The organism is Kitasatospora sp. NPDC056181, assembly GCF_042266225.1.
GTDB lineage: Bacteria > Actinomycetota > Actinomycetes > Streptomycetales > Streptomycetaceae > Kitasatospora.
On the sequence record NZ_JBHJUK010000066.1, the window covers coordinates 1 to 46543 of the forward strand.

Annotated in this window: 31 protein-coding genes; 21 read left to right on the top strand and 10 right to left on the bottom strand. The window is 74.2% G+C overall.

Translation table 11 applies throughout. The annotated features are described in order from the left end of the window. Positions 1 to 160: 160 nt before the first annotated feature. Positions 161 to 3052, top strand: a complete 2892-nt coding sequence (locus ACFC1F_RS23870; RefSeq protein WP_376161102.1) for an AAA family ATPase — start codon at positions 161 to 163, stop codon at positions 3050 to 3052. A 140-nt stretch (positions 3053 to 3192) separates the two neighbouring features. Continuing rightward, a complete protein-coding gene (locus ACFC1F_RS23875) occupies positions 3193 to 4440 on the top strand; it encodes a PucR family transcriptional regulator (RefSeq protein ID WP_376161104.1) in 1248 nt (415 codons plus the stop codon). 181 nt (positions 4441 to 4621) lie between these two features. On the opposite strand, the gene ACFC1F_RS23880 is transcribed toward ACFC1F_RS23875, so the two are convergent. Then, on the bottom strand, positions 4622 to 6844 hold the full coding sequence (locus ACFC1F_RS23880; RefSeq protein ID WP_376161106.1) for an MMPL family transporter: 2223 nt from the start codon (positions 6842 to 6844) through the stop codon (positions 4622 to 4624). Between the two features lie 358 nt (positions 6845 to 7202). On the opposite strand from ACFC1F_RS23880, the gene ACFC1F_RS23885 reads away from it, so the two are divergent. Continuing rightward, on the top strand, positions 7203 to 8492 hold the full coding sequence (locus tag ACFC1F_RS23885; RefSeq protein WP_376161108.1) for a sensor histidine kinase: 1290 nt from the start codon (positions 7203 to 7205) through the stop codon (positions 8490 to 8492). 23 nt (positions 8493 to 8515) lie between these two features. After that, positions 8516 to 9190, top strand: coding sequence for a response regulator (locus tag ACFC1F_RS23890; RefSeq protein ID WP_376161151.1), 675 nt, complete (start codon positions 8516 to 8518; stop codon positions 9188 to 9190). A 159-nt stretch (positions 9191 to 9349) separates the two neighbouring features. Here ACFC1F_RS23890 and ACFC1F_RS23895 read toward each other — a convergent pair whose 3' ends face one another. Beyond that, positions 9350 to 9805, bottom strand: a complete 456-nt coding sequence (locus tag ACFC1F_RS23895; protein WP_376161110.1) for an SsgA family sporulation/cell division regulator — start codon at positions 9803 to 9805, stop codon at positions 9350 to 9352. 631 nt (positions 9806 to 10436) lie between these two features. On the opposite strand from ACFC1F_RS23895, the gene ACFC1F_RS23900 reads away from it, so the two are divergent. Together ACFC1F_RS23900 and ACFC1F_RS23905 are read left to right on the top strand one after the other, a co-directional pair. Further along, complete coding sequence (locus tag ACFC1F_RS23900; RefSeq protein WP_376161112.1) at positions 10437 to 11315, top strand: helix-turn-helix domain-containing protein; 879 nt, start codon at positions 10437 to 10439, stop codon at positions 11313 to 11315. 191 nt (positions 11316 to 11506) lie between these two features. After that, on the top strand, positions 11507 to 12238 hold the full coding sequence (locus ACFC1F_RS23905; protein ID WP_376161114.1) for an alpha/beta fold hydrolase: 732 nt from the start codon (positions 11507 to 11509) through the stop codon (positions 12236 to 12238). Positions 12239 to 12362: 124 nt separating this feature from the next. Here the strand turns inward: ACFC1F_RS23905 and ACFC1F_RS23910 are convergent, their stop codons facing one another. Further along, the gene (locus ACFC1F_RS23910) at positions 12363 to 13298 is read right to left on the bottom strand and encodes a LysR family transcriptional regulator (protein WP_376161116.1); all 936 of its coding nucleotides are present in this window, start codon (positions 13296 to 13298) and stop codon (positions 12363 to 12365) included. A 1077-nt stretch (positions 13299 to 14375) separates the two neighbouring features. Between ACFC1F_RS23910 and ACFC1F_RS23915 the strand changes: the two genes are divergently transcribed. The 8 genes from ACFC1F_RS23915 to ACFC1F_RS23950 all read left to right on the top strand — a co-directional run bounded on the left by ACFC1F_RS23915 (position 14376) and on the right by ACFC1F_RS23950 (position 23987). Next, the gene (locus tag ACFC1F_RS23915) at positions 14376 to 14951 is read left to right on the top strand and encodes a helix-turn-helix domain-containing protein (protein WP_376161118.1); all 576 of its coding nucleotides are present in this window, start codon (positions 14376 to 14378) and stop codon (positions 14949 to 14951) included. Positions 14952 to 15301: 350 nt separating this feature from the next. Further along, a complete protein-coding gene (locus ACFC1F_RS23920) occupies positions 15302 to 16039 on the top strand; it encodes a DUF4142 domain-containing protein (RefSeq protein WP_376161120.1) in 738 nt (245 codons plus the stop codon). A gap of 71 nt (positions 16040 to 16110) precedes the next feature. Next, entirely contained in the window at positions 16111 to 17502 is a 1392-nt protein-coding gene (locus ACFC1F_RS23925) for a DUF1996 domain-containing protein (RefSeq protein WP_376161122.1), read from the top strand. Positions 17503 to 17723: 221 nt separating this feature from the next. Continuing rightward, positions 17724 to 18626, top strand: coding sequence for a hypothetical protein (locus ACFC1F_RS23930; protein ID WP_376161124.1), 903 nt, complete (start codon positions 17724 to 17726; stop codon positions 18624 to 18626). After that, entirely contained in the window at positions 18623 to 20065 is a 1443-nt protein-coding gene (locus ACFC1F_RS23935; protein WP_209415337.1) for an NADH-quinone oxidoreductase subunit NuoF family protein, read from the top strand. Before ACFC1F_RS23930 ends, ACFC1F_RS23935 begins: the two co-directional genes overlap by 4 nt. Before the next feature lie 250 nt (positions 20066 to 20315). After that, positions 20316 to 21359 (top strand): SCO0930 family lipoprotein, encoded by a 1044-nt coding sequence (locus ACFC1F_RS23940; RefSeq protein ID WP_376161126.1) that lies wholly within the window; start codon positions 20316 to 20318, stop codon positions 21357 to 21359. After that, positions 21356 to 21865, top strand: a complete 510-nt coding sequence (locus ACFC1F_RS23945; protein WP_376161128.1) for a hypothetical protein — start codon at positions 21356 to 21358, stop codon at positions 21863 to 21865. Before ACFC1F_RS23940 ends, ACFC1F_RS23945 begins: the two co-directional genes overlap by 4 nt. A gap of 1285 nt (positions 21866 to 23150) precedes the next feature. Next, positions 23151 to 23987, top strand: coding sequence for an RNA polymerase sigma factor (locus tag ACFC1F_RS23950; RefSeq protein ID WP_376161153.1), 837 nt, complete (start codon positions 23151 to 23153; stop codon positions 23985 to 23987). Positions 23988 to 24435: 448 nt separating this feature from the next. Here ACFC1F_RS23950 and ACFC1F_RS23955 read toward each other — a convergent pair whose 3' ends face one another. Further along, complete coding sequence (locus tag ACFC1F_RS23955; RefSeq protein ID WP_376161130.1) at positions 24436 to 25083, bottom strand: dTMP kinase; 648 nt, start codon at positions 25081 to 25083, stop codon at positions 24436 to 24438. 381 nt (positions 25084 to 25464) lie between these two features. Between ACFC1F_RS23955 and ACFC1F_RS23960 the strand changes: the two genes are divergently transcribed. The 7 genes from ACFC1F_RS23960 to ACFC1F_RS23990 all read left to right on the top strand — a co-directional run bounded on the left by ACFC1F_RS23960 (position 25465) and on the right by ACFC1F_RS23990 (position 36747). Beyond that, complete coding sequence (locus tag ACFC1F_RS23960) at positions 25465 to 27816, top strand: N-6 DNA methylase (RefSeq protein WP_376161132.1); 2352 nt, start codon at positions 25465 to 25467, stop codon at positions 27814 to 27816. Beyond that, positions 27813 to 29804 (top strand): N-6 DNA methylase, encoded by a 1992-nt coding sequence (locus tag ACFC1F_RS23965; RefSeq protein ID WP_376161134.1) that lies wholly within the window; start codon positions 27813 to 27815, stop codon positions 29802 to 29804. Before ACFC1F_RS23960 ends, ACFC1F_RS23965 begins: the two co-directional genes overlap by 4 nt. After that, positions 29801 to 31096, top strand: a complete 1296-nt coding sequence (locus ACFC1F_RS23970) for a restriction endonuclease subunit S (protein ID WP_376161136.1) — start codon at positions 29801 to 29803, stop codon at positions 31094 to 31096. Before ACFC1F_RS23965 ends, ACFC1F_RS23970 begins: the two co-directional genes overlap by 4 nt. A 56-nt stretch (positions 31097 to 31152) precedes the next feature. Further along, positions 31153 to 34308: a type I restriction endonuclease subunit R gene (locus ACFC1F_RS23975; protein ID WP_376161155.1), complete on the top strand. Its 3156-nt coding sequence runs from the start codon at positions 31153 to 31155 to the stop codon at positions 34306 to 34308. A 294-nt stretch (positions 34309 to 34602) separates the two neighbouring features. Continuing rightward, the gene (locus tag ACFC1F_RS23980; protein ID WP_209415343.1) at positions 34603 to 35145 is read left to right on the top strand and encodes a TetR/AcrR family transcriptional regulator; all 543 of its coding nucleotides are present in this window, start codon (positions 34603 to 34605) and stop codon (positions 35143 to 35145) included. A 160-nt stretch (positions 35146 to 35305) separates the two neighbouring features. Beyond that, positions 35306 to 35884 carry a carboxymuconolactone decarboxylase family protein gene (locus tag ACFC1F_RS23985; RefSeq protein ID WP_209415344.1) on the top strand — a complete coding sequence of 193 codons (579 nt, stop codon included), beginning with the start codon at positions 35306 to 35308 and terminating at the stop codon, positions 35882 to 35884. Next, positions 35881 to 36747 (top strand): RNA polymerase sigma-70 factor, encoded by an 867-nt coding sequence (locus tag ACFC1F_RS23990; RefSeq protein ID WP_376161139.1) that lies wholly within the window; start codon positions 35881 to 35883, stop codon positions 36745 to 36747. Before ACFC1F_RS23985 ends, ACFC1F_RS23990 begins: the two co-directional genes overlap by 4 nt. A 93-nt stretch (positions 36748 to 36840) precedes the next feature. Here ACFC1F_RS23990 and ACFC1F_RS23995 read toward each other — a convergent pair whose 3' ends face one another. The 6 genes from ACFC1F_RS23995 to ACFC1F_RS24020 form a co-directional block, all read right to left on the bottom strand. After that, a complete protein-coding gene (locus ACFC1F_RS23995) occupies positions 36841 to 38025 on the bottom strand; it encodes an alpha-hydroxy acid oxidase (protein ID WP_376161141.1) in 1185 nt (394 codons plus the stop codon). Beyond that, positions 38022 to 39110: a 4-hydroxyphenylpyruvate dioxygenase gene (hppD, locus tag ACFC1F_RS24000; protein WP_376161143.1), complete on the bottom strand. Its 1089-nt coding sequence runs from the start codon at positions 39108 to 39110 to the stop codon at positions 38022 to 38024. The genes ACFC1F_RS23995 and hppD overlap by 4 nt, the downstream gene beginning before the upstream one ends. Before the next feature lie 139 nt (positions 39111 to 39249). Further along, positions 39250 to 39462, bottom strand: a complete 213-nt coding sequence (locus tag ACFC1F_RS24005) for an MbtH family protein (protein WP_209415347.1) — start codon at positions 39460 to 39462, stop codon at positions 39250 to 39252. A gap of 174 nt (positions 39463 to 39636) precedes the next feature. Then, complete coding sequence (locus ACFC1F_RS24010; RefSeq protein WP_376161145.1) at positions 39637 to 40965, bottom strand: PLP-dependent aminotransferase family protein; 1329 nt, start codon at positions 40963 to 40965, stop codon at positions 39637 to 39639. Between the two features lie 110 nt (positions 40966 to 41075). Continuing rightward, a complete protein-coding gene (locus tag ACFC1F_RS24015) occupies positions 41076 to 42404 on the bottom strand; it encodes a cysteate synthase (RefSeq protein ID WP_376161147.1) in 1329 nt (442 codons plus the stop codon). A gap of 137 nt (positions 42405 to 42541) precedes the next feature. Then, positions 42542 to 46543 (bottom strand): amino acid adenylation domain-containing protein (locus tag ACFC1F_RS24020; RefSeq protein WP_376161149.1); only part of this gene is annotated, 4002 nt, incomplete at its 5' end.

A 46543-nucleotide genomic window follows, 5' to 3' on the forward strand; every position in this document is an offset into this window, starting at 1 on the left:
GCCCGGGGGAGCGCGGACGCCCCGCACACGGCGGCCCGCGGACCGGCGCCCCGGCCGGGGCGGCCCCCGGCCGGGCCGGAGGCGCCGTGCTCCATACTGATCCGCCGTACCGCACGCGGACCGACCCTCGTCCCGTGCGGCCCCGGCCGGCGGAATGAGTGTGAACCGATTGAGTACATGGCCCGTGCCCGAGGACCCGGACGGTGTGCGGCCGCCGGTCCGCGGCAGGGAGACCGAACTGGCGTTCGTCGAGGCGCGGCTCGACGCGCTCGCCCGGGGCGAGGGCGGGATCGTCCGCGTCGAAGGCCCGGCCGGCATCGGCAGGTCCAGGATCCTCGCGGAGGCGTCGGCCTCCGCGAGGCGGCGCGGGACGAGGGTCTTCCAGGGGGCGGCGGACCCCGACGAACAGTTCGTGCCGCTGGGCCCGCTGCTGGAGGGGCTGCTCGGCGGGGAGGAGCCGCTGCCGGGCGCCGCCCGGCTCCGGGACCTCGCCACGGTACCCGGCCAGCGGTTCTGGCTGCTCCAGGAACTGGGGGACCGCCTGCAGGAGGCGGCTCGCCACGGGCCCCTGCTCATCGTCCTCGACGACCTCCAGTGGTGCGACGACCTGACGCTCCTCACCCTCCACACCCTCGCGGCCAGGCTCTCGTCGCACGCGATCCTGTGGCTGGTGGCCGTGAACGGCGGCAGCGTGCCGCCGGGCGTGCGCACCACCCTGGACAGGATCCGGCACGCCGGCGCGCACGAGCTGGCCCTGGGGGCGCTCGGGGACGAGGCGGTCGCGCACATCACCCGGGACGTGCTGGGCGCCGTTCCGGACCCGGACGTCCTGCGCGTCGCCCGCCGCGCCGAGGGGGTGCCGCTGTTGCTGGTCGAGCTGCTCGGTGCGCTGCGGGAGGAGGAGGCGGTGACGATCGAGAACGGCACGGCCGGCCTGTCGGCCCGGCCCCTCCCCCCGCACCGGCTGCCCTCCGTCGGGCGCCGCCTCGGCCGGCTCTCCGACGCGGCCCGCGAGTTGGTCCAGACGGCGGCCGCCGTGGACGGCCCGGTCACCGTCGCCCGGCTCGCCGAACTGCTCGGGCGACCGTCGGCGGCACTCATCACCGCCGTGCGGGAGTCCCTCGACTCCGGTCTGCTCGCCGAAACGGGCGACCGCCTCGAATTCCGCCACGACCTGATCCGCGAGGCGGTGGAGGCCGGCCTCCCCGACTCCCTGCGCCAGGCCCTGCGTCGTCAGGCCGCCGGGCCTGCGCCGGAGAACGCGACGCCCCCGTCCGGACCCCCCGCGGCGCCGGCCGGCGAGGCGGGGGAGGCGGGGGAGGCGGGGGAGGACGACCGGGCGGAGGCGGCCCGGCTGCGCACCGCCGCGGCGGACCTCGCGGCCACCGCCCCGGGACCGGCGGCGGAACTCGCCCTCAGGGCCCTGGAACTCACCGCGGCGGACGCCCCCGGACGGCCGCGGGTCGTCGCCGAGACGATCCCGCTGCTCTGGCAGACGGGCCAGGCGGCCCGGGCACGCGGGCTGGGCGCCTCCGCCCTGACGGCCGGCGGCCTCGGGCCCGAGGGCGAGGCGCGGATACGCCTCGCCCTGGCGCGGCTGTCCGTCCAGTCCGACTTCTCCGAGGCGGTCCGGCAGGCCCGTGCCGGGGCGGCGCTGCCCGGGATCCCCGCGGCGCTGCGGGGCCGGCTGCTCGCGCTGCTCTGTCTCGGCCTGTCGATGGCGGGCGAGCAGCAGGCCGCGGAGCAGGCCGTCGCGCAGGCGCTGGAGAACGCCGACGTGACGGCGGACCACACCGCCAGGGCCACCCTGCTGACGGCCGACTCGGTCGTGCGCTTCCACCGGACGGACTGGAACGGGGCGTTCCGGCAGGCGGACCGGGCCGCCGCCCTGGCCGCCGGCCTGGGCGACGTCCATGCGCTGTGGCTTCCGGAGGCCCTGTGGCGCGGCTTCCTGTCGAGCTGGGCCGGCCGCTCCGCGGAAGCGCTCGCCGCCGCGGAGGACGGCGTCCGGGCCGCCCGGAACCAGGGCCGGGCGGCCGCCGCACGCCTGTGGCTGATGTACCGCACCCGGGCGCTCCTGGACGCCGGACGGTTGACGGAGGCCCGGGCCGAGGGCGAAGCCGCCTACGCGACGACCGACGAGCCCGGCACGGGCGACCTCGCCGACGTCACGCTCCGGTACGCGATGATGCGCGTCGCCCTTCACACCGACGACCGGCAGGCCGCGCGGGGGTACGCGGAACAGGCGCGGCGCATGCGGCGCGAGGGCGCACCACTCGTCCGTGACGTCGGCTCCTGGATGCTGGCGCTGATGGCGGACTCCGAGGGCCGGCCCGACCGTGCCATGGCCGTACTCGACGAGCCGGCGGCGGCGCGGGCCGGAGGGCGGAACGGCCTCGCCGGCCCGCTCGACCCCGCCGACGCCCCGGTGCTCGTGCGCATGGCGTTGCGCGCCGGCGCCCACGAGCGGGCCGCCCGGGCGGTCGGGGCGGCCGAGCGGCGGGCCCAGCTCAACCCCGGCTTCACGTTCCTCGCCGCCACCGCCGCGCACGCCCGCGGACTCCTCGACAACGACCTCGGTCACCTCCGGCGCGCGGTCGGGCTGTTCGACGACTGCCCCCGGCCGATGGCCCGGGCGTCGGCGCTGGAGGACGTCGGACGCAAGCTCGCGGTCACCCGCAAGCCCGAAGCGGTGCCGCACCTGGACACGGCCCTCGCCCTCTACCTGCAGGCGGGCGCCGAGCGGGACGTCGCCCGCGTCCGCCGGCGCCTGCGGGCCGCGGGCGTCCGCCGCCGGCCCGGGCCGGCCGGACACGACGGGCGGTGGCCCGGGCCGGCCGGACACGACGGGCGGTGGCCCGAGCTGACGGCGTCGGAGCTGCGGGTGGCACGGCTCGTAGCGCAGGGGCTGACCAACCTCCAGGTGGCCCAGCGCCTCTCCCTCTCGCCGCACACGGTGAGCTCGCACCTGCGCCGGGCCTTCACCAAGCTCGACCTCACCTCGCGCGTGGAGCTGGCCCGGCTGGCCGAGGCCCGTGACAGCGGAGAGTGACCGCTTCGCATCCCACGCGGGTACCGCGTCAATGGACGATTCGTGCGATGTGCCGGGGCCGGCGCCTCCTCAAAATGATCAAGAGCTGCGGAAAGGAGAAGCGATCCGCGGCGAGCAGTTGGTCAGGAGAGGAACAGCGCATGACCGCAAGGCCCCAGCGAGCCCGCCCCGGCAGCCCCGAGCTGCAGGCGCTCGTCGACGAACTCGCCGAGCTGCTGGGACGGTCCGTCGCGGTCGACGACCCGCTGGTCCGCATGGTCTGCACGAGCCGTCACTTCGGCGACGAGGACCCGGTGCGCATCGGCACCCTGCTGCAGGGCCGGGCCGACAACGCGTCCATCCGCTACGTCCTCGCCCAGGGCGTGGCCCGGTGGACCAGGCCCGGATTCATCGACGGCCGTGACGATCTCGGCCTGCTGCCCCGCTACGTCGTACCGCTGCGCGAGCGGGGGCACCTGCTCGGGCTGCTCATGGTGGTCGTACCGGAGAAGGAGCTCGGGCAGCCGGAGACCGAGGCCATCGACCGCGCCGCCGGCCTCATGGCCGCCCAGATGTACGCGGAGCACACCGCCGCCGACACCTGGCGGACCGACGAGCGGGACCTCGTGCGGGACCTCGTCGACGCCAACGTCGCGACCCGGACCGCCGCCCGCCGGCGGGGCGTGGAACGCGGGCTGCTGGGGGAGGGGGAGCACGTCCTGGTCACCCTCGTCCAGCTGGGCCGCGGGACGGAGCCCGTGCGGCAGTCCGAGGCGGCCCTGTGGGGGGCGCTGGAAGGGTTCCGCCGGACGCGTTCGGGCCGGGGCCTCGTCGCGATCGACCAGGAACGGGCGACACTGATCCAGCTCCGCGACCGGCCCCCCGGCGCGGACGAGGTCGTCGCCCAGACCGCCCGCGTCCTCGATGAACTGCGCACCTTCCTGGACCCGTCGGCGGCCCCCGTGATCGGCGTCGGCGGGCGGCACCCGAGCGTGCACGGCGCCTGGACCTCGTACGAGCAGGCGCTCGTGGCGGCCCGTGCGGCGCGCCGGCTGCCCTCCCTCAACGGCGTCGGCGACTGGGACCTGCTCGGGGAGCTCGCCGTGCTCCTCCAACTCCCCGAGCACGCCCTGAACGCGTCCCTGATCCCCGAGCCGCTCCGCACCCTGTCCGGGACCCACGGCGGCGACCGGCTGCGGGACACCCTGCGCTGCTTCCTGGAGAACGCCGGATCGATTCCCCGGACCGCGGAGGCGCTGCGACTCCACCGCACGTCGCTCTACTACCGCCTGCGCCAGATCCAGGAGATCACCGGGTTCGACCTCGACGACGGCGCCCACCGGCTCACGCTGCACCTCGGGCTCAGGATCGAGGAACTCCTCGGCGCGGGAGACGACGTGGCCGCCTGACCGCGGCTCGGCCGCGCGGCGGGCGCCCCCGCCGCGACGGGGCGGGCGGGATCCCCCGCCCGGTTCCTCCCGCACGCGGTGGCGGACGCACCCGAACGGGCGCCCCGGCGAGCACCTGGACCGGCCACCGCGCACGGGCGGAGGCCGGTCCGGGTGCTGCTCCCCGGGGTGCCGGGCAGGGTCAGTCCCGGCGGCCGCCCGCGTCGACCGGGTGGCGGGCCGGGCCGGAGGCCGGCTCCGGGAGCGGGGCGCTCACGCGGGGGTGGCGCGCCGGGCGGACGGGCCACCAGATGCCGCGGCCGAGCAGGGCCGCCAGGGCCGGCACCAGGGCCAGGGACAGGACGAACGCGGAGAGCAGGATGCCGAGCGTCATCGCGAAGGCGACCTGTTCGCTGCCCGGGGTGGTGGCGAGCGTGGCGAAGGACCCGGCCAGGACCAGGCCGGCCGTGGCGATGGCGGGCGTGGTGTGCCGGACGGCGCGGCCCACGGCGGCGCGGGCCGGACCGGGACGCCGCATCTCCTCGCGGATCCGGTCGGTGATGAGGATGTTGTAGTCGGTGCCCAGGGCCACGACGAACAGGAACAGCACCAGCGGCAGGGTGAAGCTGACGCCCGGCTCGCCCAGCCCGTGCTGGAACAGCAGGGTGGCGGCGCCGAGGGTGGCGGCGAAGCCGAGCCCGACGGAGAGCATCAGGACCACCGGTGCGAGCAGGCTGCGCAGGAGCAGCAGCAGGATCAGGCCGATCAGGGCGGCCGCGACCGGGAAGACGACGGTCAGGTCGTGGTCGACGGCGGTGGAGACGTCGGCGAAGACCGCGGCCGTGCCGCCGACGTGGGCGGTGGTCCCGGCGGGCGTGTGGGCGGCGACGGTGGCGCGGACCGGGCCGGAGGCCAGCTCGCGGGCGCGCTGGCTCTGCGGGTCGGCGGTCAGGTAGAGGTCGATCCGGGCGGCGCGCCGGTCCCCGTTGAGGGTGGTCCCGCCGACCTTGCCGACGCCGTCGACCGTGCCGAGGGCGCGGGAGAGGCCGTCGAGCCGGCCGGCGTCGAGGGTGCTGCCGTCCGTGGTGACGACGTAGACGCTGGTCGGGTCCGAGACGCCGGCCGGCAGGGTGCGGGAGATCTCGGCGGCGGTGGCGGCGGCCGGCGTTCCGTCACCGGAGCCGCCCTGGCCGTAGTCCATCCGGATCCCGGCCGTCCCGGCGGCCAGCACGCCGAGCACGGCGACGGAGGCGAGCAGCAGCGGCAGCGGCCGCCGGGCGACGAGCTCGCCGAAGCGGGCGGCGAAGCCCTCGCGCGGCTGCCGGCGCAGGCTGCGGGAGGGCCAGAACATTTTGCGCCCGCAGGCGGCGAGCAGCGCGGGCATCAGGGTGAGGCTGCCCAGCAGCATCACCAGGACCGCGACGGCGATGGCCGGGCCGAGCGAGCGGAACTGGCCGAAGCTCGCCACGCCGAGGGTGGCGAAGGCGGCCACGATGGTCAGCGCGGCCGAGGTGATCGCGGTGCCCACCCTGGCGGACACCTCGGCAGCCGCCTCGCGGGCGGGCTGCTCGGGTCGGGCCCGCAGGTGCTCGCGGAAGCGGAAGAGCAGGAACAGCAGGTAGTCGATCCCGATGCCGAGCAGGACCACGGAGATCAGTCCCGGGGTGCCGGCGTCGAGCTTGAGGCCGGTCAGCATCGCGGCGCCGGCCACGGCTCCGCCGGCCACGCCGCCGATCATGGCGACGGCGAGAAGCGGCAGCAGGGCCGCCAGGACGCTGCGGAACACCAGGACGTTGAGCAGGACGATCAGCCCCGTGACGAGCGCGCTGCCGACCGTCGCGGCGGTCCGGTGGGAGTCGGCGGTGTCGGCGGCGTCGGCCAGTCCCCCGGTGAAGCCGGTGCGCATCCCGGCCTCGGCGAACTGCGCCCGGGCGGCGTCCCGGAAGGCCCGGTAGACGTCCTGGACCCCCTCGTCCGCGGCGTTCCCGGTGAGTTCGACGGCGAGCAGTTCGAAGCTCCGGTCGGGGGCCGGCAGCGCCGGGGCGACCCGGGGGGTCTGGGAGCGGTCGGGGACGAGGAAGGCCGGCTTGTCGTCCTTCCTCGGCATGACGACCCGGCGCTGGGCGAGCTTCGCCGACTCGGCGCCGATCCGCTGCTCGTCGGCGGTGGTGAGGGGCTTGCCGTCGGTCCTGGCGACCAGCACCGTGACCGTGGTGGCGTCGGGCCGCGCCCCGAACTCCTCCTCGGCGATCCGCAGCGCGGCGGCCGAGTCGTAGCCGCGGGGCAGGAAGTCCCCGGTCCGGGCCTGGGTGACGCGGGAGAGCAGCATCGGGCTCAGCCCGGCCAGGGCGACTCCCAGCACCACCCAGAGGGCGATCACCCTCCACGGGTTTCTGGTGGCGTATCCGGTCATTGCGCGGATCACGATTTCCTCCGGCGGTGGACGCGAACGTCCCCAAGGTCGGTCTCTGCTCCGGGGGTTCCCGGCCGGGTTCCAGACCATCACCCGGAGCGGGCCCCGGACGTCCTTGCGGCGGACGATCCGCACCGGGGCCCCAGCTCCTCGGCCGGGCCCGGACCCGGGACCGTGGTCCTGGTCCGGGCCTGCGTGATCGGCCGCGGGGAGCATGCCGGGGCCGGGTGGGCAGGTGCCAGAATGGCGTCATCAGGGCTGATCAGCGCAGGTCCGGGCCGGATCCGGGCCGGACCCGGAATCGGACGTCCGGATGTGGACCTCCGGATTCGGACGTCCGCCGGCGGCAGGGCACGGAGGGGGAACGGGCATGGGTGGGCGTCAGCGCCTCGCAGTGGATGCGACGTACGGGGCGGGCTCCGGCCCGGGGCCCGGCGGGGCGGCCGACGCGCCGTCGGACGCCGACGGTGCGCCGTGGACCCGCGCCGACGCGCTGCTGGCCGTCGGCGCCTGCACCATCGACCTGCTCGGCTACGTGGTGTTCACCGGGGAGGCCGGTGACCGCGGGGTCAGCCTGACGGGCTTCCTCCTGGTCACGCTGTCGGCCCTGCCGCTGCTCGCCCGGCGCAGCCACCCGGTCGCGACGCTGGCCGGGGTCCTGGCGCTCCAGTCGGCGGCCGACCTGTCCGCACCGGCGAGCCCCCACTTCGGCGCCGCGCTGGTGGTCGCCCTGTACTCGGTGGCGAGGGCCCGCACCGCCCTGGAGACGGCGGCGGCCTCGGTGGTGACGTCGGTGCTGACACTGCTGAGCCAGAGCCACCTGCGGATGCCCGCCTGGCAGGCGGCCGTCAGCGCCCCCGTCTCCGCCCTGCTCGTGGCCGGCGCCGGGCTCGTCGTGGCGCGCTGGCAGCGGGAGGTCGCGGCCAACCGCCGGCTGCTCGCCGACCGCGCGGTGGCCGACGAACGCCGCCGCATCGCACGGGAGTTGCACGACATCGTGGCCCACCACATCACCACCATGCAGCTGATGGCCGGCGGCGCCCGCGCCAACCTCGGCAACCCGGAGGTGGTCCGGGACGCCCTGGTCACCCTGGAGTCCTCCGGGCGGCTGGCCCTGCGCGAGATGCGCCAGCTCCTGGACGTCCTGCGGGCCGGCGACGAGCCGGACACCGCCCCGCCGTCGCCCCAGCCCGGAGCGGAGGACCTCGGCCGGCTGGTGGACGAGTCCCGCGTGGCCGGCCTGCCGACCGACCTCGGCGTCCACGGGACCCGGCGCCCCCTGCCGCCGACCGTCGGCCTGACGGTGTTCCGGATCGTCCAGGAGGGCCTCACCAACGCCCGCAAGTACGCGGGACCCGCCCGTGCCTCCGTGCTCCTGACGTACGGTCCGGACAAGGTCACCGTCGAGGTGCGCGACGACGGCGGGCTCGGCGAGGCCGGCGGACTGCGCGCCGGCGCGCCTCTCCAGGACCCGCCGTCGCCCGGGAGCCGGAGCGGCTACGGCCTGATCGGCATGCGCGAGCGCGTCGCCCTGCACGGCGGCACCCTGCGGGCGGGCCCGCGGCCGGACGGCGGCTTCGCCGTGGTGGCCGACCTGCCGCTGGCGTCGGACGAGACGGCCGACGCGGCCGTCCAGCACGGGACGGCGGCGGCCCGGTGAGCGCCGGGACACCGGCGATCAGGATCCTCATCGTGGACGACCAGCCGCTGGTCCGGCGCGGTCTGGCACTGATCCTCTCGCCCGACCCGTCGTTCGAGGTGGTGGCCGAGGCCGAGAACGGGGAACAGGCCGTCGCCCTCGCCCACCGGCTGCGCCCCGACGTCGTGGTGATGGACATCCGGATGCCCGTCCTGGACGGGGTCGGCGCGACGCAGGAGCTGGCCCGCACCCTGCCGGACTGCCGGGTCCTCGCCCTCAGCACCTTCGACATGGACGAGTACGTGGTGGCCGCGCTGCGCGCCGGTGCCTGCGGGTTCCTGCCCAAGGACGTCTCCCCGGAGGACCTGGGCGCGGCGATCCGCACCGTCCACGCCGGCGAGGCGGTGGTCGCTCCGCGCCTGCTCACCCGGCTGATCTCCACCTACGTCCGGGTCCCTCCGGGCAGCCCGCCGCCCGTTGCGGAAACGGGCGAACTCACGCCCCGCGAGGTCGAGGTGTGGCGCCTCATGGCCACCGGACTGGACAACACCGGGATCTCCCGGGCCCTGGAGATCAGCCACTCCACGGTGAAGAACTACATCACCAGCATCTTCGGCAAGCTCGACGTCCGTGACCGTGCCCAGGCGGTCATCGCGGCCTACGAGTCCGGTCTGGTCACCGCCCGCACGGGAGGCGCCGGAGGGCGCGGCCCGGAGTGACCCACCGGCCCGCACAGCGCCCGGAGGGCCCGGCGGCCGGCACCGGACCCTGAGCGGCCCGGCCCGGCCCGGGCCGGTCGGTCCCGTGCGGCTGTCCGTCCGCGGCAGGGTGTGCTCCTCCGGTCCGAGGTCACGGTTGTGGCCGGCAGTCGGCGGACGTCAGCCGGCCAGGCCGCCCAGCTCGGCGTCCCAGTCGATCAGGTCCCCCTCCGTGCCCGGGGGGACCAGCGCGAAGCACTCACGGCGGAGCCAGCGACGCACCTGCCGGGACGGGAGGTCGACGAGGACGCTGCCGTCCCGGCCCTGGAGCATCATGCGCAGGGACGAGCGGCCGTGGCAGGGGCAGGGCGGCCAGATGCGGACATCGCCGAGGCCGGCGGGCTTCTGCAGTCCCTCCCACAGGAGGTCGCGGGAGAGCTGCCAGGTGCCCGCCTCGGCCGCGGGGCCGAGGAAGGCGAGCGTGACGGCGAACGGGTCGTCGTCGCGGTAGCCGAAGCGCACGGGGACGCCGAAGGACTGCTCCTCGTCCAGGACGATCCGGGCGTCGAGGACGATCCCGGTGATGCTCGCCTCCGGGCGGTGCTGCGCACCGGAGACGGGGTGGTGGGCGGGCATGGGGATCTCCTGGGTCGGTGTGGGGGGCGGGTGCCACGGCGGGCTGGACGGGGCGACGAGGGGCCGCCCGGGTCCGCGGGGACAGGGGCGTGCGCGCCGGGCGAGGGCGGTGCGGCCGGACGGGGGCGTCCGGCGGCCGGGGCCGGTGCCGGCGCTGTCCGGCCGGGGTCCTGGAAGCTGCCGAGGAGGCGGGAGGGGAGGCCGTTCCGCTGCTCAGGCTAGACGGCGGAGCCGTCGGTGATGTCCCGGCGGCGCACCAGGAGGTGACGGCCAGTGCACACGCGGCCGGTGCGCCGGGCACGTTCCCCCGCTGCCGGGCACGTACTCCCGCGGTGGGGCGGGGCCACGCCGTTGCTACAAAGCGATGAACTTCCGTCGGGCAATCCCTACGCCGGTCGGTGGCCGGCGAGTCCGGTGCGCGGCGAGAATCGTTCCCGCGGGCCGCCGCTCATCCTCCGGCAACCTGCCCGGTCCGGAACCCCGGACCCGAACGAGTCCAACGCCGGTCGTCGACGGGTTCCCCTCCCGAACGACCGACCGCCGGCGTACGGCCGAGCGGCGATCCCCCAGCAACCGCACAGAACACTCGAACCGGTCGGAGCCTTCCGTGATCCCGTCGGACACCCCACCCATGCCCGGAACAGACCACCACCAGCTCGGCCAGGCCGCCCAGGACGGGGGCGTCGGCTGCATCGACGTCCTCTCCCCGCCTCCCGGAGCCGACCCCGACGACTGCCTGTACGTCGCCCTGTACCTCGACGGCGCGGCCTCGCTCCGCCGTCACGGAGCCAGCACCGCGCTGGAACCCGGGGACCTGCTGATCGGCACCACCCCGCAGCCGGCGGACCTCCTGCGCGATCCCGGGTGCCGGATGGTCCACTTCCGCGTCCCCTGCTTCTACCTGGGCGTCCGGCGCGGCGACGTCCGGCGGGCGGGCGGGCTGATGGCGCGGGGAAGCGAGGGCATCGGCTCGCTGGCCTCCCAGTTCCTGCGGACGCTCGCCGGCCAGATCCGGGCCCACCGCGCGCGGCCGGGCAACCACCTCGCGCGCAGCGTCTCCGACATCGTCGCCATCCTGGTGACCGACCTGCTCGAACGGCAGAGCCCGGTGCACCCGACCGCCGCGGCCGGGATGCTGTCGCGGATCCGCGCCCACATCGAGGAGAACCTGGCCGATCCGGACCTCTCGCCCGAATCGATCGCCCGGTCGCAGCACATCTCGGTGCGCTACCTGCACAAGCTCTTCCAGCAGGAGGGGATGACCGTGGGCCAGTGGGTGCGCCGGCGGCGCCTCGACGTCTGCCGGCGGGAGCTGGAACGCCCGTCCCGCCGGCAGACCAGCGTCTCGGCCGTCGCGCACCGCTGGGGATTCGTCAGCCATTCCCACTTCAGCCGGGCGTTCCGTGACGCCTACGGAGTCTCACCCCGCGAGTGGCAGGCCTACGCCGCGCAGACCGACGGCCACCAGCCGCCCGGCCGGCAGCCGTCCGGTCACCGTCCGGCATCCTGAGCCGGCGTCCTGAGCCGGCGTCCTGAGCCGGCCTCCTGAGCCGGCCTCCTGAACCCGCCTCCGCCACCCCGCCGACGCCCGTGCCGCCCGGCGACACCGCCTGCCCGTCGGTCGCCTGCCCGTCGGCCGCGCGCTCCGTGGCCGCGTGCCCAGCCGCCGGCACCACTGCCGGCGCCATCCGAAAGGTCGCCATGTCCTCCACCAGGCCCACCGTCGTGCTCGTCCACGACGGCTGCTCCGACGCGACCAGCTGGTTCGGCGTCATCGCCGAACTCCACCGACGCGGCCTGACCGCCGTGGCCGCCGCGAACCCGCTGCGCGGACTGGCCCACGACTCCGCCTACCTGGCCTCCGTCGTCGCGGGCATCGACGGTCCCGTCGTCCTGGTCGGCCACTCCTACGGAGGCGCCGTGATCACGGAGGCCGGAGCCGCTCCCAACGTCGTGTCCCTGGTCTACGTGGCCGCCTACCTCCCCGACGCCGGCGAGAGCCACCAGGCGCTCGCCGCTCGTTTCGCCCCCTCACCGCTCCTCTCCCGCCTGCGGCGCACCGCGTTCGCCACGAACGACACCGACCGGGCGACGGAGCTCACCGTTCCGCGGGAGGCCTACCGGCCGTTCCTCGCAGCCGACCTCGACCCGGAGGTGGCGCAGGTGCTCGCCGCACTCCAACGACCGGTCGCCGAGCGGGTGTTCACCGATGCGCCCACCGTGGCGGCCTGGCGCACCAAACCCTCCTGGGCCCTGGTGACCGGCGCCGACCAGGCGCTGCCGCCGCCGCTCCAGCGCTTCACCGCAGGGCGCGCCGGTGCCGCAGTCCTCGAACTGCCCGAGGCCTCCCACGCCGTGGCCGTCTCCCGGCCGACCACGGTCGCGGAGCTCATCCAGGACGCCGCCGAGGCGGGTTCGGCACCGACGGCGTGAGGGCGAACGACCGGAGGGGCAGGCGGCCTGCCCGCCGACGGACGAACGCCCCAGGGGTACCGATCCGTGGCGGACGGTGTCATCACAGTGAATTCCCGCGTCACGTCGACAGCGTGACGAAACGTCAGGAGGCGCTGAGTTCGGCGGGTCGGTGAGGGGTGGCGGTGGGGGTGCCGGCCACTTCGTGGAGGAGGGAGAGCAGGAGTTCCTCGTAGGTGGAGAGGGGGCGGGCGAGGGTCCAGTTGGCGGTGACGGTGCGGGGGAGCGGGGCGGGGGTGACGTGGAGTTCGGCGAGGACGCCGTGGAGGAGCTCGAAGCGGACGGAGCATCGGGGGAGAAGGCTGACGCCGAGGCCGATGCGGACGGCCTCCCGGACGCTCTCCGTTCCCCACAGGTCGAGGGTGCGCGCGCCGACGAGGTCCCAGGTGTGCAGGAGCTCCAGCAGTTGCCCGCGGGTCCGGGAGCCCGGTTCGAGGAGGAGGAAGGACTCGCAGGACAGCTCCGCCGGCGTGACCTCCTTCCCGGCCAGCGGGTGGTCGGGCGAGCAGATCAGCACCATGTCGTGGCTGGCGAGCTGCTCCGACTCGTACCGCCCCGGAGGCAGCGGGCCGTCGGCCACGCCGACGCCGATCCGGCCCTGCTCCAGCGCGCCGGTCAGGCACTCGGGGCTGTTGAGGGTCACGGTGAACAGCCCGTCGGGTTCGCGGCGCCGCAACTCCCGCATCACCGCCGGCAACAGGTAGTCGCCGACCGCGGTCGTGCTGCCGACCACCAGGCGCTCGATCGGCCAGCGCGCGGCCGCCTGGACGGCGCCGACGGCGTGATCGGCCAGCGCCAGGATCTCCTTGGTCTGGGCCAGGAGGACCCGTCCGGCCGGGGTGGGGCGGGTCCTCGGGCCCGAGCGGTCGACCAGGGCGGTCCGCAGGGACGTCTCCAGGTTCTGTACCTGCTTGGAGACCGAGGACTGGCTCAGGAACAGCACCTGGGCCGCCGCGGAGAACCCACCGCATTCGATGACCTTCGCGAAGATGGCCAGCTGGTTCAGGTTGAGTCGCATCATGCCCCCGATCGCGTGGATGTGGTGCAGGGCATTCGGGCCTGAGGGCCGTGGGACAGGCTTCCGCAGCGCCTGTCACCCCCTGAGGGGGCCACATCCTACAAGCAACCGGGAGAATACCTGTTCGGTCGGCACAAACGCGGGGATGGACCGGAGTTCGTCGATCCGGGGGTTCCATGTGGCTCTCCGTGCTCGGCGGTGATCTCTCCTGATCGGACCGAAGCGGTCGGTGATCGTGATGATGTGACGACACGTCAGATGCTCTCCGGGAGGGTCGGCGCATCGACGGGGCGCGACCGCGAGCGGGGGCGTGCGACCGGGAGGGCGTCAAGTTCGCTGCTCCGCACGGCCGTCGGGCGGCCGTCGGTGCGTGGACGTGCGGTCCTTGCGGGGCGGCACTTCCGGTGGTGGATGAGGGGGGTCGGGCGCCGCGCGAATGGTAACGGATTGATAACGCGGCGGGACGAAACCTCCGGCGGCCCATCTCTAAACGTGTCCGGCCCGGTTGGGGTCGACGGTTTCGAGAGAGAGGGGTGCCGCCATGCGGGAAGCATGCTCCGGCAGCAGGTCGCCGGTTCCGACTCCGTACGAACTCTTCGTGCTGGGACGGGCCGCGGGCGGAACGGCGGCCGCCGGGTCGAGGTGCGTCGGGACGCGTCCGGCCCGGGCCGTCCGGGTCGGCGTGGCCCTGGGGGGTTCCGCCGACGGGAACTGTTCCGGCGTCGTGGGAAGGGGGTCGCGGTGAGCGGGCCGGCCCTGCCGGAGACCGCCGGCCTCCGGGAACCCGTGCAAAGCCGGCTCGCCGGTCCTGTCGACACGGCCGGTCGCGTCGATACGGCCGGTCGGGTCGGCACGGCGGGCGACGGGAACGCCGCCGGCCGTGATGGCGGGGCGGGCCGGAACGGCAGCACGCGCCACGGCGGCGCGGCGGGACGGACCGGCACCGGTCACGGTCCCCGTGGTCATGGCGTCCGGCGCACCGAGCCGGCCACGGTCCAGGCGGTGGCGCTGTACCTGTCGCCGGGGGCACCGCCGCCGGGACTCTCCGGATCGGAGGTCGTAGCCGGTACCAAGGGGACGTTGCCCTACCTGCTGATCCCCGACCCGCTGCCGGGCATGCCCCGGGCTCTCGCCCTCTGGTTGGGGGGCCGGACTGCCGTGGTGGGGCCGGCCGTGCCGGTCGAGGACGCGGTGATCTCGCTCGGCTGGGCCCGCAAGCTGCTGACGATGGTGCCGGACGGAGCCTCCGGTGGGATTCACTTCGTCGAGGACCACCTGGCGACGCTCATGCTGTTCCAGGACCCGCTGCTGGCGGGGCACCTCTCGGCCAAGTGGCTGGGACGCCTGGCCGACATGACACCGCAGCAGAGGGAGTGGGCGGAGGAGACGCTGATCGCCTGGTTGGAGGGCGGCGGCACCCTCCCGGCCGCCCGCCTGCTCCGGATCCACCCGCAGGCCGTCCGGAACCGGCTGCGCGACCTGGAGAAGATCTTCGGCTGCGGTCTGCGCGACCCCCGGGCCAGGTTCGAGCTCCTGCTGGCGTTGAAGATCCAGATCATGGCGTCCGGATACGCCCGCCTGCGCCGCAGAGCCGGGTTGCCGGCGCTGCTCCGGACGTCCGGGCCCCGGCGGGACGTCCGGACGAACGGGCGCTGAGGCCCGCCCGCTCACGCCGACCGGCCCCGCGCCGGCGGCACCCGGTGCGCCCGCCCCGGGACCGTCCCCGCCCCCACCGGGCAGGACCGCGTCCACCGGTGCTGAGGCCCGTGGGCCGCCCGCGCTCGTGATCCCTTCCGGGGCGGTGCCGGGCGTCCGATGCCGGGTGTTGCCGGACCGTCCCCTCGTGGCAGCCTCCCGCGCTGCCGCGTCGTCCCCTCGTCGGCCGCGCCGTCCGTGGACCGCCCCGCGCGGGTCGTCACCGCGCGGACCACCGAGGCCCACTCGGACCGGTTCCCGTCGGTTCCGCGCGGCCCTGATCCTCCGGGTGCGGTGGAGGAGGAGCCCCCATGTCATCCATGAGAAAGAAGCGTGCCCCGGGAACGGCCGCCTACGGCCTGCCCCTGGTGAGCCGCCTTCCCAGGTCGTTCGCCACCCTCCTGATCATCGTCGCCATGGTCCTCACCGCGGCGGCTCTGGTGTACCCGGTGGCGAAGTCGGCCGGTGCCTATCGCAGCGCCCCGGTGAGCGACGACCACGCAGTGACGCAGACACCCACCGGCCCGCTCACCGCCCTCGACCGGGACTTCGTCAAGCGGGTGCGGCTGGCCGGGCTGTGGGAGATCCCCGCAGGCCGGATGGCCCTCGCGAAGGGCACCAGCCCCGGGGTCAAGGAGGCCGGCCGACACCTGGTGCAAGGTCACACCGACCTCGACAAGGCGGTGCTGACCGCCGCCCAGACCCTGAACCTGGACGTGCCGAGCGAGCCGTCGGCGCAGCAGCAGGGCTGGCTCGAACAGTTGGACGCCGCGCAGGGCGGGGAGTTCGACGAACTCTTCGCGAACATCCTGCGCAGCGCCCACGGGCAGGTGTTCGCGGTCGTGGCCCAGGTGCGCGCCGGTACCCAGAACTCCACGATCCGGGATCTGGCGAACACGGCCAACGGCACGGTGCTCGACCACATGAACGTGCTGGAGGACACCCAACTCGTCAAGTTCGACAAGCTCACCGCGCTGCCGACCGGTTCGGCCGCCCCGTCCGCGAGCAGCTCGCCGGCGCCCGCCGGATCGAGCCGCCCGACCCGCTAGACGACGACCCGGACGAACGCTGTCCGCGGCCTGCCCGGCAGGCCCGATGGTCCCTGAGGAGTGTGAGGAACATGAAGTCCCGTAAACGTGGCACGTCGAGGAGAAGGGCCGGTGCCCTGCTGTTGGCGGTGATCCTGGGCATCGGCACGGCGGGAACGGTCGCGGCGGTGTCCTTCGCCGGTGAGCGTCCCCGGAATGCGCGGTCGGCGTCCCCGCAGGTGGGCACCGTCGCCTGCGCCGACGCCGGGGCGGCCCTGAACGAGGTGCCGGAAGCGTCCCAGGACGCGGTGGACAAGACCCTCGCCGAGCTCGACGTCCAGGTGGCGGACGCGTACACCCGGCTGTCCGCGCCCCGCCCCGACGACAGCGAGGACCGCGTCCTGGGTGACCTCGCCACCAGGCGTACGGAGACCCTGAAGAAGCTGTCGGGCAGCGCCGGCCAGGACTCCGGTCTTCCCCAGGACCTCTCGGGGATGGCGAAGTGCGTGGTCAGGCACGATCTCGTGGTCGAGGACTCGGCCAAGGGGTACAGCGCCGACGGTGAGGGCGGGACCGTCGCCCAGACCAAGGCGGCCTCCCTGGCGAAGTCCCTCCCCAAGCGCGGGTTCGTCGACATCCGCAGCGTCTCCCCGAACGTTCCGGCGCCCGTCCGGAAGGGGCCGGCCACCGGCTCCTTCACGTCACAGTGCGGGCGCAACGAGAACCGCCACCTCAACCCCGACAACGTGATCGTCGCCCCCGGCGTGAGCAACGGGGCGCACCACATGCACGACTACGTGGGCAACGTGGCCACGGACGCGTTCTCCTCCAACGCCAAGCTCGCCGCCTCGGGCACCACGTGCTCGAACGGGGACCAGTCGGCGTACTACTGGCCCGTCCTGCGGGTCTTCGACGGGACCAACGAGAAGGACGCCAAGGCTCCCGGCGGCGGCAAGGACCGGAACGTGGGACGGATCCTCACCCCGGCCGAGGCGAACATCACGTACACCTCCAGCGCCGGGAACCCCGTCCAGCCGATGGCCCGGTTCCTGCGCATCATCACCGGTGACGCCAAGGCCTTCACCAACGGGCCGGCGAACGTCCGGGCGTCGTGGAGCTGCACCGGGTTCGAGAACCGCCAGGTCGTCGACAAGTACCCGATCTGCCCGCAGGGGAGCAGGGTCGTCAGGACGCTGAAGTTCCCGGACTGCTGGGACGGCAAGAACATCGACAGCGCCAACCACCGGACCCACACCGCCTTCTCCAACGCCTCGGGCGCCTGCCCGAAGAACTTCAAGGCGATCCCCCAGCTGGTCGAGCGCGTCGCCTACGACGTGCCGGCCGGGGTCCGGTACGCCGTCGACAGCTTCCCCGAGCAGCTCCACAACCCGATCACCGATCACGGTGACTTCATCAACAACATGAACAAGGGCCTGCTGGACCAGATGGTCGGCTGCATCAACCAGGGTCGTCGCTGCGGGTGACCCCTCCCTTCCGGGGCCGTCCCGTGCGGGACAGGCCCGTGCGGGACGGGCCGGGCCACCGCGGGCGCGACGGGCCGCCGGGCCCGGGGCCGGCCCCCGGAGGGCGACGGACGGGCTCGGCCGGGGCCCGGGGGAGCGATCGCGACTCCCCGCGCCGCCGGTGCCGGGATCCCGACATCCGATTCGACAGCAGGTTCAGGACGAGGCCGGAGGGCTCAGCAATGGTGAGAGGGCAGAGGCGGCGGTCACGGCGGTTCGGCCCGGTACCGCGGGGCGTCGAGCGGGCCGGCCGGGCGCGCGCGGCGGCCGAGGGCGACCAGTCCGCGGAGGGCGGTCGCAAGCAGCCGAGTCCGTGGTCGTTCCTGCCGCCACTGGCGGCGGGCCTGGGCGTGACGGCCGTCGTCGTCAACCCCGGACTGCAGTCGTTCCTGACGTTCGCCGTCGGGGTGCTGGCGCTCGTGTCGTTCACCTCCGCGGTCCTGTGGGGCCTGGCGGCGACCGACCGGCTGATCCTGACCCCGGCGCACCGGCTCGTCGCGCAGGCCGTCCACCGTGCGATGGGCGTCGCGGGCGTGGTCTTCCTCGTCCTGCACGTCTGGATGAAACTGGTCGTGGGACAGATCGGCACGCTCGCGGCCTTCGTGCCGTTCGCCGACCCGGCCAAGCCGGTGGTCCTCGGCCTGGGGACCGTGGCCGGCTACCTGTTCCCCGCGGTCGCGCTCGCCGGGGCGGCCCGCGGGAGGCTCGCCCGCTCGGGTGACGCGCGCCGGTGGAGGGTCATCCACCTCTGCTCGTACCCGGCGTGGGGCGCGGGCCTGGTCCACGGGCTGCAGTCAGGCCGGCTCGCGGCCTCCTGGGTGGTGCTGCTGTACGGCGCGGCCGTCGTGGGCGTGATCGTCGCGCTCACGCTCAGGCTCGTCCTCCAGGACCGCTCCGGCCCGCGCCAGGCCACCGTCCGGCCACTCCGGCCGGAGACCGGCGGCCCCGAGGCCCCCCTCACGCGTCCGCAGGCGGCCGCGCGGCAGGCCGTGGCCGTCGGACAGGGGCCGGCCGTGGGGCGGGGCGCGGCCGCCGGGCCGGGCCTGGCCGGCATCGGACTCGGACGTGGGCGGCTGGACGGGTGAGCGGCTTCCCCCCGCCCGTCATCTGGTTCGGACGGCCGGTCCTGTTCGCCGGCCTGGAGAGCCTGGACCGGGTCGACTACCGCTCCCACCTCGTGGTCCACGGCCAGCTGCCGGCGCTGCGCGCGGAGGAGCTGGCCGAGCTGGCCGAGAACGTGGACCTGCGCGGCCGGGGAGGTGCCGGATTCCCCTTCGCCCGGAAGCTCAGGGCGGTCGTCAAGGCGGTCGCCCGGCGCCGCACCAGGCCGGTCGTGGTCGTCAACGGAACGGAAGGAGAACCGAGTTGCCTGAAGGACACCACGCTGCTCCTGCGCACCCCGCACCTCGTGCTGGACGGCGCGCTGATCGCGGCCGTGGCGCTGGACGCGGAACAGGTGGCGATCGGCGTCACGCGGGCCGACACCGAGGAGTCCCTGCGCCGGGCGCTGGAAGAACGGAGGTCGGTGAAGCCGCAGGTGACGGTGGTGCGGCTGCCCGAACGGTTCGTCACGGGAGAGGGGAGCGCCCTCGCCCGCGGCATCACCAACGGGATCGCCCTGCCCAGGGGAGGTGGCGTGCGCACCAGCGACAGCGGTGTCGGGGGCGCCCCCACGCTGCTGTCCAACGCGGAGACGTTCGCTCAGCTCGCCGTGGCGGCCCGCTGGGGTGCGCTGCCCTACCGGGAGATCGGCACCCCCGAGGAACCCGGTACGGTGCTGCTCACGATCGCCGGCTCGACCGTGGTGGAGACCCCCACCGGAGTGCCGCTGGAACCGGTCCTGGCGGCGTGCGGCCTGGACGTCGGGCAGGGGGTCCTGGTCGGCGGCTACCACGGGAAGTGGCTGACCCCGGAGGCCGCCCGCTCGGCCGTGGTGTCCCGCCAGTCCTTCCAGAGCCTCGGAGGGGCGCTGGGTGCCGGAGCCATCCTGCCGCTGCCGGAGACGACCTGTCCGCTGTGGGAGGTCGTCAGGATCTCCCGCTGGATGGCGGACGAGACGGCGGGCCAGTGCGGGCCGTGCTACCTGGGGCTCCCCGACCTGACCGCGGCACTCGAGGACCTGGTGCGCGGCGGCGGCCAAGCCGCACTCGACCGGGTGCAGGCCGGGATGCGGGCGGTCACCGGACGGGGGGCGTGCAGCCACCCCGACGCCGCCGCCCGTTTCGTGGCCTCGTCGCTGGCCGTGTTCGACGACGACCTGGTCGCGCACTCGTACCAGGGAGGGTGCGGGCGGCCGCTGCAGGACGTCCTGCCGCTGCCGGAGGTCGAGAGCGCCGGCACCATCGTGGTCGACTGGACGCTCTGCGAGGCCCACGGCCTGTGCACCGGCGTCCTGCCCGACGTCATCCGGTTGGGGGCGGACGGGTTCCCCGCCGCGGGCGTGATGCCCGTACCCGCGAGGCTGCTCTCCCGGGCGGCGCGAGCCGTCGACCGTTGTCCCGCGCTCGCGCTGCGGATCCAGTGAGGCCGACGCGGTTCCGGGCGCTGCCGCTCCTGTCCGAGCGCGGCCCGGGCGGCGCGGGTGGGCCGGGTGGGCCGCGTGGCCCGCGCGGCCCCGGGCGCTCGTCGGGGCGGCGGCGGGCCGATCGAGAGCTTCCGGAGGTCCATCGACCCTGAGACCCACGTCCCGTGTCCGCGGACCGACGTTCGGCGCCGGAGCGGACCTCAGAGGACGCACACGGAAGGCCAGTTCCACCGATGGAAAGGCAAGCAACATGTTGACGAAGCGATACGGACTGGTCGGGCTCTGCCTGCTGCTGGTCGGGCTCGTGGTGATGGCCCTGACGGGCAGCATGAGCAGCAGCGCCAAGTCGTCGTCCGGGTCGGGCTCCGGCCAGCTGGTCGGCGCGCAGGACGCCGCGCCGGCCGGCGGCGGATCGTACGGCTCGTACGGCGGTGCGGGCGCGTCGCCGTCCGCCGGCGGCCAGTCCGCCGGCGCGTCGGCGGGCGGGGGCCAGGCCGGGGGAGCGCTGACCGTGCGCAACGACGCCGCGCTCGGCATGGTGGTCACCGACGGACAGGGCTTCACCCTCTACCGGTTCGACAAGGACACCGCCAAGCCGCCGATGTCCAACTGCAACGACGGCTGCGCCAAGACCTGGCCGCCGGTCGCCAAGGAGGGCACGACCGCGGGGAGCGGGATCGAGGCCGGCGTGGTCGGCGAGGTCACGCGGGCCGACGGATCGAAGCAGCTGACGCTGGGCGGCTGGCCGGTCTACCGCTACGCGCAGGACACCGCGGCCGGTGACACCAAGGGCCAGGGCGTCGGCGGCACCTGGTTCGCCCTGGCACCCGACGGCAAGAAGGCGGCCGCCGCGGCCACCGGCGGGACGACCTACCCGTCGGCGACGTCGACGGGTGCAGCGCCGAATCCCCAGCCGTCGCAGCCCGCCCAGGGCGGGGCGCAGGTCTCCGTGACCGTCCAGGCGCAGCTGGGTTCGATCGTCGTGGACGCGCGCGGCATGACGCTGTACCAGTACGCCAAGGACCCGTCCTGGCCGATGCGTTCCCTCTGCGAGGGCCAGTGCGCGATGACCTGGAAGCCGGCGCCGGCCGTCGACCCGAGCCAGGTCAAGGGCGTGGACCCGAAGCTGATCGGCAAGATGCAGCGCTCCGACGGCACCTGGCAGCTGTCCGTCAACTGCAAGCCCGTCTACACCTACGCGGGCGACAACGCCCCCGGTGACGCCAACGGGAACGGCAAGGACAACCTGTGGTCGGCCATCAACCCCGCCGGGAAGCCGGTGACCGGTAAGTGACGGCCGGGGACTCCACCCTGGCGGCCGTCCGGCCGCAGAGGACCGTCCGTCGCAGGCTCCAGTGGCTCGCACTGACCGTCCTGCTCCTCCTGGGCGTCGTCGAACTGCTCGGCGGTGCGGGCGGGTTGCTCACCCCGTCGCGGACGTCGGCCGACGTCGCCCGGGCCTCGGTGGAGGACCTGGCCCAGCGGATCGGCTGTAAGGCCGACATCACCGCCGACACCACGGACCTCCGCCAGGGGCTGTGCACCCTGGGCGACGACGAGGTCTGGATCGCCACCTTCCCGACCGCCGGGGCCCAGACGGCCTGGACGTCGGGGGCCGAGGAGTACGGAGGGTCGTACCTGGTGGGTGACCGGTGGGTGGTCGTCCTGTCCGACACCACGGCGGACCTCCTGCACGCGAAGCTGGGAGGGGTGATCACGGGCGGCGCCGACCACACCGGGCACGCCGGTCACGGCGACCGGGCCGATGACACCGGCCACGATCCGTCCGGGGCCGGCTGACCCCGGCGAGCGCTCGACCGATCGGGGCGGTGGCGACACCACGGGACTCCCCGGGCCTGGGCCCGCGGGAGTCTCCGTGGTGTCGCCACCGCCGTCGCGTTCCGGGCTTCCACGGGCCGGGGCCGGCAGGTGTGCCCACCCCGTCCGGCGGGTCGTCGAGCCCGGGGAGGCGGGGCCGGCGGCAGCGGGGCGGGGACGGGCGCGTCGGCGCTCTCGCGCGAGCCGGGCCAGATGGCCCCGGGGGAGCAGGTGCCGGGGAGCGGGTGCCGAGGAGCGGGCGGCCCGCGAGGCCGATCCCCTGCGGGCGGGACCTCGGAGGTGGGCCGCCCGCTGACGTCCGCCGAGGCCCCGCCGAGGCCCACGAGGCGTTCCTCGCCGCCTCCGTGAGGGCCGCCCGCGTGCCACCCGGCCGGGTTCCACCGCCCCGTGCGGCAGAGGGACGTCCGACAGCCGTGCGCGCGACGGGCAGCGACCGGGCTTCTCGGACCACCCTCGGGGCGCCGGCCGGTCCCGGCCTCGCGCCAAGGCCTCCGTCGCGCCCGCGGAACGCCCGGAGAACCCCAGCAGTGAAGACTCGCAGGGCAGTTGCGGCCTCGCCGTCCCGCCGCGGCTGTTCCGGGCCTCCACCGCCTCGCACGGCGCGGCGCGCGCGTCCGCGCCCGGCCCGTCGACGACGGGCCGGGAACGTCCTCACGAGACGCCTCCCGGCGGCACGACGGGTGCCCGGCAGGGTTCCGGAAGTCCGTCACGGTGTCATGGGTGGTGCCGCGCCATCGATTCGGAACATGCCAAACCCGAATCGGCATTTCTGTTATACCCACGGCGCGGGACACGAGTTCGGGACGGAAGGGACCAGGGAGGTCGGCGGGGACGCGGGCCGTCGAGCGTCCCGGCGCCGGCGCGCACAGCCCGACGGGAGCCCCCCGCTATTCGGTTTGGGAATGGGCGGGCAGGAGGCGGGCCTGGAGACGATTGCCCGAACGCCGTCCGGCTGGTGTGCTGTGGACCACCTTCCACCGCCTCCCGACGGCACGGCAGTCGTCCGTCACCGGTGTCGTCCAACCCGGGCAGGCCGAAGGCATCGACAGCGTCACGTCCCTCCGGGACCGGGTGCCCCCGCGCCCGCCCACCCAAGAGCCGCCAGGTGCAGCGCCGCGCCTGCCCCGCCTCGCCGACAACCGAGCCACGCCCGATCTCCCCCGACCCCGTGTGCGGCCGCCGCACCCCCCGGTGCGCGCGACCTGCCCCTCACGGGGCGGCCAGAGCTGAGGAGAACACATTGACCGTGCGTTCCGACGACCACGGACTGGGTCTGAGCACCATGAGCGACGTCGAGCTCTCCGCGGTCCTTCCCGCCGCGACCGCCACCGACACCTCCCGGGTCGGAGAGGTGATGGCAGAGGTCTTCACCCGCCACCACGGCGCGGTGCTGGCCTATGCGCGCGGCTACTGCCGTGACCCGCAGACCGCGCAGGACCTCGCCGCCGAGGCCTACGCCCGTACGTACATGTCGGTGGCCCGTGGCCACGGACCGCGTCACGCCTGGCGCCCCTACCTGATGGCCTGTGTCCGGCGCACCGCGATGGAGTGGAGCAGGCACGTCACCCGCCGGGTGCTGCTGCCGGAGGACTTCGAGACCTGGGCCGAACACCTCGCCGGGGACGCGGAGACCGAGGCCGCGCTGCTCGCCACCGAGGAGACCGCCCTGGTCACCAAGGCCTATCGCTCCCTTCCCGACCGGTGGCAGGCGCTCCTGTGGCTCACGGTCGTGGAGGGGGAGTCGGCGGCCGCCGTCGGACACCGGATGGGGATGACACCGAGCGGAGTGCGCTCCCTCGCCGCGCGGGCCCGGGAGGGTCTGCGCGAGGCCTACCTGCGAGGGGACGCGGACCAGGCGGCCGAGCCGGCGTGCTGCTACGTCACCGCCCGGCCGGCCGACGCGATCCGGCGCCCCGGCCGGCGGCGCGGCCCCGAACCGGTCCGGCACCTGGAGAGCTGCGAGGGCGGCGCCCGGGGGGCGGGGGAGGTCGAGCGTGCCGACCACGGCGCGGTGGCGACGGCGGCGACGGCCCCGGGCCCCGAGGCGGCGCGCCGACGCGGGTGCCCGGTCCGTCGGCGGTGAGGAGCCCGTCCTCGGCACGCGCGCGGCTTCGTGCGGCAGGACACCGCCGTCCCGGCCGTTGCCCTCCGTAGCCGGCCGCGATCCGGGGCGGGTTCCGGCTCCGTGACGACGGCGCTCACGGCCGACGGGCCGACGGGCCGGCGGAGAGACGCCGGGAAGCGCGGACGCGTCGGCCGTCCGCGGCGCTTGCCGCGGACGGAACCGGCCCCCGGGTGCGCCCGGCCGTCCTCCACGCCTGCCCGGCCGTCACCGCCGGGCGCGCCGCCGGGACGGCCCGGGCGCGGTGGAAGGAGCCGACGGCAATCCGCTCGAACCGGCGTCCGCCCCGAGGGAGTGACGGTTCTTCAGGCCTGCTGGGGGTCGTCGTGGCGTACTTCGCGCGGGCCCGGAGAACCCCGGCGGGGTCGCCGCCGGCGATCAGCCGCCGCCGTCCCGGGTGGAGGATGGCCTACGCCCTTCCGGGCGTGGGCACCGCCTCGGGCAGGGTCCTGCGGACGGCCTCGCGGAGGAGCTCCTGGACGTCGTCGAACGAGCCGTTCCCGTCGACCACGACGAAATCCTCGAATTCCGGGAGGGAGCGGTAGGCCGCCCGGTAGTCGGCGAGGAACTCCGACGTCTCCTCGTCGATTCCGCGACGCGCGATCCTTTCCCGGGCGACTTCCGGATCGACGTCCAGGAAAAGGGTGAGGTCGGGCTGCGGGAGGGACCGGTTGAGCCGCCTCAGGAATTCCTCGTTGTCCGCCTTCTGGAGGCGGACGGCGGCGTACTGGCACGCGGTGTAGCGATCGGCGACGGCCACCGCGCCCGGGGTGTTCAGCACCTCCTCGACGGGGGCGAGCGCCGACAGCCGCGCGCAGGCCGAGATGAGCCTGATCGTGTCGGCCCCGAGCATTTCCAGGTGGCCCGGGAAACCCTCTTCCCTGGCGATCGCGTCCAGGGCCCGGCGGACCGGGAGCTGTGTCTGGTTCAGGAAACGCCGGGTCGGGCGCCCCAGGCCCTCGAACCACTCGGCGAGTCGCTCCACCTGGCTCGTCTTGCCGGCGCCGTCGATTCCCACCACCGCGACGAGATGGCCGCTCCGGCTCCCGGGTGTCACTCTTCCGTACCTCCAAGATGACCCGTGTGCACGGATTCGGGCGCCTCGTTTCCCTATTCGGCCCAGACTGCACGGGCTGTCCCGCCATGTCAACGACGGTCGGGGCGGGCGACTTTGGGTTCTGGCCGATCGCGCCGGAATGCCCGCAAAACCGGGACATGCCGGATGAATGCCTCCCGGATTTCCTTGAGGCCCCCGGGAGGTGATCTTTGCACCGCAGGGCGGCCGCTCCCCGGACCCGGGCGCGTCGGGCGGGGCCGGCCCGGGCGGGGTGATCCCGGGAGGGCGGTCCGCGCCGGTGAAAGCACCGTCAATCGAAGATCGACTGTTGCTGATGGTGTACCTTGTTTACCGTCCATTTCCGGGAGGGGCGGAAACTCCATGCCGCAACAGCCAGCAGCGCCGCCGTCCGCCCGGGTGACGGCCGCGGAGATCTCCCGCATCGCCGGCGTCACCCGCGCGACCGTCAGCAACTGGCGGCGGCGTCACGCCGACTTCCCGGCGCCCGGCGGCGGCACCGAGACCAGCCCGCTCTACGACCTGGGCGCCGTCCAGCAGTGGCTCCGCGAGCGGGGGCGCACCGCAGCCGCCTCGCCGCAGGAGGCGCTGCGCACGGCGCTGCGGCTGCTCGGGGCGGGCGCGGACGCCACCCGCTTCTTCCCGCTGCTGGCCGCGGCGGCGCGACTCGCCGAGCAGGAGTCGGACGGCCTCCTGGAGCTGTCCGGCGACCGGCTCGTGGCGGCCGCGAACCGGGCCGCTGACCAGGCCATGAACCGGGCCGCTGAGCAGGCCCTGAACCGGGCCGCGACGGCCCGCGGCGCGGCCGGGCCCGCGTCCGGGCCCGCGCCTGGGCTCGCGTCCGGGCCCGCGCCCGGCCCCTACGGGAGCGAGGACGCGGGCGTGATCCGCGCGCTGCTCGCCTGTGTGCGCGGCGCGGGTCCGCGGGCCGCACTGGACGTCCTCGCGGAGCGCGAGCTCGACGAGAGCGCGGCCGGCGGCACCTACCGCACCCCCGAGGGCCTCGCCGAGCTCATGGCCGCGATGCTGCCCGGGCCCGTCCTCCGGGTGCTCGACCCCGCCTGCGGCAGCGGCTCCCTGCTGGCGGCGGCCCGCCGGCGCGGCGCGCGCGAGCTGTACGGGCAGGACGCCCTCGCGCTCCAGGCGCAGCGGGCGTCGGTCGCCCTGATGCTGGACGAGCCGGGCCCGCCCGCGGAGGGCGGGGCCGTGATCTCCACCGGCGACAGCCTGCGCGCCGACGCCTTCCCCGGCCTGACCGCCGACGCCGTGCTGTGCAACCCGCCGTTCGGGGACCGCGACTGGGGCCACGACGAGCTCGCCTACGACCCCCGGTGGGCCTACGGCGTCCCCTCGCGCTTTGAGTCGGAGCTGGCCTGGGTCCAGCACGCCCTCGCGCACGTCGAGCCCGGCGGGTACGTCGTCATGCTGCTGCCGCCCGCCCTCGCCTTCCGGACCTCCGCCCGCCGGGTCCGCGCCGAACTCGTCCGCAGCGGAGCCGTGCGGGCGGTCGTCTCCCTGCCGGCCCGCGTCGCCCACCCGCTGCACATCGCCCTGCACGTCTGGGTGCTCCAGCGGCCCGAGCCGGGGGCCGCCGACCGGGCCTCCGTGCTCTTCGTCGACGGGAACGGCGAGGTGTCGGACGGCGCCGGTGCGGGTGTCCCGGTGCGCGGCGGTCCACGGGGCGTCGACGGCGTCGACTGGGCGGGCCTCGCGGAACGCGTGCTGGCGCCGTGGACCGCCTACCGCGCCCGGCCGGAGGGCTTCGCCGACGAGTCGGGGTCGGCCCGCGCCGTCCCGGTGGTCGACCTCCTCGACGACGTCGTCGACCTCACCCCGGGCCGGCGGGTCCGCGCGGCCGAGGTCGACCCGGCGGCACTCGCGGGCAGGATCGCCGCGCTGCACGGTCAACTCGGCGAGCAGCTGGGCGAACTGGCCGCACTCGGCGGGGCGGGGGAGTGCGAGCCGGCCGGCGCCGCGACACGTGAGTGGCGCACCGTGACCGTCGCCGACCTCGCCCGGGGCGGTGCCCTCGCCGTGGTCCGGGCGTCGCCGCCGGGCGGCGGACGCGACCCCAGGGGCGGCGGCAGCGCCCCGGCGGAGGCGGGCGGGCACCGCCCGGTGCTGACGGCACGGGACGTCCGGGACGGCACCGCGCCCTCGGGCGACGGCGGGGACGCCCACCCGGACACCACCCAGGCGATCGCCGCGGGCGACGTGCTGCTGCGCGCCGCCGCCGGCCCGGGCGGTGCAGGGCCGATGACCCGGGTCGCGGACGAAGGGGACGCCGGCGCGCTCCTGGGCTCCGCACTGCACCTGCTGCGCCCGGACCCGGCCCGCCTCGACCCGTGGTTCCTCGCCGGATTCCTCGGCGCGGCCGACAACATCTCCGCCGCCTCGACCGGCACCACCACGGTCCAGGTCAACCCGGCGAGGCTGCGCGTCCCGCTCGTGTCCCTGACCGAGCAACGCCGCTACGGCGAGGCCTTCCGCCACGCCCACCGGCTGCGCGTCGCGGCCCACCGCGCGGCGGCCGTGGCCGCGCAGGCCGCCACCGCGGTGACCGCGGGCCTCACCGCCGGCGCCCTGCTGCCGCCGGTGTCCGGCGCCGCCGCTGCGGCCGGGCGGCCGCAGCCGGCCCGCAGCAGCGACCAGACTTCATCCGTCCGGCCCGGCCATGGGCGGACGGCCCGACAGGAAACCGGGGAAACCCCTTGAACAGCAGCAAGCACGCGGAGCTGGCGAACAACGCCTGGTCGGTCGCCGACCGCCTGCGCGGCGACTACAAGCAGTCCGACTACGGCAAGGTCATCCTGCCCTTCACCGTCCTGCGGCGGCTGGAGTGCGTGCTGGAGCCGACCCGCGCGAAGGTCACCGCGACGGCGGCGCAGCTCGTCGGCCAGGACCTGGACGAGGACCGCTTCCTGCGCAAGGCCTCCGGTCACTCCTTCTACAACAAGGGGTCCCTGACCCTGAAGAAGATCGCCGACGATCCGCTGAACGCCGCGACCAACCTCCAGCGCTACGTCGCCGCGTTCTCCGAGAACGCCCGCGAGGTCATGGAGAAGTACGAGTTCAACCAGCAGATCCGCAGGCTGGAGCGGGCGAACCTGCTCTACCAGGTCATCTCCAGGTTCATCGACCTCGACATGCATCCCGAGGTCGTCCCCAACCACAACATGGGCTACATCTTCGAGGAGCTCATCCGCCGGTTCGCGGAGCAGTCGAACGAGACCGCCGGTGAGCACTTCACCCCGCGCGAGGTCATCACGCTGATGGTCAACCTGCTGGTGGGGCCCGACGCCGACGTGCTGAGCCTGCCCGGCGTGGTGCGCACCGTCCTGGACCCCGCCTGCGGCACGGGCGGCATGCTCAGCGCGGCGGAGGACCACATCACCGCGCTGAACCCGGGCGCCAGGGTGGAGGTCTACGGGCAGGAGCTCAACCCGGAGTCCTGGGCGATCTGCCGCTCCGACCTGATGATCAAGGGCCAGGACCCCGACCACATCGCCTTCGGCAACTCCTTCACCGACGACGGCCACGAGCATGAGAAGTTCGACTACCTGCTCGCCAACCCGCCGTTCGGCGTGGAGTGGAAGAAGGTCAAGGAGAAGGTCGAGCGCGAGCACGGGTCGCTCGGCGACGCCGGGCGGTTCGGCGCCGGCCTGCCGCGCATCAACGACGGTTCGCTGCTCTTCCTGCAGCACATGCTGTCGAAGATGAAGCCGGTCGACGCCAACGGGGGAGGCGGCTCGCGGGTCGCCATCGTCTTCAACGGCTCCCCGCTGTTCACGGGCGCCGCGGAGTCGGGCGAGTCCAACATCCGCCGGTGGATCCTGAGGAACGACTGGCTGGAGGCGGTCGTCGCCCTGCCCGACCAGCTCTTCTACAACACCGGCATCTCCACGTACTTCTGGATCCTCACCAACCGCAAGTCCGCCGGCCACAAGGGCAAGGTCGTCCTGCTGGACGCCCGGGACCACTGGGTGAAGATGCGCAGGTCCCTCGGTGACAAGCGCAAGCAGATGAGCGAGGCGCAGATCCGCGAGATCACCCGCCTGTACGGCGAGGCCCTCCAGGTCGCCGACGACCCGGAGCACCCGCTGCACGGCAAGGTGAAGGTCTTCCGGAACGAGGACTTCGGCTACCAGCGCATCACGGTCGAGCGGCCGCTGAAGCTGCGGTTCGAGGTGACGGAGGAGACGCCGGCGACGCTGGCCGAGGCGAAGCCGGTGCAGCGGCTGGCGTACGCGGAGGAGTTCGTCGACGCGCTGCGGCCGCTGGTCGGCCGGAGCTGGCCGACCAGGTCTCAGATGCTCGTCGCCCTCAAGGACGCGGTCGTCGCGGCGGGCCTGGCCTGGCCCGGCGGCGCGGCGTTCGCGAAGGTCATGCGGGACCTGATCGGGGTCCGCGACGCGGACGGCGAGGTCCAGACGGTCAAGGGCGCGCCCGAACCCGACACCGAGCTGCGCGACTACGAGAACGTCCCGCTGGGGGAGGACGTCGAGGAGTACCTCCGGCGCGAGGTGCTGCCGCACGTCCCGGACGCGTGGATCGACCACGGCAAGACGAAGACCGGGTACGAGATCCCGTTCACCAGGCACTTCTACGTCTACCAGCCGCCCAGGCCGCTCGCCGAGATCGATGCGGAGCTCAAGGCCCTGGAGGCCGAGATCCAGGCCCTGCTGGGCAAGGTGGCGGAATGAGCCAGGCCTGGAAGGTGCGGTCCGGGACCGAGGAGGTCCCGGACGGCTGGGAACTGCGGCGGGTGGGGGACCTGGTCTCCCTCACGAACGGCCACCCGTTCCCCTCGGACACCTTCGGACCCACCGGCGACGTGCCGCTGGTCAGGATCCGCGATCTCGGCGACGGGCCGTTCGAGACCTTCGTGACCGGACCCGTCCCGCCGTCCGTGCTGCTGCGGGACGGCGACGTCGTCATCGGCATGGACGGCGACTTCAACCTCGTGCTCTGGAACAAGGGCCGGGCCGCCCTGAACCAGCGCCTGTGCCTGCTGCGCCCGCGCGGCGGGGTCGACATCCGGTTCGTGGCCTACGCACTGCCGGCCGCCCTGAAGATCATCAACGACCTGACCTTCTCGACCACGGTCAAGCACCTGTCCTCCTCGGACGTCCTGAGCGAGCGGATCATGCTGCCCCCGCCGGAGGAGCAGCGCCGCATCGCGGACTTCCTCGACGCCGAGACCGGTCGCATCGACGGCCTCACCGGCATGAGGCGCCGGCAGATCGACAAGGTGGCGGAGCGCTACAGCGCCTTCCTCTCCGAACTGGTGGTGCCCGGGGCCGGTGCGCCGGGCGCCCGCCATCCGCTGTGGCCGTGGCTGCCGGCGTCCGTGGCCACGGCGAGGCTCGGCTACCTCGCCCGGGTCCAGACCGGTGTCACCGTCCACGGCGCGCGGGACCGCAGCTCCGACGACGCCGAGTACCCGTACCTGCGGGTGGCGAACGTACAGGGCGAGTGGCTCGACCTGTCGGAGATCAAGACGATCACCATCCCCGTGGCGATGGCCCGGCGCTCGACGCTGCGCCCCGGGGACGTCGTCATGACGGAGGCGAACGGGAACCCCGACAACCTCGGCCGGGGTGCGGTCTGGACCGGGCAGATCGCCGGAATGGTGCACCAGAACCACGTGTTCGCGATCCGGGCCGACCGGCGCAGGCTGATCCCGGACTACCTCTCCGCCCTGCTGGCGTCGTCCCACGGCCGGACGTACTTCCGCTTCACCTCGACGCAGGTCGGGATCGCCACGACGAGCAGCTCGAAGGTCCTGGACTTCCCGGTGCCGACCCTGGACCTCCGGCGCCAACGGGAGGTCGTGAAGGAGTACGAGGCGAACCGCGCGACCACGCGGCAGGCGACCGACGCACTCGTGCGCCAGCTCGACCTGCTGGCCGAGCGCCGGCAGGCACTCGTCACCGCCGCCGTCACCGGCCGGCTCGACGTGTCCAGCGCCTCCGGCCGGGGGGCCGCGCAGTGACCGCCGCGCCCCCGGTCCACGGCGAGGCCGCCTTCCGCGCGGCCGTCGTCGCCGCGATGACCGAGCGCGGGTGGCGCGAGGCGAGGTCGCGGAAGTACCGGGCCGAGCTGGGCCTGGACCCCGGCGAGCTGTTCGCCTTCATCCGCGACACCCAGGCCGACGCGTGGGACGACCTGGTCACCACCCAGTACGCCGGTGTCCCGGAGGAGGCCGAGCGCGGGTTCGCGAAGCGGCTCGGCCAGGCGATCGCCTCCGACGGGCTGCTCAAGGTGCTGCGCGAGGGCGTGAAGGACCGCAGCGTCCTCCTCCGGGTCGCCTACTTCCGCCCCAACCTGGTCGAGGACGACTCCGTCCTCGACGGCTACCGGGCGAACCGCCTCACCGTCGTCCCGGAGCTGGAGTACGCGACCAAGCGGGCCGACCACGGCAACCGGCTCGACCTGGCCCTCTTCCTCAACGGGATCCCGGTCGCCACCGCCGAGTTGAAGAACCCGCTGACCGGGCAGGGCGTCGAGCAGGCGAAGGAGCAGTACCGCACGAAGCGCGACGAGAGCGAGCCGCTGTTCACCAGCCGGGTCGTCGCGAACTTCGCGGTCGATCCCGACCTGGTCTTCGTCACGACCCGCCTGCGCGGCGCGAGGACGCGCTTCCTCCCGTTCAACACCGGTTCCGCGGGCCCGGGGGAGCCCGGCGGCGCGGGGAACCCCGTTCCCACCACGCCCGGCACCTACGCCACCTCCTACCTGTGGGAGCAGGTCTGGCAGCGGGACAACTGGCTGGACCTCCTCCAGCGGTACGTCCACCTCCACAAGGAGCGGACACCGGGCGGCGGGACCACCCGGGAGCCGGTCTTCCCGCGGTTCCACCAGTGGGACGCCGTCCGGAAGCTCGCCGCCCACGCGGCCGTGCACGGGGCGGGCCACAACTACCTGGTCATGGCCTCGGCCGGCTCGGGCAAGTCGAACACCATCGGCTGGCTCGCCCACCGGCTGAGCGACCTGCACACGCCCGCCGATCCGGCCGCCCTCGACCCCGAGGCGCTCGCCGCCGGCCTCAGGCCGGGCGTGCCGGTGTTCGACAAGGTCATCGTCATCACCGACCGCCGCAACCTGGACGCCCAGCTCCGGGAGACCGTCGGCGGCTTCGAGCAGACCGCCGGCCTGGTCGTGAAGATCGACGAGAGCCGGGGGGCGAAGGGCGCGCAGCTGGCGCGGGCCCTCTCCCGGGAGTCCGGGAAGATCGTCACGGTCACGCTCCACTCCTTCCCGGCCCTGCTCGACTTCCTCCGGCAGAACCCGACCGAGATCCGGGGCCACAACTTCGCGATCGTCGTGGACGAGGCCCACTCCTCGCAGTCGGGCGACGCGGCCACCGCCGTCCGGGCAGCCCTGCGCGACCTGGGCCTCGACGGGGACTCCGGTGAGGCGGGCGCCACCGAGGCCGCCGCGGACGAGACCCCCGCCACCGTGCAGGAGCGCCTCAGGCACAAGGCCTCGCAGCGCTCCCGGGCCGCCAACCTCTCCTACTTCGCGTTCACGGCCACGCCCAAGGCCAAGACCCTGGAGCTGTTCGGCACGCTCCGGGACGTCGGCGGCGCGGCCGTGTACCGGCCCTTCCACACCTACTCGATGCGCCAGGCGGTCGAGGAGGGCTTCATCCTCGACCCGCTGCGCAACTACGTCACCTACGGCACCTACTGGAAGCTGGTCAACCGGAACCCCGAGGAGCGCGAGGTCGACCCGAAGAAGGCGAACCCGCTGCTCGCCCGGTTCGCGCTGACCCACGACCACACCGTGGCGCAGCACGCGCAGGTGATCGTGGAGCACTTCCTCGCGCACACCCGCGGCCGGCTCGGGGGCCGTGCCAAGGCGATGGTGGTGACGGCGTCCCGCCAGTCCGCGGTGCAGACGGCCCGGGCGATCAGGAGCTACCTCAAGGACCGCGGCTACGACACCAGGTACCCGGACCTCGGTGTGCTGGTCGCGTTCTCCGGCTCGCTCGCCCTCGACGGCGAGGAGACCACCGAGGCCCGGGAGAACGGCGGCGTGTCCGAGAGCGCGCTGCCGAAGGCGTTCGCCTACACCCGGGCCGACGACAAGGCCGTCCGTGCCGGCGGGCCCGGCCGGCAGGAGTACCGGATCCTGGTCGTCGCGGAGAAGTACCAGACCGGCTTCGACCAGCCGCTGCTGACGACGATGTACGTCAACAAGACGCTGACCGGCATCTCCGCCGTGCAGACGCTGTCCCGGATCAACCGCACCGCCGAGCGCAAGGCGCAGGCGGACCTCGTGGTGCTCGACTTCGTCAACGAGGCCGCGGACGTCCGGGAGGCGTTCCGGCCGTACTTCGTGGAGGCGCAGACCTTCCCGTCCGAGCCGAACCTGCTCTACCAGGCGCAGAGCCGGGTCATGTCCGCGCCGGTCCTCACCGCCCAGGAGATGGACCGGTTCGCCGCGGCCTACTTCGCCGCGCAGGACAGGGCCGGCGGGTCCGCGGCGAGGTGGGAGCGGCTGCACGCGGAGCTGTACCGGCTGCTCGCCCCGGCGGTGGCCGCCTTCGAGGCCCTGCTGGACGGCGAGGACGAGGACGACCGGCAGGTGGCCGAGGCCTTCCGGGCGGACCTGAACGACTACGTGCGCAAGTACGGGTTCCTGGCGCAGGTCGTCCCGTACACCGACCCCGACCTGGAGCGCCTGCACCTGTACGGGCGGTACCTGCTCAACCGGCTGCCGCGCCGGGCCGACGGCGGGGTCGACATCGGCGAGGTCGACCTCAGCCATCTGCGGGTGGAGAAGACCGGCGAGTACGACGTGGGCCTGACCGCGGAGGGGCCGGCCCTGGTCCCGAACGTCGGTGACGGCGCGGGCGGCGGCGGGGAGCGGGAGACGTCCCTGCTGTCCCAGCTCATCGCGAGGTTCAACGACAGGTTCGGGACGGACTTCACCGAGCGGGACCTGCTGCCGGCCTTCAACGCGGCGCTCGCCGAGACCGAGGTCCGCCAGGCCGCCGTCGTCAACGACGAGGACAACTTCGGCAAGGTCTTCGACCGGGTCTTCGCCGACAAGGTCGAGGACTACATCGGCATCGTCACCGACCTCGGCAAGCGGTACTTCGCCCCGGACAGGGGATTCCAGTCCAGCCTCAACCGCAGTGCCCGCCGCGCCGCCTGGCGTCTGATCAGGAGCGAGGAGGGCGTCGGCGACGACTCCTGACGCCCGTGCCGGCGCCGCCCGGACGGGGCCGGCGGCCCTTCCACGGGCCGCCGGCCCCGGGCGCGGCGAAGGCCGGCAGCCGCTCGGCGTCCCGGACCGGGCGGCCGCGCAGCGTCGGCTGCGGGGCGTCCCGACCCGGGCGGCCGTGCAGCCGCTGGTACAGGGGGCGGTCGGGGGCCCGACCGCCGGGGCACGCGGTGGCGACTGCCCCGCGAAAACGGTACCGACCGGTACCGACAGCAGGACGGTACCGACCGGTGCCGTTTGGCGTCAAGGGTGGTTAGGATCGGGTGCATGGCAGTAAACGCAAGGGCACGCCTGCTGAGCACCGCCGAATCCCTCTTCTACGCCAACGGGATCCACGCGGTCGGCGTGGAGCGCATCCTCTCCGAGTCCGGCGTGGGCCGGGCCTCCTTCTACCGGCACTTCGCCGGCAAGGAGGCCCTCGTGACCGCGGTCCTGGAAGGCCGCGACCAACGCTGGCGCGCCTGGCTCTCCGAGCGGGTCGCCGCCCACGGCGGCCATCCGCTCAACATCTTCGACGCGCTCGCCGAACGGTTCGCGGCGCAGGACTACCGCGGCTGCGTCGCGATCAACACGATGACCGAGATCTCGGACCGGACCAGCCCGGCGCGCCACATGGCGGCGCTGCACAAGACCCGCGTCATCGAGCTCGTCGAGCAGCTCATGCGCGACGCCGACGTCCCCCAGCCGGAGGTCCGGGCCAAGCAGTTCGCCCTCCTGATGGACGGCGCCATCGTCACCGCGCTGCGCGAGGGCACCCCGGACTCCGCCTGGCGGGCCCGCGGCATCGCGGAGGCCCTGCTGGCCTCCTGAACCGCGCCGGGCCCGGCGGGCCCGCGGGCGGTCGGCGGCGACCGGTGACGGCCGCCGTCCAGTGGTTGTCACAAGCGCGGGCCCGGCGGTGTCTTCATGTCGCACAGGCCAACCGGCCCGTCGGCCGCCGGGCCGGCCGCCGACCCGACAGGAGAACACCATGACACCGCGCATCCCGAAGGCCGAACTCCCCGCCGAGCTCAGGGAGAACCTGGCCCAGCAGTTCGGCGCCGTCCCGGAGCCCCTTGAAGTGGCGTTCAACAACCCCGCGGTCGCCACGTCCAACCTGGAGTTCTCGGCCGCGATGGGCGCCTGGAACGCGGCGGACGAGGGCCTCAAGACCTTCGCGCACATGGCCGTCGCGGCACGGATCGGCTGCGGCTGGTGCCTCGACGTCAACTACTTCGTGGCGCAGAACCGGAACCTGGACCTCGCCAAGGCGAGTCAGGTGCCGCGCTGGCGGGAGTCGGAGGTGTTCACCCCGCTGGAGCGGGAGGTGCTGGAGTACGCCGAGGCCATGACGAACACGCCGCCCACCGTCACCGACGAGCTGTCGGCGAGCCTGCTCGGCCGGCTCGGCCCGGCCGCGCTGGTCGAGCTCACCGCGTTCATCGGCTTCGCCAACCTGGCGGCCAGGATCAACAGGGCGCACGGGATCACGTCGCAGGGCTACTCCGACGCGTGCGCGATCCCGCTGGCCGGGCGCCCCGAGCAGGCCCGCGTGGCGCCGACGGCATGACCGGGGACCCGTTCGTCGCCCACCGCAGTCTGCTGTTCACCGTCGCCTACGAGATGCTCGGGTCGGCGGCCGACGCGGAGGACGTGCTCCAGGAGTCCTGGCTGCGGTGGGCCGGCGCCGACCGGTCGCAGGTGCAGGACCCGCGGGCGTACCTCGTCCGGATCGTCACCCGGCAGGCGCTCAACCGTCTGCGGACGCTCTCGCGCAGCCGCGAGGACTACGTCGGCGAGTGGCTGCCGGAACCGCTGCTGACCAGCCCCGACGTCGCCGAGGACGTCGAACTCGCGGAGAGCGTCTCGATGGCGATGCTCACCGTGCTGGAGACGCTCGGGCCGGCCGAGCGGGCGGTGTTCGTGCTCCGCGAGGTCTTCGAGCTCCCGTACGGCGAGATCGCCGAGGCCGTCGGGAAGTCCGCGGCCGCGGTGCGGCAGATCGCACGGCGCTCCCGTGAGCACGTGGCGGCCCGGCGGCCTCGGACGCCGGTGAGCAGGGCGGAGCAGCAGGCCGTGGTGGAGCGGTTCCTGGCCGCGCTGCGCACCGGGCGATTGCAGGAGCTGATGGAGGTCCTGGCGCCGGACGTGGTGATGATCGCCGACGGGGGCGGGCTGGTCGCCGCCGCCCTGGCCCCCGTCCACGGGGCCGGGGTCGTGGCGGCGCTGCTCGCGCGCGCGAACGAGGTGGTCACCCGGTTCAGTGCGGCGGCGGTCTGGCTCAACGGCGCGCCCGCGGGCCGGATCGAGTTCGACGGCGAGCCGTCCGCGGTGAGCCTCGTGGTGGAGGCCGGGCGGGTCACGCGGATCTACGTGGTGCGGAACCCGCGGAAGCTGACCCGGCTGGACGATCCGGCCGAACTCGCCAGGTGACCCCGGCGCCGCGCCCGCGCCGACCGTGTTCCGGGTGGTTGCCGGCCACCCGGAACACGCTCGGCGCGGGCGGTCGGGTGCCCGGGCCGGTGCTCAGCCCGCGGCGGGTGCGCAGACGTCCCGGAACGGCGCGGGGGTGAGCACGCGCAGGGACCGCGCGGCGGTGACCGAGTCGCAGCCGGCCAGCCCGAGCGCGTCCCGCAGCTCCTCGGTCAGCAGGCGCAGGACACTGCCGACCCCGGCCTGGCCCTCCGTGGCGAGCCCCCAGAACACCGGGCGGCCGACGAGCACCCCTGAGGCGCCGAGCGCGAGGGCCTTCAGGATGTCGGTGCCGGTCCGCACCCCGCCGTCCAGCAGGACCTCGCAGCGCTCGCCCACCGCGTCCCGGACCTCGCCGAGAACGGCCATCGGCGGTACGGCGCCGTCGAGTTGACGCCCCCCGTGGTTGGAGACGACGACCGCGTCCACACCGTGCTCCGCCGCCTGCCGGGCGTCGCGCGGGTCGAGGACGCCCTTCAGGACCAGCCGGAGGCCGGTGCGGCTGCGGAGCCGTTCCACGTGCTCCCAGGAGAGCGCCGCCGTCATGGCGGCCCTGGTGTGCTCCGCCACCGCCGAGGACCGGGCCCGGTGGTCGTGCGCCAGGGAGGCGGCGCCGTCGCCGAGGTGGGCGGCCCGGACGTCCTGGGGAAGGACGAACCCGTTGCGGACGTCGCGCAGACGGCGCCCCATCCACGGCAGGTCCACGGTCAGCATCAGCGCCTCGCAGCCCGCCTCCTCGGCCCGCGCGACGAGGTCGAACAGGCGGGCCTCGTCCTTCAGCCAGTAGAGCTGGAGCCAGAGCCGGGCGCCCTGCGCGGCGATCTCCTCCAGCGGATGGCTGCTCAGCGTCCCGGTGACGAAGGGCACTCCGGCTTCCCGGGCGGCCCGGGCCACCGCCAGCTCGCCGTCCGGGTGGACGAGCCGGTGGTAGGCCATGGGCGCGACGGCCAGCGGAGCGGCCGCCGAGCGGCCCAGCAGGGGCGACGCCGTCGAGCAGCCGGAGACGTCCCGCAGGACGCGCGGTACCACGTAGAGCTGCTCGAAGGCCGCGAGGTTGGCGTGCACGGACGACTCCGTGCCGCTGCCGCCCATGACGAAGTCCCAGACGTCCGGCGGCAGGACCGCGGCCGCGGCGCGTTCGATGTCCCGCAGGCAGAGGGGCCCGCCGGGCGCCGGGGCGGGCCCGGCCGGCCCGCGGCCCGGACCGGGGGACGGCGGGTGCGGAAGGAGCGTGCTCACCGCGCGCCACCGCCCTGGCGGGTGCGTTCCAGCTCGACGGCCTCGTACAGCGCCTTGATGTTGGCGCTCCCGAAGGTCTCCGCGCCGATGCGCTCGATGACCTCGAAGAAGAGGGTGCGGCGCGCGTGGGAGGACCGGGTGAAGATCTGGAAGAGCTGGCCGCCGTGGTCCTCGTCCACGAGCAGGTTCCAGCTGCGCAGCTCCTCGATCAGGTGGTTCTTGGGAGTCACGCGATCGGCGAGGAGGTCGTAGTAGGAGCCGGGCGTGGTCAGGAACTCCACCCCGCGCTCCGCCAGGGAACGGACGGACCGCACGGCGTCGTCCACCGAGAACGCGATGTGCTGGACCCCGGAACCCTCGTGACGGGCGAGGAACTCGTCGATCTGGCCGGGCCGGGCGGTGACGTCGGGCTCGATGACGGTGAACGTCACCGTCCCCGAACCGCTGCGGGCCACCTTGGAGTTCATCGCCTGGGCGCCGACGACGATGCGCTCCTCGAAGACGTCCTCGAAGCCCAGCACGCCGCAGTAGTACTCCACGGTCGAAGCCAGCTCCCCGGCGTTGACGCAGACGGCGAAGTGGTCGATCTCCCGCAGCCCGACGGGCGGCACGACCTCGCGTGCGGCGGCGAGCGCGGCCGGATCGGCGACGAGCCCCCAGGGCAGCCGCGGCCGCGCGGGGCCGTCGTCACGGACCAGGGTGTGCACGACGTCGCCGAAGCCGCCGATGGTGGCGGCGGTCCCGTCCGCCCCCGGAGGGGTGACGGACCGCGCCCCGCGCCGGACGGCCTCGGCGTAGGCCGCGGTCACGTCGGGCACGCGCAGCGCGATGTCGGCCACCCCCTCGCCGTGGCGCCGCGTGTACGCGCCGATGGGGTGGTCCGCCGACCCGCTCTCGGTGAGGACGAGCGTGATGCCGCCCTGGACCAGGGCGGCACTCCGGCAACCCGCACCGGGGGAGGCGCCGCGGGCGACGACCTGGAAGGCGTAGCGCTCGACCCAGGCGGCCACGCTCCGGTCGAGGTCCTCCACGCATAGTTCGACGTACTCGATACCCAGGTCGCCGTAGACTGCGGACGTATTCACGTGACTCTCTCCTCAGGTGCGTGGCGGGTCCCGCCGCTGCGGCCGGACGGCCGGCGCGGGGAACCCGTGGAAACGTCAGGCGACGCCGCCCCGCACCCGGGCCGGCGGACCGGCCGCGGCGGCGCGGGGGCGGCGCCGGTCAGCTGTTGTTCACGGCGTCGACCAGGCTCTTCGGGCGCATGTCGGTCCAGGCCTGTTCCACGTACTCCAGGCACTCCCGGCGGCCGGCCTGCCCGAAGACGGTCTCCCAGCCCTCGGGGGCGGAGATCGAGGCGGGCCAGAGCGAGTGCTGCCCCTCGGCGTTGCGCAGCACGAGGTACGGGTCGGCGTCGTTCTCGAACGGGTTCGTCACGGGTCTGTCCTCCGGAAGGTGAATGGACGATCGTCAGGGAATTCGTCGAGAGATCGGGGGCGGGGGATCGCGGGGCGTTGGGACCGGGGGCGCGGGATCGGGGGCGTGGGACCGGGGGCGCGGGTGACGGCGGCCGGTGCGGTGGCCGCCGCCCCGGTCAGGCTTCCGGCCGGGTCAGGCCGCGCCTTGCGCCTGCTTGCGCACGAAGCCGGCGAGCCTGTCCAACCCCTCGTCGATCTCCTCGGGCAGCAGGTGGCTGAAGGACAGGCGCATCACGCTGCGGGGCTCGGAGTCCGCGTAGAAGTGGTGCAACGGCGTCCACAGCACGTGGTGCTCGCGGGCGCTCCGCTCCAGCAGCTCGTCGCTGGTGGCGAAGGGGACGTTCAGGAGCAGGAAGAAGCCGCCCCCGGGGGAGTTCCAGGACACGCCCGGCACCTGCCCGGCGCCGAAGCGGGCGGCCAGGCCGTCCTGCATCAGCCGCAGGTTCCCGAGGTACGTCTCCCGCTCGCGCTCGTTGGCCGCCCGCAGGCTGTGGCCGTGTTCGAGCAGCTTCCCGCCGATGACCGCCTGGGCGATCGGCGAGGTGTTCACCGTCGTCATGCTCTTGATCTTCGCGAGCTGGTCGGCCAGCAACCCGGCCCCGCCGTCCGGCCCGGTGACGCGCTGGTCGGCGACCGCGTAGCCCACCCGGGCGCCGGGCAGCCCGGTCTTGGCGAACGAGCCCAGGTAGACCACCCGCCCCTCGGAGTCGAGGGCCTTCATCGTCGGCGGCCCGGCCGGGTCGCCGAACAGGCCGTAGGGGTTGTCCTCCAGCACCAGGAGGCCGAGCTCCGACGCCGCCTCCAGGGTCCGCAGGCGGTCCTCCCGGCTCATCCGCACCCCGGTGGGGTTGGCGAAGTCGGGCACGAGGTACAGGGCGCGCGGGCGCAGGCCCGACCCGCGGGCCCGGCGGACCACGGCGGCCAGGTCGTCCAGGTCGATCCCCGCGGCGGACTCCGCGACCGGAAGCAGCGGCATGTCCACGAGCTGCGCCGCCCCGTGCACCCCGACGTAGCTGGGGGTCACCGCCACGAGCGCGTCCTGCGGGCCGGAGCGCAGGGCCCGCAACGTCAGGTACAGCGCCTCCTGGCAGCCCACGGTGACCACCACGGACTCCGGGTCGACGACGAACCCCTCGTCGACCTCCAGGTGGGTCGCGATCAGTTCGTGGATGATGCCCTTGGTCCGCCCGTACTGCAGGAGGGTCCGCCGGACCTTCGCCTCGTCCCCGCCGAACCGCTCGGTCAGGTGCCGGCGGTAGGCGTCGATGTACCGGTGGATGTCGTCGACGTCGAAGTAGCCCTCGAAGGGGCGGCCGGCGGCGAAGGAGACCGCGTCCGGGTAGTCCTGTGCCACCTCGTTGAGGAAGTTCATCGACGCGCTCACCGGTGAGCTCAGCGAGTCGTGGAGGGTCCCGAGGTCGAGTCGCAGGGTCGTCGTGTGCTCCGTGGGCCGGTAGCTCATCGCTCCTGCCTCCTTTCTGACGGCAGGTGGGGGGCGGTGTCGGCCGGTGCCCCGGCCCCCGCCGACGGGAGCGGCCGCGGGCCGGACCCGTCCAGTGGGTGAGGGCGCACTCAGCACCCCGCCGGCGTGGGAGTGAGCGGCCACCGGCCGGACGCGAAGGAGTCCAGCACCGCGGCCGCGACCTCGTCCGGGGAGGCCGTCGGGCCGACCGACCGGATCCCCGCGGACTCCGGGGTCGCGCCGGCCCCGGGGGCCCCGCCGGCGGTGGTCGTGGCGTGCAGCCTGCGGCGCCCGCCACCGGTCACGTTGAGCAGGCACCTCGCGTCGCGCGGCAGCCGCCCGGACCGGACGGCGTCACGCAGCGCCGCCACGGCGACCGCCGCGGCCGGCTCGATGTCGATGCCCTCCAACTCCTCGAACATCGCGCGTGCGGACTGCGCCGCCGCGCGGTCGGCCACCAGGACGTCGCCCGCGGTGGCCCGCAGGATGTCCCGCACCCCGCCGTGGACGTCGTACGGAGGCGTCGAGTTGGCCAGCTCCGGCGCGTAGGGATCGGCCTGCGCGCCGCCGTCGGCCGGCCCCGGCTCGCCCCTCCAGGCCCGGCCGAGCGGTGCGAAGTCCGCGTTCTGGCACAGGAGCATCCGCGGGACCGACTGGCCGGCGGCGGCTCCGGACGCCAGGATCCGCTCGGAGGCCTCGTACGTGGCGATCGCCCCGGCGCCGCTTCCCACCGCCTGGACGTAGAACTCCGGGAGGGTGCCCATCTCCTCGAAGGCGGTCAGGGCGATGACACCCAGGCCGTCACGACGGGCGACGTTGCGGACGCCGCCCTCGGGGAAGAACCCGGGGGTCGAGGCGACGAGCTTCCGGCTGAAGTCGATCACGTCGTTGTACGTCGCGCCCCGGAGCGCCACCACCCGCACGTCCGCGGAGCTGCCACCGGCCGCGGCCACGACGGGCGCGGCCCGGTCCGGGACGACGAGCAGGCGCGGGACGCCCGGGCCGTGCGCGGCGGCGAAGGCGGCAGCGGTGTTGCCCGCCGACGCGACCACCATCACGCCCGCCTGCTGCGGGGTGCGGCCGAGCACCGTGTACGCCTCGAGCTCCTTGAAGGAGCCCGACACCATCCGGCAGCCCCGTTCGGGCCAGTAGCCGCTGAAGGACACCCAGAGGTCCGTCAGCCCCAGCTCCCTGCCGAGGCCTTCGCTGCGGTACACCGCCGGGCGGCTGGAACCCTCGATCTCGCGGCGCACCGGGAGCCAGGAGCGGTAGCGGAAGACGCCGGACGCCTCCGGGGCGACGGTGAACGACGACGTCGCGTACTCCGTACGCAGCAGGGCGCCGTCCCCGCACCGCGGGCAGCTCATGCGCAGCCCGTCGTCGGCACTGCGCCAGTCACAGCCGGTACACGCGATCAGATAGGGATCACCAGGATCCACGCGACGTTCCTTTCATTTCGAACGATGTCCTGCACGGCCGAGTCCGGGTGCGAGGCCGGGCCGGGGCGGGAGGCGGAGCCCGACATCGGCTCCGGCCCCGGCCCCGGGCCGCTCGGTGGTGACTCGGTTCTCTCCTGCTACCTGCGCATCGGCCGCAGTGCAGGCCTCGTCCCCTTCCGGGGGTCGAGCTTGCCCGTGAGGGTGGCGACGGTCGGAGCCTCGAAGAGGGTGCGGATGGTGAGTTCGACGCCGAGTTGCGCGCGGATGCGCGCGACCAGGCGGGTGGCCAGGAGGGAGTGCCCGCCGAGGTCGAAGAAGTTGTCGTCCACCCCGACCCGGTCCAGGCCGAGGATGTCGGCGAAGGCCGCGCAGAGCAGCTCCTCCTGGGCCGTGGACGGTCCGCGCCCGGTGGAGGCGGCGGCGTAGACCGGGGCGGGCAGAGCCCGCCGGTCGAGCTTGCCGTTCACGGTCAGCGGGAGGGCGTCGAGGACGACGACCGCTGCGGGGACCATGTACTCGGGCAGCTGCCCGGCCGTGAAGGCACGCACGGCCGAGGGCAGTTCGGCGGCGCCGTCGCGGCCGGCGGCCGGGACGACGTAGGCGACGATCCGCCTGTCGCCGGGGGCGTCCTCGCGGACGACCGCGGCGGCGTGGGCGACGGCGTCGTGGCCGGCGATGACCGCCTCGATCTCGCCGAGCTCGATGCGGAAACCGCGGATCTTGACCTGGTCGTCCGCCCGCTCGACGAACTCCAGGTTCCCGTCCGCCCGCCACCGGGCCAGGTCGCCGGTGCGGTACATCCGCTCGCCGGGGGCGCCGAACGGGCAGGCGACGAAGCGCTCGGCGGTCAGGGCGGGGCGGTTGAGGTAGCCGCGGGCGAGCTGGACGCCGGCGAGGTAGAGCTCGCCGGCGACGCCGGGGGCGACGGGCTGGAGGGAGGCGTCCAGGACGTGGACCCGGGTGTTCCAGACGGGGCGTCCGATCGGTGCGCTCGGCCCGGTGTACGCGGTCTCCCTCGTGTGGGGCCAGGCGGTGACGTCGATCGCGGCCTCGGTGGGCCCGTAGAGGTTGTACAGGCCCGCGCCGAGCAGAGCGGAGAACTGCTCGCACAGCTGCGCCGTGAGCGCCTCCCCGCCACTGAACACGGTCTTCAGACTGGTGCAGGACGCGGCGGCGGGCTCCTGGAGGAACACCTGGAGCATCGACGGAATGAAGCTCGCGACGGTGATCTGCTCGGCGTTGATCAGCTCGGCCAGGTAGGCCGGGTCGCGGTGCCCGTCCGGCTTGGCCACGACCAGGGTGGCGCCGCAGGTCAGCGGACCGAAGAACTCCCAGACCGAGACGTCGAAGCCGTACGGCGTCTTCTGGATCACCCGGTCGGCCGGGCCGACCCCGTACTCGGACTGCAGATAGACGAGCTGGTTGGCGATGCTGCGGTGCGAGAGCGCCACGCCCTTGGGGGTTCCGGTGGAGCCGGAGGTGTAGATGACGTAGGCGGGGTGTTCGGGCAGCAGGCCGGGCCTGGGGGCGTGTCCGGGGCGGTCCGTGAGCAGTGCCTGCGTGCCGGGGTCGTCCAGGACGAGGCGGGGGAGGTTCTCGGGCTCGGGGAGGAGGTGGCTGGTGGGGGTGTGGGTGAGCACGCACTGCGGGGCCGAGTCGCGGAGCATCTGGGTGATGCGTTCGGCGGGGTACTGCGGGTCGACGGGGACGTAGGCGGCGCCGGCCTTCACGGCGGCGAGCAGGGCGAGGACCATGTCGGTGGAGCGCTCCATGAACACCGCGACGCGGGACTCCGGGCCGACGCCCTGTTCGGTGAGCAGGTGGGCGAGTTGGTTGGCGCGGGCGTCGAGCTCGGCGTAGGTGAGGCGGGTTCCTTCGAAGACCAGCGCAACGGCGTCCGGGGTGCTTTCGGCCTGCGCGCTCAGCAGCTCAGGCAGCGTCGCCCCGGCGATCGGGCGGGCGGTGTCGTTCCACTCGACGAGCACGCATTCGCGTTCTGCGGCCGAGAGGATCTGGACCTGGCCGACGGGGTGGGAGGGGTGGGTGGTGACCGCGTCGAGGACCCGGACGAAGCGTTCGGCGATGGCCGCGGCGGTGTCGTGGTCGAACAGGTCGGTGGCGTAGCCGAGTTGGCCGTTGATGCCGTGCGGGCGGGCGTGGCCGTCGAGCGCCTCGCCGACGGGCTCGGGGAAGGGCTCGGCGACGGCTCCATCGAGCGGCTCGGCGAAGGTCTCGGGGAAGGGCTCGGCGAAGGTCTCGCGGAGGGTGAGGGCGAGGTCGAACTTGGCCGGGGGCTGCGGGCCGGGCAGCACGCTCGCCCGCAGGCCCGGGAGTTCGAGGACCGGGTCGGTGTTGTTCTGGAGGGCGAGCATGACCTGGAAGAGGGGGTGGCGGGCCATGGAGCGTGCGGGGGCGAGTTCTTCGACGAGGCGCTCGAAGGGCACGTCCTGGTGGGCGTAGGCGTCCAGGGCGCGTTCGCGGACGCGGTTCAGGACGTCGGCGAAGGTGGGGTTGCCGGAGACGTCGGTGCGCAGGACGAGGGTGTTGACGAAGAACCCGACGAGGTCGTCGAGGGCTTGGTCGGTGCGGCCGGCGACGGGGGTGCCGATGGGGAGGTCGTCTCCGGCGCCGAGGCGGGAGAGGAGGACGGCGAGTGCGGCCTGGAGGACCATGAAGACGGTGACGCCCTCGGTGCGGGCGATGTCGGCGATCCGGGCGTGCAGTTCGGCCGGGATGGCGAGGTCGATGCTGCCGCCGCGGTGGGTGGTCACGGCAGGGCGTACGCGGTCGAACGGCAGAGCGAGTTCCTGGGGCGAGCCGTCGAGGACGGAGCGCCAGTAGGCGAGTTGTGCGGAGAGGACACTGTCCTCGGTGGTGGTGTCGCCGAGGAGGTCGCGCTGCCAGAGGGTGTAGTCGGCGTACTGGACCGGCAGCGGCTGCCAGGTCGGTGCCTGGTGGGTGGAGCGTGCGGTGTAGGCGGTCGAGAGGTCGCGTGCGAGGGGGGCCATGGACCAGCCGTCGCCGGCGATGTGGTGGACGAGCAGGACGAGGAGGTGCTCGCGCTCGCCGGAGGGGAACAGCCATGCCCGGAACGGCATTTGCTGCGAGAGGTCGAACGCGTACCCGGCGGCCTGGGCGACTGCGGCCTGGAGGGTGGCGGGGTCGGTGGGGGTGACGGTCAGGATGTCCTGCAGCGCGTCCGTGTGGAGGATGTGCTGGTGGGGCTGCCCGTCGACGGAGGGGAACACGGTGCGGAGGACCTCGTGGCGTTCCAGCACGTCCCGTAGGGCGGCTTCAAGCGCGTTGTGGTCGAGGTCGCCTTCCAGGCGCAGGACGGCGGGGATGTTGTAGGTCGAGCTTGCTTCTTCGAGCTGGCCGAGGAACCAGAGGCGCTGTTGTGCGAACGAGAGCGGCAGCTGGTCGGGCCGGGTGGCTGCGGCGAGGGCGGGCCGGGAGGTGGCGGCGTCGGCCAGGGCGTGTGCCAGGGCGGCGACGGTCGGTGCCTCGAAGAGGGCGCGGATGCCGAGCTCGACACCCAGCACGGAACGGATCCGGGCGACCAGTCGGGTGGCGAGGAGGGAGTGCCCGCCGAGGTCGAAGAAGTTGTCGTCGACACCGACGTGTTCGACACCGAGGATGTCGGCGAAGACGGTACAGAGCAGCTCTTCTTCGAGGGTGGAGGGGCCGCGGCCGGTGGAGGAGGCCGTGTAGTCGGGGGTGGGGAGTGCGCGCCGGTCGAGCTTGCCGTTGACGGTCAGCGGCAGGGCGTCGAGGACGACGACCGCTGCGGGGACCATGTACTCGGGCAGCTGCTCGGCAGCGAACGCCCGCACGGCCGAGGGGAGTTCGTTGTCGTTGTCCTGGCCGGGTGCGGGGATGACGTAGGCGACGATGCGCTTGTCGCCGGGGGTGTCCTCGCGGACGATGGCGGTGGCGTGGGCGACGGCGTGGTGGGCGGCGAGGACCGTTTCGATCTCGCCGAGTTCGATGCGGAAGCCGCGGATCTTGACCTGGTCGTCGGCGCGTGCGAGGAACTCCAGGTTGCCGTCCTGCTGCCAGCGTACGAGGTCGCCGGTGCGGTACATCCGCTCGCCGGGGGCGCCGAAGGGGCAGGCGACGAAGCGCTCGGCGGTGAGGGC

Excerpts from the sequence above, each read along its gene's own strand:
- ACFC1F_RS23990 (WP_376161139.1), top strand. The coding sequence starts at position 35,881 with ATGACCGGGGACCCGTTCGTCGCCCACCGCAGTCTGCTGTTCACCGTC.
- ACFC1F_RS23985 (WP_209415344.1), top strand. The coding sequence starts at position 35,306 with ATGACACCGCGCATCCCGAAGGCCGAACTCCCCGCCGAGCTCAGGGAG.
- ACFC1F_RS23905 (WP_376161114.1), top strand. The coding sequence starts at position 11,507 with ATGTCCTCCACCAGGCCCACCGTCGTGCTCGTCCACGACGGCTGCTCC.
- ACFC1F_RS23940 (WP_376161126.1), top strand. The coding sequence starts at position 20,316 with ATGTTGACGAAGCGATACGGACTGGTCGGGCTCTGCCTGCTGCTGGTC.
- ACFC1F_RS23925 (WP_376161122.1), top strand. The coding sequence starts at position 16,111 with ATGAAGTCCCGTAAACGTGGCACGTCGAGGAGAAGGGCCGGTGCCCTG.
- ACFC1F_RS23970 (WP_376161136.1), top strand. The coding sequence starts at position 29,801 with ATGAGCCAGGCCTGGAAGGTGCGGTCCGGGACCGAGGAGGTCCCGGAC.
- ACFC1F_RS23920 (WP_376161120.1), top strand. The coding sequence starts at position 15,302 with ATGTCATCCATGAGAAAGAAGCGTGCCCCGGGAACGGCCGCCTACGGC.
- ACFC1F_RS23975 (WP_376161155.1), top strand. The coding sequence starts at position 31,153 with ATGACCGAGCGCGGGTGGCGCGAGGCGAGGTCGCGGAAGTACCGGGCC.
- ACFC1F_RS23900 (WP_376161112.1), top strand. The coding sequence starts at position 10,437 with ATGCCCGGAACAGACCACCACCAGCTCGGCCAGGCCGCCCAGGACGGG.
- ACFC1F_RS23930 (WP_376161124.1), top strand. The coding sequence starts at position 17,724 with ATGGTGAGAGGGCAGAGGCGGCGGTCACGGCGGTTCGGCCCGGTACCG.
- ACFC1F_RS23895 (WP_376161110.1), bottom strand. The coding sequence starts at position 9,805 with ATGCCCGCCCACCACCCCGTCTCCGGTGCGCAGCACCGCCCGGAGGCG.
- ACFC1F_RS23885 (WP_376161108.1), top strand. The coding sequence starts at position 7,203 with ATGGGTGGGCGTCAGCGCCTCGCAGTGGATGCGACGTACGGGGCGGGC.
- ACFC1F_RS23980 (WP_209415343.1), top strand. The coding sequence starts at position 34,603 with ATGGCAGTAAACGCAAGGGCACGCCTGCTGAGCACCGCCGAATCCCTC.
- ACFC1F_RS23875 (WP_376161104.1), top strand. The coding sequence starts at position 3,193 with ATGACCGCAAGGCCCCAGCGAGCCCGCCCCGGCAGCCCCGAGCTGCAG.
- ACFC1F_RS23910 (WP_376161116.1), bottom strand. The coding sequence starts at position 13,298 with ATGATGCGACTCAACCTGAACCAGCTGGCCATCTTCGCGAAGGTCATC.
- ACFC1F_RS23960 (WP_376161132.1), top strand. The coding sequence starts at position 25,465 with ATGCCGCAACAGCCAGCAGCGCCGCCGTCCGCCCGGGTGACGGCCGCG.
- ACFC1F_RS24010 (WP_376161145.1), bottom strand. The coding sequence starts at position 40,965 with ATGAGCTACCGGCCCACGGAGCACACGACGACCCTGCGACTCGACCTC.